Source organism: Paenochrobactrum pullorum (assembly GCF_041929845.1).
GTDB lineage: Bacteria > Pseudomonadota > Alphaproteobacteria > Rhizobiales > Rhizobiaceae > Paenochrobactrum > Paenochrobactrum pullorum.
The window spans coordinates 882,618-938,813 of record NZ_JBHEEH010000001.1 but is presented as its reverse complement, the minus strand read 5'-3'; the positions used below and the strand labels follow the sequence as shown (position 1 = coordinate 938,813).

The following is a 56,196-nucleotide window of genomic DNA, read 5'->3' as shown; positions in this document are numbered from 1 at the left end:
CTGTTATGCGGAAATGCTATCATAAAATATTAGACCAGCGGCACTAAACGAATCAAAAGACATAAAACCGACAGGCAAAGAAAGAGGCATACACATGCAATATATCGTCGGCCTTGCCTTTATTATTTTATCGCTTTTCTCGACCAGCGTCATGGCCGAAGATATAGAAGGTAAAATCCGTTCTATTGATGAAGCCAATGAAACTATCACATTGGATGACAACAAACGCTATCAATTGCCGAATGAATTTGATTACACTTTCATCAAGCCCGGCATGAAGGTCATCATCCTCTATGATCAGGTAGACGATATACGCTATGTCACCGACCTTCAGGATGCCCCTTGATGTTGTGAGATTTATAATAGCTCCGCCATTTTTCACGGCAGAGCTTCCAGCTTTTTATTTTTAAAAAGATATTATCATGGCAGCAATGACAGATGCATTACCGGCAGAAACCCAATTGCTGAAAGATTTAAGCTGTGTCGGCGCGGATCAGTTTACCAGTCATGATTACAAGCCCGGCACGATCAAACATATTGTTCTGTTCCGCTTCAAAACGGATGTCACAAGCGCACAAATAGATCAGGTAACGGCGGAGTTTAAAAGCCTGCAACAACGCTGCAAACGCGATCACAGGCCGTATATTCAATCGCTTACTTATGGCGAGCAAATGAACGGTGAAGGTGCGAGCCAAGGCTTTACCCTCGGCTTTATCGTCACCTTCAAATCCGAAGGTGACCGCAATTATTATGTCGGCGAGCCGCTTGTACGTGATCCGCAATTTTACGATGCGGCACATCACAAATTCAAAAAGCTGGTTAGCCCCTTGCTTGATGCCCAAGGCGCGCTTGTTTTTGATTTCGTCGTTAGTTAGAGAAACTTAGTGCCAGCTCAGCTGTCCATTTTCCAATTTCAGGATTTTATCCTGCGGAATAGCCAGATTGGCGGCATCGTGGCCGTCCAAACCGCCATAGACATGAAACAGGGTGCGAATACAGCCACCATGGGTGACGCAAACAGTTTTTTGCTCGACAGTTGCAATCCATTTCTGGATGCGCTCCGACAGTATCTGATAGCTTTCGGCAAATTCACCCGGCGGCACGAAATTCCACTTGTCATGGGCGCGTTCATGGATGAGATCATCGCGCTTTTTCGCGATATCTTCCATCATAAAGCCCTGCCAGTCGCCAAAATTGACTTCCATCAGCAATGGATCAGTGCGGTAGGCGAAAGGATCAAGCCCCATACCCAGACGGATACGTTCCATCGTTTCACGCGTTCTGCGTAACGGGCTTGCAACAAAATCAAAACCGTCGGCACTGCCGATCAGTTCTTTCAGCATCAACCCGTTCCGGTCAGCCTGAGACCTGCCATTATTATTAATATCGATATCAAGCTGGCCCTGAACGCGTTGCGATACGTTCCAGTCAGTTTCGCCGTGACGCGAAAAGTAAATAATTTCCCGGGTCACAGCGACACCTTAATCTTTAATGACAGAAATATCCGGAGCATCGACGGCTTTCATGCCAACGACATGATAGCCCGAATCCGCATGATGCACTTCACCGGTCACCGAACGGGACAAATCCGACAAGAAATAAAGACCGACGTCACCCACTTCATCAATGGTAACAGTACGACGCAATGGCGCGTTATATTCGTTCCATTTCAGAATGTAGCGGAAGTCACCAATGCCGGAAGCAGCAAGCGTTTTGATTGGCCCTGCGGAAATCGCGTTAACGCGAATGTTCTGCGGCCCCAAATCAACCGCCAGATATTTAACACTGGCTTCAAGTGCGGCCTTTGCCACGCCCATAACATTGTAGTTAGGCATGACTTTTTCTGCACCATAATAGGTCAGTGTCAGTATAGAGCCACCATCCTTCATCAATTTTTCTGCACGACGCGAAATTGCAGTCAGCGAATAAACCGAGATCAACATGGTGTTGTTGAAGTTTGCTTCCGACGTGTCGACATAACGGCCGGTCAGCTCATCCTTGTCTGAAAAGCCGATGGCATGCACGACGAAGTCAAGCTTGCCCCACTTTTGTTCCAATTTTTCAAAAATTGCATCAATACTGGCACCATCAGCAACATCACAATCGCCGCAGACAAATGCGCCCAATTCTGCTGCCAGTGGCTCTACGCGTTTTTTAAGAGCATCACCATGATAAGTGAAAGCCAGTTCAGCCCCCGCCTCATGAGCAGCTTTTGCTATACCCCAGGCGATTGACCGATTATTGGCTACGCCTAAAATCAATCCGCGTTTGCCTTGCAACAACCCAGACTTTGCGGTCATACACCGGTCCTCATCGAAATTATTCACTACTTGCCTATTGCACAGCTAGGCACAAGGTTCAAGCAATGTGAATGAAATGACATGAAAAAACAAATCCTCACGATCATCATTGCTGGTGATAATGAGGATAGGTTTCTATGAAACGCCGAAAAAATGCCGGCTCATCACTGAACCGGCACCCTGACGGGCACTATAATTTAATAGACCCGAAGTATAAAACCATTCACTTTATAAATTCAAGGCAAAGTTTACGTGAATACCGCACTGTTATTGGTGTCATTTTCAAGAAGCATCAGCTTTTTCAAAAAATGCTTTCAAGGCTTCGTCACCATTTTCCGGCAACATTAAACGAATATGCACAAATAAATCGGCATGACCGCCCGTTTTAACCGGCAGACCTTTTCCCTTCAGGCGCAGCACCTTGTCGGAACTTGACCATGCCGGTATTTTAACCGCCAGACGACCTGTCAAGGTTTCGACTTCAGCACGACCACCAAGCACCGCATCTTTAAGGCTGATCGGCAAATCCAGATGCAGATCACGCCCTTTGACCTCAAACCGCGGATGGGTTTTGAATTTGACGGTCACCATCGCATCGCCGGCGACACCACCCATCGGCTGTTCGCCCTGCCCTTTCAAACGGATAACCTGACCGTCCTCTACAAAGGCCGGAAGTTTGATCGCAAGATTTTTACCGTTAGGGAAAACGGCTTCAACTTTTTCGGCACCCGCAACCTGTTCAAGGCTTGCAAAAATTGTCGCTGACAAATCAGCGCCCTTGGCAGGACGGTTCGTACGTTGACGCCCGCCGCCGAATCCACCGCCAAAAATCTCGCTGAAAATATCTTCAGCACCGCCGCCAAAGCCTCCGGCCTGACGGAAACCGCCTTGACCAGCACCTTGGCGAAAGCCAGCAAACGGATCTCCGCCGCCATTGCCGCCAAAACCACCAGCACCGCCACCAAAGCCCTGAAATGTTTGTTTGCCTTCAGCATCAATTTCGCCACGGTCAAACTGGGCGCGGCGGTCTTTATCACCAAGAATTTCGTAAGCCTGATTAATCTCGGAAAACTTGGCTTGTGCCGTTGGATCATCTTTATTCTGATCCGGATGGAACTTCTTGGCCAACTTACGAAATGCAGATTTAATTTCTTCGGGCTTCGCAGATTTAGCGACGCCCAACACGCTATAGGGATCGCGCATACACACTCTCTTTCACGAATAATCGCTCAAAAAACACTATTAAATCTTATATGCGCATCATATTGGCAAAGTTCCAGATTTATTCTCTGAAACACGTAAAAAATGACAGTTAAAAGCCAATAAAGTGCCAAATCAAACCGGCGCGAAGGATTTCAACACCCAATCGCCACCTTTTCGCATGCAAGTTTCGCCACGATAGAGTGAAACGCCGTTGAATGCCTGCCGCGATGTTTCAAATTCGCGGCACAGTTCATCTGTTTTCTGCACTTCAGAAACCTGATTGATAACGCCTTGACTGCCTGTGTCCGGATTTGCCCACGGCACCGGCTTCATGCCCCATGTGCTGAAATCAAGCGCAGACACTACATTGCGGATCGCATTGCGGTCGGAAAGCGTTTCATTGTCTGTATCCGGCTGTTGTGAAGGTGCAACTGAACCTGTTATGGATGATGCATCAGGAACAGCACTTTCGATACTGACACCACCCATGGCGCAACCGGCAACAAAAATCAGGCTGCACAATGCTACCCAACGATGGCATTTGGGTGCGATCGGAGATGCGAAACTTGTCTTTAACATAAGGTGCGCATTATGGCTGACCAATGCGTTTCCTTTTTTTTGTGTGATAAAGGCGTGATTATGAGCGATAGCAAGTTAACGAATAGTGACTTTACGCAAGCTTCCGAACCATTTCAACTGTTTGGTCAATGGCTGAAAGAAGCAGAAGTTTCTGAACCGAACGATCCGAATGCCGTAGCAGTTGCAACTGTTGATGAGCATGGCATGCCGAATGTGCGCATGGTTTTGCTCAAAGATTTCGATGAACGTGGCTTTGTTTTTTATACCAATTACGAAAGCCAAAAGGGTCGTGAAGTGCTTTTTGCCGAAAAAGCCGCCATGTGTTTCCACTGGAAATCGCTACGCCGTCAGGTGCGCATTCGTGGACCGGTTGAAAAGGTCAGTGACCAGGAAGCGGATGAATATTACGCCTCACGCGCCCGCGGCAGCCGCATCGGTGCATGGGCATCCAAACAGTCACGCCCGCTGGAAAGCCGTTTTGCGTTAGAAAAAGCGGTTGCCGAATATACCACCCGCTATGCTATCGGCTCTATCCCGCGCCCCGCTTATTGGTCAGGCTTTAGAATCCGTCCGACATCCATCGAGTTCTGGCATGACCGCGCTTTCCGTCTGCATGACCGCGTACAGTTTACACGCCCAGACCCGGAATCAGATTGGCAGTCTGCCCGTCTCTATCCGTGATATTGCTCAAAAATTAAGCCGCTCAAACGAGCGGCTTAATCACAAACCAGAGCGAGCCGAAAACAAGCCCTGCAAAAATCAAAAAACCGACAATGTGATTGGATTTGAACAAACTCAGGCACTGATCGGGATTATCAATATCCAGCACCCTGATCTGGCGGAACATATGGGCAGCAGCGGCAAGCAATCCAGCCAAAGCCGGCATTGGCACTTCGGCCACTGCAAAGGCTGCCGCGAAACATATCAACGCACCGCCATAAAGCACAAACAAAGCCTGTTTGGTGCGGTTGCCGAACAAACGTGCTGTTGAGCGAACACCCACCAATGCATCATCTTCCTTATCCTGATGGGCGTAGATAGTGTCATAACCGATCACCCACATGATCGAGCCGATATAAAGCAGGACAGGTGCCAATGCGAGGCTGCCGCGATCTGCTGCCCAGCCCATCAACGCCCCCCATGAGAAGGCAAGCCCCAGCACAAATTGCGGCCAGTTGGTGATGCGCTTCATAAACGGATAGGCAGCAACAATCGCCAGCGATCCGACGCCCAGCCAAATAGAAAACCAGTTGAATTGCAGAACAACAGCTAAGCCAACCAGTGCTTGTAGAACAAGAAAAATCTTCGCCTGTTTGCGTGTCACCTGCCCTGATGGCAGCGGACGCGAACGGGTGCGGTCGACTTTATCGTCAATATCCTGATCAACCAGATCATTATAGGTACAGCCTGCACCGCGCATGGCAATTGCGCCAATGGTGAACAAAATAATGTGCCAGATGGATGGCAAAACGCTCCAGACACTTTCAACGCTTGTTGCATCCACATTGGCAAGTCCTGCCCCTGCCACCAAAGCCGCAGACCACAGGCACGGCCATAGCAACAACTGCCAGCCAATCGGACGATCCCAGCGCGCAAGCTGCGCATAAGGCCAAAGTATTGGCGGTAGTGTTTTATATGCCCAATGACCGGACGGCGCATCCTTAACGCGACCACGTATTTCACGCGATTGAATATGCTGATCTGCTTTTGATGACGCCATAATGCGATCTGTCCTGTTCATATTACTTATGCTTTTGCGATTGAGCAGGTCAAAAGCGTTAAAAATCTTTGCCTTTGGACTTGCCCGTCTGCCCATTCGTCAATAGACAACCAGCAACCTAGTTTCTCTTATACCTGATCAAGCGAAGATGGAGCAAGTTATGAAAGTCCTGTTGATTGGTTCCGGCGGACGTGAACATGCCTTAGCATGGAAAATCTCGACCTCACCACTGCTTGATAAACTCTATTGCTCACCGGGCAATCCCGGCATTGCCGACCATGCTGAACTGGTCAGTCTCAATGTCGAAGATCATGATGCGGTGGTTGCATTTGCCAAGGAAAAGGCAATCGATCTGGTGGTCATCGGCCCTGAAGCGCCACTTGTTGATGGTTTGAGCGATTCTTTACGCAAAAACGGCATCCGCGTGTTTGGCCCTTCACAAGGTGCTGCACAGCTTGAAGGTTCGAAAGGCTTTACCAAAGACCTTTGCGCCCGTTTCAACATTCCAACCGGTGCTTATGGCCGCTTCAACAATGCGCCCAAAGCCAAAGCCTATATCCGCCAGCAAGGCGCACCAATCGTGGTGAAAGCTGACGGCCTTGCTGCTGGTAAGGGCGTCGTGGTTGCGATGGAACTGGAAGAGGCACTTGAAGCCGTCGATGCCTGTTTTGAAGGTGCTTTCGGTCAGGCTGGCGCAGAAGTTGTGGTCGAAGCTTATCTCGATGGTGAAGAAGCAAGCTTCTTCTGCCTGTGCGACGGCAAAACCGCCATTCCTTTCGGCTCTGCCCAAGACCACAAACGTGTGGGCGACGGCGACACCGGCCCCAACACCGGCGGCATGGGCGCTTATTCACCAGCGCCTGTGATGCCGGCTGAAATGATTGAGCGCACCATGAAAGAGCTGATTGAGCCAACCATGCACGGCATGGCAGAACTCGGCCATCCGTTTTCCGGCATTCTCTTTGCAGGCCTGATGATTACCAAAGACGGCCCGCAGCTGATTGAATATAACACCCGCTTTGGCGATCCCGAATGTCAGGTGCTGATGATGCGTTTGCAATCAGATCTTCTGGAACTGCTCGCAGCATCTGCCGATGGCAAGCTTGACGAAGTCAGCCCGACATTTTCAGATGAAACCGCACTGACCGTGGTGATGGCAGCCAAAGGCTATCCGGAAGCCCCGCAAAAAGGCAGCGTGATCAAAGGTCTCGACGAAGCGGCCAAAACCGAAGATGTCAAAATCTTCCATGCTGGCACAGCGCTGAAAGACGGCAATCTTGTTGCCAATGGCGGACGCGTTTTGAATGTGACAGCCACCGGCGGCTCGGTAAGCGACGCACAAACCAAAGTCTATGAAGCGATTGAAAAGATCGAATGGCCCAATGGTTTCTGCCGTCGTGACATTGGCTGGCGCGCCATCATCCGCGAGCAAGAGCAGTAAGTTTAAAATCCCGCCCAAAAAAGGCGGGATTTTTATATCCCTCATAAGTAAAAACGCTCATTGACCCTACCAAAACCAGCCGATACTTCTATCTCAACGCATGACAGATGGAGGGCTTCATGTATCGCGCACCCGTCACCGAAATTCTTCACACATTGCTAAAAGTCACAGGGACTAAAACCAGTGGCTTTGCGAAAGTATTACAGGAAGAACGCTTTGGTGATCTTAGCCTAGATTTGCTTAATGCTATTCTGGATGAGGCCGCGCGCTTTACTGAAAACCGCATCACACCTTTACGTCAATCATCTGACCAAGAAGGCGCGCGCCTGCAAGATGGACAAGTCGCCACCGCCAAAGGCTGGAAAGAGCTTTATCAGGATTGGGCGGCAGCTGGATGGAACAGCCTCACCGGTGCGGCAGATTATGGCGGACAAGCTCTGCCGATTTCGCTCTCCGTTGCTGTTAATGAAATGTGGAATTCCGGCTCGCTTGGTTTTGCCATTGGCCCTATTCTCACCATCGGCGCTGTGGAAGCGCTGGAACAACATGCAAACCAGGCCATCAAAGACATCTATTTGCCCAAGTTGATTTCCGGCGAATGGATGGGCACCATGAACCTGACCGAGCCACAAGCAGGCTCTGATCTTGGTGCTTTGCGCTGCCGTGCCGAGCGCCGTGATGACGGCACTTATCGTATTTTTGGCCAGAAGATTTTCATCACTTATGGCGAGCATGATCTGACCGACAACATCATTCATCTGGTGCTTGCACGCTTGCCCGATGCACCGGAGGGCAGCAGAGGCATATCGCTGTTTTTGGTGCCGAAGTTCTTAGTTAAAGCCGATGGCGGCCTCGGCCAGCACAATGATGTTATCTGCGCCGGTTTGGAACATAAACTAGGCCTTCACGCCTCCCCGACATGCACAATGATTTTTGGTGACGGTAAAGGTGAAGACTCTAAAGCCGGCGCGGTCGGCTATCTGATCGGTGAAGAAAACCGCGGCCTTGCCTGCATGTTCACCATGATGAACAATGCCCGTTTGCTGGTCGGCATCCAAGGTGTCGGTGTGGCAGAAGCTGCCACGCAAAAAGCCATCACTTACGCAAAAGAACGTATACAGGGGCGAACCGGTGGGACGCCCTCATCGGCTGCGGCAGAACCGATCATTGTCCACCCAGATGTGCAGCTCATGCTGCTGACCATGAAAGCTTTGACGCAAGCCGCCCGCTCCATTGCCTATAATTGTGCCTTTGCTCTCGACATGGCAAAAATGGCCGAGCCAGACCAGAGACATTTCTGGACGAATCGCGCCAGCCTTCTCACCCCGCTTGCTAAAGCGTTTTCCACCGACATCGGCGTCGAAGTGGCCTCGCTTGGTGTCCAAGTGCATGGCGGCATGGGCTACATAGAAGAAACAGGGGCGGCGCAATTGCTGCGTGATGCGCGCATTACGCCAATTTATGAAGGCACCAACGGCATTCAGGCAATTGATCTGGTCATCCGCAAATTACCGCTGGAAGATGGCGAGCATATTCACGGGTTTATCGCTGAACTTAGCCAAGATGCAGAAGCAGCGGCGCAGGCCGCACAGCCTGAACTACAACAATGCGGCATTGCACTCACAAATGCGATTCGCGATCTGGAACAAGCCACAGGCTATTTACAGCAATGTCTGGCAGCTAAAAATACTGACGATGCGCTGGCAGGAGCAAGCGCCTATTTGCGGCTTTTGTCGCTTACCGCAGGAGCGGCCTATCTGCTGCGATCGGCATTAAGCGAAAGCCAAGAAAACCACATTCACCTCAGCCAATTTTTCGATGCTTATATCTTGCCGGAAACAGCCGCGCTTAAACAAATCATTGTGGACGGCGCGCATATTTTGCAGGCCGCAAAAGCTATATTAAATTCTTAACGGGCAGTGATAACGGTTTTGCCGCTGATAACCAAACGCATACCAAGACCGGATACCTTATGACGGGCAATAAAACGCGGGCGGCAGATATTCTTATGCGTCGTATGTTTGTCAGCGGTCAGGTACGCGCTTTCATCCAATGAGCGCGCTACGCCATCTTCTTCCATCAGCATCATCGGCAAATCAAAAGCACTTGCCCATGCACGCCAATCATCAGCCACATCGGCCAGATCATGTGCCACCAAAAGCGGCACCGATAATTGCGGATCAGCATGCATCAGTTCAAGGGTCACAGTGATATGGCCGTTTGCATCTTCCGCAGCCCGTGCTGTCACACCGATAAAGGCAGATGCAGGCAGTGAAATCGACAAAGGCGTGCCGCTTGACGGCATAACGCGGCGAATTACAGCACCACGCTCATTAAGGGTAAAAGTCACAAGCTCTTCACGCTCGTGATTAGCATAGCTGACCACTTGCGGAAAACGAAACGGGTTGAGCCGCAGCTCCCTGTTTGCCCATACCGGTTGGTGTTGTTCCTGTTTAAGCATCTTACGCCCTGTATCTCCTGAGAGCCCGTTTGAAGGCATCTCTTTGCGAGCCTTAACGGCCTTCGTTGGAGATAATATAGGCCACGGTTATTACCGACGGCTTTAAGAAGTTAGGTTAAGAAACTCTGACTATTATTATTGGTTACCAGAACAAAAACGTCTGTAAGGTTTCGGAAACCTTATAAATACAACAACATCCCACTGTATCAATCTTGCACCAGTGGAGTGGCGAGCACCAAAACCATATTAACCCATTGTTTTATAATATTTTTCCAGGATTCATAATGCCTGACGGATCAAGTTCTTTTTTGATGCGTCGCATTAAATCCAAAGCAACAGGTGATTTATAGCACAAAAGTTCTTCACGTTTCAGCTGACCAATGCCGTGTTCTGCCGAAATCGATCCATTATATTTATCCACAATGGCGTGAACTTTATGATTTACCTCCGCCCAAAGGCTTAAAAATGCTTGTTTTTCTGCACCAATCGGCTGCGAAATGTTAAAATGTAAATTACCGTCACCAATATGACCAAAGCATACCAGACGGGCATCAGGCACCATTTCCAACACCGCTTTTTCCGCTTCTTTAATAAAGGCTGGAATGGTTGCGACAGGCACCGAAATATCATGCTTGATCGAGCCGCCTTCAGGCTTTTGCGCCCAGGACATTTCCTCACGCATTTTCCAGAAAGACTGCGCCTGCGCGATATTGGCAGCCAAAGCTGCATCCTGCACAATATCGGCCTCAAAACTCACTGTGAGAATATCTTCCATCAAGCTTTGCGCATCTGCTTGCGAGCGGCTGGAGGAAATATCAATCAGCACATACCAATCATGCGGGGCTTGCAGCGGGTCACGCGCGCCCTCCACATGTTTGACGGTAAATTCCACGCCAATGCGCGGCATCAGTTCAAAACCTGTAAGGCTGGAACCGGCCTTTTCCGTCGCAATTTTAAACAATTGCAACGCCGCCTCAGGTGATTTGAGCCCCGCATAGGCAACCGCTTTGCCTTTAGGCTTTGGAAAAAGCTTCAACACTGCCGCAGTGATGACGCCTAAAGTGCCTTCTGCGCCAATGAACAGATCTTTGAGATTATAGCCGCTATTGTCTTTTTTGACGTAGCGCAGATCATTTAAAATCTCGCCGGTCGGCAATACCACTTCCAGCCCTAAACAAAGCTCGCGCATATTGCCAAAGCTAAGAACCGCCGTGCCGCCCGCATTGGAACTTAAATTGCCACCAATTTGGCAAGAACCTTCAGAACCCAACGACAATGGAAACAAACGATCTTCTTTATCTGCGGCCTGTTGCACATTTTGCAAAATTGCGCCCGCTTCCAAGGTAATCAGATTGCCGACCGGATCAAGTTCACGGATTTTATTCATACGGCTAAGTGATAAAATCACCGCTTTGCCGCTTTCGTCCGGCTGCTGTGCACCAACCAGCCCAGTATTGCCACCTTGCGGCACAATCACTGTGCCGGTTTCGCTGGCGAGTTTTAAAATCGCCGCCACTTGTTCGGTATTGGAAGGTCGCAAAACCAGTGCAGAGCGCCCGTGATATAAATCGCGCTGTTCGATGAGATAAGGAGCGATATCAGCTTGATCGGTCAAAGCATATGGATCACCAACAATTGCTTTGAATTTTGCAATCAGTGCAGGTGATAAAAGCTCAGCCATCTCATTTTACCTTTTCAATCACGCGGTGCGGCGGCACGCGCCAAACGATCAGCAATGGCCTCGCCTAAACCGCTCACCGGAATAGGTTCCACCGCAATGGTCGCAGCCCCATAAGTGTCGAGTTTCTTCATATAATCGAAAAGATTGGCCGCTGCTTCGCGCAAATTTCCGCTTTCGCTCAGATTGAGGATCGCCATGGCATTTTCATGGCCTTGCACACGGGTTTGGCCAAAAGCGAGCAAAGCTTCGCCAGCGTAAACGGTATCGACATTAAGCCGCATTTGCGCGTTAGGCGCATAATGGGATTTCAACATTCCCGGCGCTTGAATGGCGGCGCGCTGATCAAGGCGCAGCAATGGCTTACCGGTAAATTCTTCAATCTCTTCTGCTGCCAAACCGCCCGGACGCAGCAGATAAATTGCGTCACCTTCCACCTTCACGATGGTTGATTCCAAGCCCACTTCACAAGCGCCTGCGTCCAAAATCAAATCCACCCGCTCACCCAGATCTTCCGCCACCGCCTCGGCGCTGGTGGGGCTGATACGGCCGGAGCGATTGGCGCTCGGTGCAGAGATAGGACGGTCAAGCTTGACAATAATATCGCGCACTGCCCCTTGCGGCATCCGTATCGCCAATGTTTCAAGACCGGCAGTGGCTAATGGATGAATGTTGCGCCCCTCACCCGCAGGTATAAGTGGCAGCACCAATGTTAACGGCCCCGGCCAGAAATAATGGCCAAGCGCTTCCGACACAGCATCAAACTGCACATAGCGTTTGGCCATAGCCAGATCACTGACATGCGCGATCAACGGATTGAAATGCGGCCGGCCTTTAGCGGCAAAAATGCTCGCCACCGCCTCGCCATTGGTGGCATCGGCTGCCAAGCCATAAACTGTTTCGGTGGGGATTGCGACCAAGCCGCCATCTGCCAGCACTCGAACTGCCGCCTCAACACCGCTTTGATCCAGTTTTATCATTCGGGACACGTTATAATCTCCTGTCAGCTCTGTTTACCCAAAGCTGACGCCCAAGCCCAGAAAATTATTAAAGCATTTCCAGCAAAAGTGGGTACCGGTTTTGCGCTGGATAATGCGACAAAATACATAAAGCCAGGCTAAACAAAAACGCGCCCCGTTAGAGACGCGTTTTTATAAAATCTAGTGCATTATCAACCAGCGATTTTAGAGAAATTCGCCACCTGAGATGTCACATCACGAATGGCATTCAAAAGAGCCAGACGGTTGGCACGTATTTTTTCATTCTCATCATTAACCAGTACGCCTTCAAAGAAAGCATCAACCGGCGCACGCAACAGTGCCATTGCCGTCATGGCAGCAGCAAAATCTTCCCTCTCGATTGCGGCCTTTGCTTCTGTGGATGCCGCCTGCACAGCCTCATGCAATGCTTTTTCTTCATCCTGTGTGAATAAAGAAGCATCAATGGCAATATCAACTAAAGCGCCTTTTTTCTCTTCTGCAGCCAGAATATTGGCGGCACGTTTTGTACCGGCTAGCAAGTTCTTGCCGTCTTCTGTGTTGATGAAAACGATCAGCGCTTCAAGACGACGTGCAACCAGCAGCAGATTGTCAGCATCAGCAGACAGAACCGCATCAATTGCATCGTGACGCGCACCTTCGTCTTTCAAGTAAACCTTGAAACGATCATGCAAGAAGGACAGAAGATCAGCCCCCACATCACGCGAAGCCAGATTTTTAACTGATGCAAGGCCGCTTTCCGCGTTTTTGATTAAATCTTTCAGCGCTACACGCACATCATTGTCAAGGATCAAGCGAATAACACCCAAAGCTGCACGGCGCAGAGCGTAAGGGTCTTTCGAGCCAGTCGGCTTTTCATCAATAGCCCAGAATCCTGTCAGCGTGTCGATCTTATCGGCCAATGCCACAGCAACGGCAACCGGATCACGCGGCACACGGTCGGATGGGCCCTGCGGCTTGTAATGGTCTTCCAATGCTTGCGCAACACTTGGGTTCTCGCCCTGAAGCAGCGCATATTTATGCCCCATTGCACCCTGCAATTCAGGGAATTCACCGACAACTTCGGTCTGCAAATCTGCTTTTGCCAGAACGGCTGCACGCTTGGTCAAGGCCACATCGGCACCAATCAGCGGCGCAATGGCTGCGGCCAGGCTTTCAATACGGGCAACGCGTGCGCCTTGTGTGCCAAGCTTGGCATGGAAGGTCACATTGAGTGCATCCAAACGCGCCATGCGCTGATCAAGCGGCTTGGCCAGATCAAGCGCAAATTTGGCAGCGGAAGCCTGCAATTTGTCCATATCAGGCATATTGGCCTGATCGGTATGCCAGAAATACAAAGCATCAGACAGACGTGCGCGCACGACCTTGCCGTTACCGAATGCAATTTCCTTGCCGCCATCACGGGCAACGATATTCGACACCAGAATGAACTTGTTGGAAAGTGCGGTTTCTTCACCCTGTTTGCGGGTGACAAAACATTTCTGGTTCACACGAATTGTCAGCTGAATGACTTCCGGCGGGATAGCGAGGAATTCTTCCTCAAATTCGCCCATCAGCACTACCGGCCATTCCACCAGACCGGAAACTTCTTCCAGCAAGCCTTCATCTTCAACCAGATCAAGTCCGGATGCAAAAGCCAGATTGCGAGCATCGGTTGCGATGATTTCCTTGCGGCGTTCAGCGTCCAGCACCACAAAAGCCTTTTCCAGCTTTGCGACATAATCGTCAAAGCGGCGCACTTTGATCGGTTGTCCGTCACTCAGGAAACGATGGCCAAAAGTGACATTGCCGGAATGGATGCCACCCACTTCGAACTCGATCACTTTGGTTTCTTCGGTTTCAGGGCCGAAGGTGCAAAGGATGGATTGTAATGGACGCACCCAGCGCAATGCGCCGGATTGAGCTGAAGCCTTACCCCAACGCATGGATTTAGGCCACGGGAAATTGCGGATGGTGGCTGGCACCAGTTCGGCAATGATTTCTTCGGCAGTGCGGCCGGTTTTCACCAAATGCGCGACATAGAAATCACCCTTTTTCGGGTCACTATGCACATGCGCTTCACTGACATCGCTCAAACCGGCTTTACGCAAAAAGCCTGCAATCGCCTGTTCCGGTGCGGATGTGGACGGACCTTTGATTTCTTCGCGAATATCTTTGGAGCGCACAGTCAGGCCGCGAATATCAAGCGCCAGACGACGCGGCGTCCAATAAGCAGTTGCAGCTTCATAGATCAGCCCTGCATCCACCAAACCATCGGTAATCAACTTTTTAAAATCGCCGGCCGCCTTGCGCTGCATGCGCGCTGGGATTTCCTCGGAGAAAAGTTCTAATAGTAAATCAGGCATCAGCGTGCGCCCTCCGCATGCTTATTTTCTTCTTTGTCCGTCCTCGCTACGCGGCGGGCGAACGGCTGTGCCGGAATTTCCTCGGAAAATAACTCAAGTAATAAATCAGGCATCAGCGTGTCTCATTTTTATAATTTACGCCACCGGCTTCGGTCTGCAAGAAGGCTTCACCACATTGGCGCGCCAGATTGCGAACACGTAAGATATAGCTCTGTCGTTCAGTCACCGAGATGACACCACGTGCATCCATCAAGTTGAAAATATGCGATGCTTTAATCGCATAGTCATAGGCCGGGAACACGCACTTGTGTAGTTTCCCTGTCGTACCTTCAGCACTCCCCGCCTCTTGTGATACTCCAAAATCCAAAACGGCCTTACATTCTGCTTCCGCATCTTCAAAATGCTGATGCAGCATATCCGTATTGGCGATCTCGAAATTGTAACGCGAATATTCCTGCTCGGTCTGCAAGAACACATCGCCATAAGTGACCTTGTCCTCACCTTCCAAACCATTGAAATTCAAATCATAAACATTGTCCACGCCCTGCACATACATGGCAAGACGTTCCAAACCGTAGGTCAATTCACCTGCAACGGGCGCACACTCAATGCCGCAAACCTGCTGGAAATAAGTGAACTGCGAAATTTCCATACCGTCGCACCAGCATTCCCAACCCAAACCCCAAGAGCCGGTGGTTGGATTTTCCCAGTCATCCTCGACAAAGCGGATGTCGTGCAATTCGGTATCAATACCAATCGCCTTCAGCGAGCCCAGATAAAGCTCCTGCAAATTTGGCGGGCTTGGTTTTAGCAGCACCTGATACTGGTAATAATGCTGCATACGATTCGGATTTTCACCATAGCGGCCATCCTTTGGGCGGCGTGAAGGCTGCACATAGGCGACATTCCAAGGTTTAGGCCCCAGCGCACGCAATGTGGTGGACGGATGCAGCGTCCCTGCGCCGACCTCCATGTCATATGGCTGCAAAATAGTGCAGCCATGGTTCGCCCAGTAATTCTGGAGCGCCATGATAAAGCCCTGAAAAGAGCGGGTCGGATGCATGTGGTCAGGCAGCGTGGTGGTCACGTACGGGCCTCGTCTGTGTTTCAAGAGAATAGCTCGGTCTAAATTGTCCGCCTGCATGGGTCAAGCCTTAGCTGAACCGAGCCTGTCAATGTCGTGAAAAATTGAGTTAAAGCTTCGGGTCCGGCTTATCATCTTCCGGTGTATCCGCTTTGACCGGATTTTCCGGAGCGCTTAAGCCCTTTTTGAGTTTTTCCTCAATCTTGGCAAGTTCTTCCGGTTCCGGTTTACCGGCAATCGCATGGTTCCACTGGAAAGTGGCTTCCAACTGACGTCCGGCCTGCCAATAAGCATCGCCCAAATGGTCATTGATTGTCGCATCTTCAGGGCGCAGTTTAACCGCCTTTTCAAGCTCTGCCACGGCGTCATCATAGCGCCCGAGCTTATAATAAGCCCAACCGAGCGAATCTGTAATGTACCCATCCTGCGGACGCAATTCGACAGCCTTGCGGATCATATCCAGTGCTTCTTCAAGATTGATACCCATATCAACCCATGAATAACCCAGATAATTCAACACCTGCGGCTGATCCGGGAACAATTCCAAAGCCTGCTTAAAATTAGGCTCGGCCTTTTCCCATTCTTTCAAGCGTTCATAAGAAATGCCGCGCTGAAAATAGATCGTCCAATCTGCACGCTCCGGTTTTTCAATTAAGGCGACAGCCTGATCATAGGTCTTGGCTGAATTGGCATAATCTTTTGCCTGCGCATAAACACTGCCCAAGGCCAGATAGGTGCGCATATCCTTTTTGTCGCGCTCCAGCAAAGCGGTCAGATGTGCAATCGCTTCTTTTTCTCTTTCGCTTTCCGCCAAATTCAACGCCAGCTGCATCTCGGCATCATTACGATAAAAGGAACTTTCCGGCACTCGGCCATAATAATCAATCGCGCTTTCCGGCTGGCGTAATTTCGCTGATATATCACCAAGCTGGAACAATGTCGCATCATCATCGGGACGCAATGGCAGTGACATCTGCAAATATAATTTAGCAAAAGCTTCTGCACCGCTGCGATTAATCGCCGTGCCAAGCGAATATAAAACTTCTGCCGCACCCTGTTGCGGGTTGGCAATCAAGCGTTCAGGCACTTTGCCTGCTTCAAGCGTATAACGCATCTCGGCTAAAGTTTTGCGTCCGGTCAGCAATTCTTCAGCACTCTTCAAAATCTCAATCGCACCTTTGATATCGCCATGACGCGCTTTAAAACCTGTATAAGAAATGACGATGCGTTCGTAAGTATCAGGGGCAGCACCGCCACCGGCTTTATCCGCCACTGCTTTTTGATAAAAACCTTCAGCGGCCTTCACCTGTCCGGACAAATCCGCCATCAAAGCCGAATTATATGTGCGAAACAGCTTAAACCATTGCGGCCCTTTGATCGCTTCAATAGCGGCAGCTGCATTTTTTGGATTACCGGCACCATAATTTGCCCAAGCTTTAATCAGCTGTGAGGACAGTTTATCCATGTCGGACTGCACAGAGTAATCCAGCAATGGACGAGCTTGCCGATATTGTTTGCGCGAAATGGCATCAACCGCCAGAGCAAGACGGGAAAAACGTTCAATTTCCGGATTATTTTGCAGCTCTTTTGCCCAAGGCAGCGCTTCTTCAAACTGGCCATTGGTGAGCAAGGCCAGCAGCAAATCCTGCTTTAACTGCAAATTGCCCGGATCAAATGCCAATGCCTGACGATAAAAATCAATCGTTGCAGGCATATTATTATCATTTTCAGCAACGCGGCCTGCCAGATAAGCACCAGCGAAAGAACCCACGCGAATGGATTTATAAGGCTCCGCTTGCGACACAGAGTTGTTTGTCGAAGCATGACCGGAAACGGGTAACACAGCACCGGAGAGCAAAATGCTCAAAGCTGCATAAAGAGGACGTAAAACTGGGCGGCGCCGCATTCCAAACTATCCTTTTTTATTCTGTCAGCAAGATTGTTAAATGAAAAATCCTGCCTGACAACCGTCGCTTCCGGCTTTTTATCCGCATATGAACCTCTCATTTTAAAGTCAGACCTAGCTGGACTTCAAACAATGGCTTTTTTGCGGTGATGTCACTGCCTCACTAAGCTGTGAGGCAGCGTAAAAAATCAGTTCACGCGGCTGATACAAAAATCAATAACGTCCATCAGTGCATCTTTATGAGCACCATTTGGCAATGGCTTCAGCGCTTCACGCGCCATTTCCCCAAAGTCACGCGCACGTTGTACAGTGTCAGCAATGGAGTTGGCTTTCACCATCAGTTCGGTCGCTTTGGCAAGAGCGGCATCGTCATTATTGCCCTCTTCCATTGCTTGTTTCCAGAACGCGCGTTCTTCATCAGAACCACGATTATAGGCCAGCAAAACCGGCATGGTGATTTTGCCTTCACGGAAATCATCACCGGTATTTTTACCCAAATCCGCAGCACTGCCGCCATAATCAAGTGCATCATCAATCAGCTGGAAGGCAAGACCAAGATTAAGACCGTAAGAGCTTAAAGCTTTGCGTGCCTCATCACCGGCATCGGCGATGATTGGGCCCACTTCAGCAGCGGCCGAGAAAAGCGCTGCTGTTTTGGCTTTAATAACGGCTAAATATTCTTCTTCCGTGGTGTCCATGTTTTTGGCAGCAGCCAATTGCATAACCTCACCTTCGGCGATAACGGAGGCAGAAGTTGCCAACACGTCGAGCGCTTCGAGCGAGCCTACATCAACCATCATCTTGAAAGCCTGACCAAGCAGGAAGTCACCAACCAGAACACTAGCCTGATTACCCCAGATCATGCGCGCTGTACTTTTGCCGCGGCGTAAATCACTTTCATCCACCACATCATCATGCAAAAGCGTGGCAGTGTGCATAAATTCCACCGACGTTGCGAGGCTGATATGACCAGTGCCTTCATAACCGAACATTCTGGCCGTTGCCAATGTCATCATCGGGCGCAATCTTTTACCGCCTGACGAGATCAGATGGTTCGCCACTTCAGGAATCATTTCGACATCAGAACCGGCCCGTGCCAGAATAAATTCGTTTACCCGTGCCATATCGGCTTTGGTCAGGTCGATCAAAGGCTGAACCGAACCAGTATTCGTTTTTGTATCGCCGATGTTGAGAACCACACCCAATGTCATTACTCCTGTATGCGCGCATACATTATTCAAGCGTCTCTTAATGCTCAAGCAGCAAATTTCTATACTCTGCGCTATAATTCATTGTTAAGCTGTTCACAACATCGTCGGGTACATGTTGTCAACGCTACTAATTGTCGGCACAGTGATATAAATCAATAAATCCGGCATCAGGTGAATAAAATATGCCAGATATTAAAAATATGACAAAAGGCGCTTGAAAACCATGTATGAATTATTGCGCACCAATGATCCGGTTCTGTTGTCTTTTGCCGAAGCCTTGATGAAAGAGGCGGATATCGGCTATTTTATTGCCGATACGAATATGAGCATCATTGAAGGTTCACTCGGCATTTTGCCACGTCGCCTGATGGTAGAAGCATCTGAAAAAGAACGCGCCAGACAATGTCTGATCGATGCCGGTATCGAAACTGAATTGCGACAATAATTTATGCCTGAAATGACAAGCTTGGAAACTTTAGGCGAGACAGAAGACGTTTTTCATCGCGGCCGCTTTCATCTCATTCAGCCGGCCTTGAAAGGCCACCGTTCCGGTGTTGATGCCATGATGCTGGCAGCCTCAGTGCCGGATGGATTTAGCGGGCGTGTCGCCGATCTTGGTGCCGGTGCGGGTGCTGCCGGATTTGCCGTTGCAGCACGCTGCGAGCAAGCACAAGTGACACTGATTGAACGCTCTGAACTGATGGCGGAATTTGCCCACAAATCCATGGCATTGGAAGTCAATGCCGGTTTGGCGCCGCGTTTGTCTTTACTCAATGCAGATGTGTCTTTGACGGGTAAAAAACGCGAAGAAGCTGGTCTTACAAGTAATTATTTTGATTTTGCGATCATGAACCCGCCATTCAATTCGGCCGCTGATCGCTCGACACCACACGCACTTAAAGCCGAAGCCCATGTGATGCCACCCGACATGTTTGAGACATGGGTTAAAACCGCGGCAGCGATTGTAAAGCCAGGCGGCTCTGTGGCGATTATTGCCCGTCCGGCCTCACTTTATACCATTCTCACCGCATTATCGGCACGGTTTGGCGCCATACGGATCATCCCTATCCACCCGCGACCGCAAGCGCCTGCAATCCGCCTTATCTTGATTGGCGTGAAGGGCAGCAAGGCTCCGTTAAACTTCGAACCGGGGCTAAACTTGCACGAAAATACCGGCAACAGCTTCACAGAACGCGCTATTGCCATTAATAACGGTCTCACTAGTCTTTTATGACGGCTTTTAAGCCATTCCACGCAAAAAATAACTACAGGCACTCTGACTGATGAATCATAATTCCCAGCCCGTCCGCCCGCCATCCATGCTGCGTCGGTTTCTCGATGCAGAATCCGCCGGTGGCGTCACTTTGATGGCAGCAGCCGCTCTTGCGCTTGTGGTCGCCAACTCACCTGTTGCCAGTGCTTATTTTGGCGGCCTTGCCACCAAACTTGGCCCTTTAAGCGTGCTGGAATGGATCAATGATCTGTTGATGGCCGTCTTCTTCCTGCTCGTCGGTTTGGAAATCAAACGTGAATTTGTCGACGGCCAATTGGCCAGCTGGCCGAATCGCATGTTGCCGGGTTTGGCCGCAGCGGGCGGCGTCATTGTTCCCGCCCTGCTTTTCACATGGATGAACTTTGATGATCCGGCTAAAGTGCGCGGCTGGGCGGTGCCTTCCGCCACCGATATTGCTTTCGCACTTGGTGTTTTATCGCTGCTTGGCTCACGCGTACCGACCAGCCTGAAAGTGTTTTTGGCAACCCTTGCGATCCTCGATGATCTGGCAGCAGTTGCGATTATTGCTGTTTTCTATACGGCTGAAATCTCGCTGCCATATTTGGGTGCCGCTGCCGGTGCCGCGATCGTGCTTTTTGCCATGAACCGCATGGGCGTAATGAAAATCCTGCCTTATCTGGTAGTTGGTGCTTTTTTGTGGTTCTTCGTGCTGAATTCCGGTGTGCATGCAACGGTTGCAGGTGTGATTACCGCTTTGACTATCCCGTTGAAGCCGGCACCGGGCAGTCCTGACAATATGTCGTCCCCATTGCATATTCTGGAACATGCGCTGGCAAAGCCGGTTGCCTTCCTGATTGTACCGATTTTCGGTTTTGCCAATGCGGGTATTTCCTTCACCGGCATCAATATGGACGTCGTCACCGACAGCCTGACCCTCGGCATTGCCGGCGGCTTGTTCATCGGTAAGCAGATCGGTGTTTTTGGTGCCGCATGGCTGGCCATCAAATTGGGCCTTGCACAAAAGCCGATGGGTGCCACCTGGTTGCAGCTTTATGGCGTTGCCATTCTCTGCGGTATTGGTTTCACCATGAGTATCTTTATTGGCTTATTGTCGTTCCCGTCCGAACTGATGCAGACAGAAACCAAGCTTGGCGTTTTGATGGGCTCCGGCCTGTCCGCAGTAATCGGCTATCTGCTGTTACGTGTTGCACCAACAAAAACGCGCATTTAAACAATAAATGGATAAAAAACGCCCGATCAATGCACTGGTCGGGCGTTTTTCTTTGCGTTTTCAAATTTGCTTCCTAAATAAGAAATCTGCACAGACAATGTAGTTGTTTATACCTGCCCTATTCTGCTCACGGAGCCCTCATTTTGGTTAAATTTATCGCCCGCATCATTCCGCGTCGTTTTCGCACGAAACATGTTGAAATTCCTGTGGTGCGTTTGCATGGCGCCATTATGAGTGGTGGCAACAGTCTGCGCCCAAGCCTTTCTTTGGAAAGTGTGGCGGGTGAGCTGCAAAAAGCCTTTGAAGACAAGCTCGCGCCCGCAGTGGCAATCACCATCAATTCGCCGGGCGGTTCTCCCGTACAATCACGCTTTATCTATCAGCGCATCCGTGCATTAGCTGAAGAAAAGAAGAAAAAAGTTTATGTCTTTGTCGAAGATGTTGCAGCATCGGGTGGCTATATGATTGCACTCGCTGGCGACGAAATCATTGCCGACCCGTCATCCATCGTCGGCTCCATTGGGGTGGTTTCTTCATCATTCGGCTTTACCGAACTGATCAAGAAAATCGGTGTCGAGCGCCGCGTTTATACCGCTGGTCAAAACAAAGTATCACTTGATCCGTTTTTGCCGGAAAAAGAAGCCGATATTGAACGCCTGAAAGCCCTGCAACTGGAAGTGCATAAAACTTTTATCGATATGGTTTTGGAGCGTCGCGGCGCAAAATTAAGCGATGCCCCCGATCTTTTCAGCGGTCTGTTCTGGACAGGCATTAAAGGCAAAGAACTGGGTCTCGTTGACGCTCTTGGCGATATTCGCAGCCATTTGATGAAACATTATGGTGCTAAAACCAAGCTGAAACTTATCCAGCCGCAGCGCGGCCTCCTTGGCAAAAAGCTCCCCGCCATCGGCTTTAAGAGTGAAGCTCTGGCACAAGTTGCGTCACAAACCGGCGATGCCATGCTTTCCACAATTGAGGAAAAAGCACTTTGGTCGCGCTATGGCCTTTAAAGCGCAAACAGAATAAAAGAATTGCAACGCTTCTTCTCTGCCTTATCATAGTCACCATCTGATTTGATAAGTGCAGATAAAGCCCCATGAGCATTAAGGTTTAAGGACAAGTAAGCCATGCCTCAGATTATTTTTCTTCTGCTGATTGCAGCCGCTGCATGGTATGTTTACCGCTCTTTCAAACGTGAAGCCGTACGGGTTTCCAAGAAAGTCCGCCGCGAAGAAAAAGAAGCGCAAAACCGCGCTCATGGCACCTTGGAGCAGGATCCGGAAACCGGCGAATATCGCGTTCGCAAGGATTAAACTGTTTTCATGACGAGCTATGCCCCCATCGCAGACAATGCTACGATTTCCCGTCTGGCACCTGTGAAAATCAATCTTGCGTTGCATGTGACCGGCCAACGTCCTAATGGCTATCATGAGTTGGAAATGATCGTCGCTTTTGGTGATTTTGGCGACCGCATTCTCGTCTCCCCTGCCGATCATGATGATTTTACCGTCAGTGGTTATTATGCGCCTTTGATACCGCTTAATGGTGATAATCTGGTGCTAAAAGCGCGTGATCTGCTGCGCGCACAAAATCCGGCAAAGTGCAGACCAGTTCATATTCATCTGGAAAAAAAACTGCCTATTGCTGCCGGTATTGGCGGCGGCTCCACCGATGCGGCAGCGGCTCTCACCACCCTCAACGAGCTGTGGCAACTTGATCTCTCCGATGAAACCCTTTTGGCACTGGGTTTGCAACTGGGCGCTGATGTGCCAATGTGCCTGCACAGCCAAAAAAGCGGTGCACCACTGATGGTGCGCGGCATTGGCGAAGAACTTCGGCCTCTCAATCAATTTCCGGCTTTGCATATTCTACTGATTAATGACGGCACAGCACTTGCCACGCCTACTGTTTTCAAAGCACTCAAAAAACGCGATAATCCGCCTTTGCCACCGCCAAAGGTGTTTCAATCCAGCGCCGAGGTCTGCGCCTATTTGCGTAATACCCGTAATGATTTGTTTAAGCCCGCTGAAACCCTGGCACCACAATTGCAATCCCATTTGCAAGAACTGGCGGCTTTGGGTGCGGATTTTGTCCAGATGTCGGGCTCAGGTGCCACTTGTTTTGCCGTTTTTTCCAATCCGGATATTATGAAGAAGGCAAAGCAAGCAATTCGCCAAGCTCATCCTAATTGGTTTGCAGTCACCTCTCAAACCTATGGCAGCCGATAAGGGAGTTCACCATGGCCAATGAACGCAGTTTCATACCCGTCGGCATCGCAGTTCTGACCGTCTCCGATACGCGTACACTGGCCGACGACAAGTCCGGCGATACATTGCAACAAAGACTAAGCGATGCAGGGCACAAGCTCGTTGAACGCGCCATCGTGCCCGATGATATCGAAGCCATCCGAACCATCGTCACGAGATGGTCAAAACAACCGGATATAGATGTCATAATAACCACTGGCGGCACAGGTTTTACCGGGCGCGATGTGACACCGGAAGCACTTGAACCTCTGTTTGAAAAACGGATGGATGGTTTCTCGACTATTTTCCATCGCATTTCTTATGAAAAAATCGGCACCTCTACCATTCAATCGCGTGCGCTGGCTGGATTATTAAACCAAACTTTCGTCTTTGCCCTGCCCGGCTCAAGCGGAGCTTGCCGCGACGCTTGGGACGAAATCCTGCAATATCAGCTTGATTACCGCCACATGCCCTGCAATTTTGTAGAGATAATGCCGCGCCTTGACGAGCATTTGCGCCGTAAAAAATAACAGGCGATATTGTTCTTGTAATGTTCTGATTTCTGCTCTATATATAAAAGAACAGACGGAGTACAGATTCTAAAATCTTGTCCGTAGCTATCAGATAATCAGGAAACGCCCTAGAGGGTGGCACTTTTCCGCAAAGGAGAAGACGATGGATGCTATTCAACAAGCAGATACGGCAGCTTTCAGCAGCGGGCGTGCTGAACATGCCAATGCCATAATCACCGAAAACGGCTTACGGGTTGAGCAATCCAGAAGGCGCGGTCGTGCTGCCGGTATCAATCCGTCAAGTCGCTTCGAGCAATATTCACGTGCTGATTTTGACGATGGGTGGCAAAGCTTTGAAGAGCTGGAGCCATTTAAAACCGAAGTGCAGGTAGAAAAACCGCGCACCATCATCACCCGCAATGATTCGCCAGATTTAGGCTTTGATCGCTCCATCAATCCCTATCGCGGTTGCGAACATGGCTGTATCTATTGCTTTGCACGCCCGACGCACAGTTATATGGGGCTCTCGGCTGGCCTTGATTTTGAGGCCAAACTATTCGCAAAACCGGATGCGCCGCATCTGTTGCAGCGTGAACTATCCAAGGCCGGTTATATCCCTCGTACCATTGCCATTGGTAGCAATACCGATCCTTATCAGCCGATTGAAAAAAAGTGGCGCATTATGCGTGGCCTGCTGGAAGTGCTGGAAGACGCGCAACATCCCGTCGCTATTGTTACAAAATCCGGCCTCATCACCCGTGACATCGACATTTTGAGCCGTATGGCGCAAAAAGGTCTGGTCAAGGTTGCACTATCAGTCACGACTATGGATGCCAAACTATCCCGCACGATGGAGCCGCGCGCTGCAACGCCAACATTGCGCCTGCAAACCATGCGTGAACTGGCACAAGCAGGTATCCCCGTATCAGCGATGTTGGGGCCTGTCATTCCAGGTATTAACGACCACGAAATCGAGCGTATTCTGGATGCTGCTGCTGCTGCCGGCGCTGAAGAAGCCGGCTATGTTTTGCTGCGCTTACCATTGGAAGTAGCACCGCTTTTCAAAGAGTGGTTATTACGTAACTATCCTGACAAATACCGGCATGTCTTGTCGCTTTTGCGCTCGATGCGTGGCGGCAAAGATTATGATGCTGAATGGGGCAAGCGCATGCGTGGCGAAGGCCCTTATGCCTGGCAAATCGGCAGACGATTTGAGATTGCGGCCAAAAAACTGGGGCTCAACACCAGCAAGAAACGCTTGCGTTCCGATCTGTTCAGCCCGCGGCAGGAAGGCGGCACACAGCTTTCATTGTTTTGATAAGAAATGAAGCAACCAATGATGTAAGAATGAACATCTCCGTTGTTTATTTTTAACGGTTAAGTGCTCTACTCTGCCTCATGGCTCGTAAAACTATTGATTCTTCACCACCCCTTCCCCTCCACTATACGCCCGATTTTTCCAATGAGGATCGGCTTTATCAAAATGGCTGTCAATTTGTGGCAGGTATTGATGAGGCCGGACGCGGGCCACTGGCAGGCCCAGTGGTCGCCGCAGCCGTTGTGCTGGATCCAGATAATCTGCCTTTAGGACTAGATGATTCCAAACGGCTTACAGCTACAAAACGCGCCATACTCTTTGAGATAATTTTACGCGATGCATTGGCGGTATCGGTTGTTAGTCTTTGTGCTGATGACATCGACAATAGCAATATCCGTAAAGCCGCCCTCACCGCCATGCAGCGCGCTGTGGCTTCCTCGGCAGTAAATATCGACTATGCACTTGTAGATGGACGTGATGTGCCCCCACACCTCAGCTGTGAGGCTGAAGCACTGATCAAGGGGGATCAGCGTTCTGTCTCTATTGCGGCTGCCTCCATAGTTGCCAAAGTCAGCCGTGACCGTATGATGGAGCAAGCCGGCAAGCACCATCCAGACTATGGCTTTAAAGCTCATGCGGGTTACGGTACAGCCAAACATCGTGATACAATTGAAACGTCAGGCCCGATCCCCGGTCTTCACCGCTATACATTTGCACCGATCAAAGGCCGTTTCATTCGCTGAACCAAATGCTGAGATCGGATAGAATTTGAGCTTTCAAAGCAGCCTTCCCTGCGCTGCTCATCTCCAATCCCTGAAAGGGCTTAAAAGTAACAATTCTACAGCACAAATAAAAAACGCCACCTCAATGAAGAGATGGCGTTTTAAAATTTAATTGATCAAACTCTTAGTTCAAACGGGATTTAACCTGTTCAAGAGAGTCTTTAAAGAATGTCGCAGAAGCTTTAGCATCTACCTTATCGGCAACGATGCGGCTTGCGGCAGCCACAGCCAATTCAACAGCAGTGGTGCGAACTTCTTTGATCGCTTCAGCTTCGGCGCTGGCAATCTTCTGTTCAGCCAGCTTGTTGCGACGTGCAACATATTCTTCTGTTTTCTGCTTGGCATCTTCAACAATCGCATTGGCTTCACGACCAGCAGCAGCAACGATGTCGCTTGCTTCCTTTTCCGCTTCTTTGCGCTTGCGATGATATTCTGCCAACAGTGCCTGAGCTTCTTCGCGCAGTGTACGTGCTTCGTCGAGTTCTTTAGAGATTTTTTCTGCACGCTCGTCCAAAGATTTGGCAAGCATAGCAGGCACTTTAAGATAAACGACAATAGCCAGAAAAATTACGAGGCCGACGAGTGCCCAAAACGTAGCGTCCATCATCGTCTCCTTCAGGCGCTGACTGCTTTGACAGCAGCGGTGACCGTTGATTTATCAACCTTGGTACCGATCAGCTGATCAATAATATCTGCTGCGGTTTCTTCAGCAATGGCACCAACATCGCTCATGGCTTTCGCCTTGATTTCTGCAATGCTGTTTTCAGCTTTTTCAAGCTTTGTTTCCAAAGCTTTTTCTACAGCAGCACGCTCTACTTCAGCTTCTGCTTTCGCTTTTTCGCGTGCTTCATTACCGATTGCAGCGGCTTTGGTACGGGCTTGTGACAGTTCTGTTTCATAAGCAATGATCGCATTGTCTGCGTCCTGCTTCAAACGGGCTGCCTGATCCAAATCCTGTGCGATACGATCGCGACGAGTTTCAATCACGCCACCAATACGTGGTACAACCACGCGTGACATGAATAAATAGAAAAGCCCAAACGTAATAGCGAGCCACAAGAGCTGCGATGCGTAATGGGTAGAATCGAACGGAGGAAACACGCCGCCCGTGCCGGATTCATGGGCAATACCGGTTTCGGTATGCACAGCTTCAACAGGCTGGGCTTCCGTTGCTGTTTGGGCAAACGCCGTGGACACGAACATCCAATCTTCCTCTTCACTCAGGCGTCATATGCAACAGCCGACCGCGCATAATCCTTAAATTTAAGAACAGCGCGGTCAGGCCATATTTGTTGCGTCGATCTTAGACAGCGAACAAGAGCAGAAGCGCGATGAGCAAAGAGAAAATGCCCAGAGCTTCCGTAACAGCGAAACCGAACACCAGACGGCCAAACTGGCTGTCAGCTGCAGATGGGTTACGCAGTGCACCTGAAAGGTAGCTGCCGAAGATGTTGCCGAGACCGAGGGCCGTACCGGCCATACCGAAACAGGCAAGACCCGCGCCGATGTATTTTGCTGCTTCCGCTTCCATGATGAGCTCCTTTTGGATTAATTAGCTATGCGGATTTCTGTTCTGGCGGAAATCCGCCGGCGAGAAGTTTTTAGTGACCAGGATGTACAGCATCATTGATGTACATGCAGGTTAAGACTGTGAAGACATAGGCCTGCAGGAATGCAACCAGGAATTCCAGCGCAGTGATTGCAACGGTCATGATCAACGGCAGAATTGCACCGCCGATACCCAATGCACCCAGCGAGGACAGCGATACAACAAAGCCTGCAAAGACCTTGAGTGTAATGTGACCTGCAAGCATGTTTGCAAAAAGACGAACTGAAAGGCTGATCGGACGTGACAAGAACGAAATGATTTCAATCACAACAACAAGCGGCACGATAATCATCGGCACACCTTGCGGAACGAACAGCTTCAAGAAGCCCAGACCATGCTTGTAAAAACCGTAAACAATCACAGTTCCGATGACGAGCAAGGACAGAGCAAAAGTTACAATGATCTGACTTGTGATTGTATAGAAATACGGAAACAGACCAAGGAAATTTGCGACAAGAATGAACATGAACAACGTAAAGACAAAGGGGAAGAATTTCATCCCCTTTGATCCGGCAGAATCTCTCAAGCTTGTCGCGACAAATTCATAAGCCATTTCTGCCACAGACTGCATGCGGGTTGGCACAAGTCCGCGACCCGATGAAGAAAGGAAGAGAAATGCTGAAGCCACAACAACAGTTGCGACCATAAAAGCTGATGCATTGGTGAAAGAGAGGTCGACACCGCCGACGTCGATAGGAATCCACCGGGAAATTTGGAACTGATGGATCGGATCGTTTGCCACCTTAACCTCGTCTATCGTCCGTTGCCCGCAGGCGTTGAAGTCACCGGCTTTTTAAAAAGCCTCTCACGAAAAATGCATTACACAAGTTTCGTATTTAGTCAAAAGCGTCTTAGCAATAGCCCAAGACAATATCTATTCTTTTTCGCGCTTTTTCGCTCTTAAACTAAAGTCGTCTTTTTCAGCGACTTTACTGGAAGCGCGCAGCACATTCAGAACACCTGCTCCAAAGCCAAGCAAAAGGAAGATAATCAACCCCCAAGGCGATGTAGCAGCAACCCGGTCGATAAACCAGCCAATTAGCGCGCCTACAAGAATTCCGGCGATAAATTCGCTGGATATTTTCATGGCCTGCGCAACTTGAGCTGAGTTCTCAGATTGCCCGTCCTTTGAATTTTGTTTCTTAAGCGCCCCTTTTTTGACCAAATCGGCCTCTAGTTTGCTTAAGCGTTCTGCAAAATTCGATGAAGATGAGCTTGGCTGCCCGTCTGCTGCATCGTCAGTTCCTGATGGCGTTTTGCGGTCTTTATCGCTTGCCATAAAGAGCCTCCTTTATATGCGTAAGAGGAGAAAAAAGCTCACTTTCAAGTTGCGCGCAACATATTGGCACGCGGCCTTCTAGTCAAGGCGCAGAAACACTTCACTTTGAAGGTTTTTTATTAAATAATATCAATGACTTATCTGGCAACGTGCGATCAACATTCATAAACAGTATATTTATAGCCGCGAATCTCTTGAAAATCAGCTCCAGCCTCCATAGCGGGTACGATAAAAAATATGCAGCCCGATTTGTGCCACCTTCACCATTGTCGGCCCCCATTTGGGGCTGACATAAGTGGCATGGTAATGCGTGGCCGACCCCACTTCCGGCAACCAAATCTGACCCGCAGAAACCGTTTTTGCCACTTGCTTTGCCATCTCCCACTCAGCCTTTTCGGTCACACGATGCTTTTGTCCGTCGCATGCGAAAGAAAACTGGCAGGCATTCAACATATTCTTATTTTGATAAACGACGCCGCAGATTGTTGATGGATAAGCCGGATTTCTGACACGATTTAATACAACCTGTGCAACACCAACCTGCCCTTTAACGGTCTCGCCACGGGCTTCATAATAGATAGCCTCGGCCAAACACTGCTGCTCTTTCTTCTCAAATGCGCTCGGAGGCAAAGGTGCCGCAGCCCATGCGTGATCTTTGGGACCGATTGGCGGAACAAAACGCCCGTCAGATTCATCCGGCGTCAGAATCGTTTCAAAAGGTGAATTTCGTGCATAATCAGGTTTTACCGGCGCATAACCAAGTGCCAGAGAATCAGGCGTATCATTTGTAATAAGGCTTGCCAGCATCGTTGGTACCGGCACTTTAGGCTTAGCTACGACCGGCCGATGAAAAGCCATGGTTATGGCCACTTCTTGTCCTTCGATCGGCGATTTGTCAAAGCGCATAAGCGCATCGGTCTTTTCAGCAGGATTTGAAATCATACTGACACGATCAAACAAACTGCCTGCGCTAAAAGCACGATGCGGCGCAATTGGCGCAATCGTGACGATTCGCCCTTGCTTGTCACCGCGCACAATACGCCCCTCGTCCGGATCTGGATCATCAACACCTAGCTTGGCCTGACGATTCACGCCCCCAACGGCAACCTTGCCAATTCCTTCAACATTGACGCCAGCCGCCGCAACAGAACCAGTGATCAGTGATGCATCAACAAATTGCATTTCGGCCTTATGAACGGAGCCTGCAGGCGCAGGCGTCATATAAGCCGTCCAGCGGTTTTCGCCCTGCTCGGATGACGTGACAAGGCTTGCCATATCTTGAAAAGCAATCGCCGTAGTACTGAGAAGACTGAACGCTGCCGCCATCATGGCTGGCGCGACAATACCTCGACGTGACGGCTCAACGCGCGGATAAGCGCGCACGGAATAATAACGCCCATCCTCAGGGCAATAACCCTGAGCCGGATATTGCCACTCTGTCTGTGACAGGCCTTTGGAACGGCGGCCAAATTTCCGCAGTGACAAAAAGCGCACCGGACTCTCCACTCAATTAACACTTAACTCACTCAACTGACGCCGATAATGAAGTATTAACCTTGATGGATAGTTAACAAAATTACATTAATCTCTCGGTAATATTAGTAAATCATTTATTAAATTAAGTATATTTATTTAATTTTACATTATATGTAGTGTTTTATTTGAGTAAACTATTAAAGTAATTATAAAGTACGAAGTTTTTAAAACTATAAAAATATCGAAGAGCAATTACTAAAATTTATAAATTAAATTTAAAAACAAAAAAAGCTCCGGAAAATGATCCGGAGCTTATAACTCATTGAGAATAGCTTAAAATCAGCGCTTTTTCTTTGCCTTATGAGCATAAGGATTTTCCGATGTACGCAATGACAAACGGATTGGAACCCCCGGCATATCGAATGTGTCACGCAAACCATTAATCAAATAACGGACATAAGATTGCGGCATCACATCGGGACGCGAGCAAGAAACCACAAACCCCGGCGGGCGTGTCTTGATCTGCGTCATATATTTGATCTTCAGACGACGACCGGCAACGGCTGGCGGCGGATGATGGGTAATTACTCCTTCCAGCCAACGGTTCAGCTTACCGGTTGAAATACGACGGTTCCAGATTTCATCTGTAACCGCCACATTTTCCATCAGCTTATCAATGCCCTGCCCGCGCTCACCGGAAATCGGCACAGCACGGATACCGCGCACCTGCGGCAACAAACGGGTTGTTTTCTCGTAAAGATCAGCGAGCACCATCTGGCGGTCTTCCACCAAATCCCATTTGTTGAAAGCGATGACCGGCGCACGACCTTCACGAATGATCAGATCGGCGATCTGCAAATCCTGCTTTTCAAACGGAATAGTCGCATCAAGAACAATGATGACAACTTCCGCAAAGCGAATGGCATTGAGACCATCAGAAACCGCAAGCTTTTCGAGCTTTTCCTGTACGCGGGATTTGCGACGAAGACCGGCGGTATCAAAGAGCTTGATCTGACGTCCACGCCATTCCCAGTCGACCGAAATCGAATCACGGGTAATGCCAGCCTCGGGGCCGGTCAGCAGACGGTCTTCACCAAGCATAGTATTGATCAGTGTCGACTTACCCGCATTCGGGCGCCCGACAATGGCAATCCGCAATGGCTTGGTCGGATCATAGGACGGCACATTTTCCGCATCAGGATCTTCAATATCATCCCCAATAAGCGAGCCGACCACCGCAGGTGCAAAAGCTTCATCTGCCGCCGCGGCTGCTTCCTCTGCCTTTTGACGGGCGAAAACACGCTCTTCACCAAGTGCCTCAACAATAGCATCACGCAGATCAGCCATACCAAGACCGTGTTCAGCAGAGATCGGGCATGGATCACCAAGGCCGAGCTGATAGGCATCATAAAGACCGCCCTGGCTGTCGCGCGCTTCGGTTTTGTTCACAACCAGAATAACCGGACGGCCGGACTTGCGCACCATTTCACCAAAGGTCAAATCGGCAGGTGTCACACCGGATTTTGCATCGACAACAAACAAAATAGCGTCGGCTTCGGTTATTGCCAGTTCTGTCTGGGCACGCATACGCGCTTCCAGCGTATCATTGGCTGCATCTTCCAAACCTGCCGTATCGATAACCTGAAATCTCAGATCATAAAGTTTCGCATCATGCATCCGGCGGTCGCGCGTGACGCCCGGCAGGTCATCCACCAGCGCGAGCTTGCGCCCGACCAGTCGGTTGAACAAAGTTGACTTGCCGACATTCGGACGTCCGATAATAGCAAGAGTAAAAGACATTGAAGGGTTTTCCCCATATCGTCATAAGAGCACCTGAAAGCAAAGCCATCAGATGCCCCGTTTTTCGTTGTTTTAATACCGTCCATCAAACAGCGGCATTATTCGTAAAAATATCAACCTTCAGACAAAGTGCCTGCACCACGCATCAGATCGAGCATGGTGTTGGCGCGCTGGCGAAGATTAGGCGGTGCAAGCGCATCATCAGCATTCTGCTTGAACAGTTTGGCCGCATCTTCATTGCGCCCAGCTTTCCATGCTGCCAATGCCAATGTTTCACGCGCACTGTGACGCATCGGATTGCTGTCTGCCGACAGGGTCTCTACGCGTTTGGCCACATCATCATAAGAGCCGTTATCGACCAGAATATAAGCTGCACGCAAACGTGCCATATCACGCAAAGGTGCAGGAATTGCATTATCCTGTGAAGCCTTATCAAAAGCTTCTACGGCAGCTTTGGCATCGCCCTTTTGCAAAAGAACAGTTGCTGCACGCAGTTGCGCTAATGCCGGATAAGAACCATAGCCGGTATTTTCCAGATCATCGAGCGCGATTAAAGCCTCATCATTTTTGCCCTCAGAGGCCAGATCAAGCGCTGCCAAAAACTTGTCGCCCGAAGCAGAAGACTTGCTTGCAGTCCAGCTGGTATAGCCGACATTGGCAGCCGTTCCCAAAACAATGGCCACTGCACAACCGATAATCAATGGACCAAACCGCCGCCAGACTGCTTTTGCCTGATCGGACCGGAGTTCCTCATTTACCTCGCGAATGAAGCTATCGTCTGCCATGAACCTGCCGTCGAACCTTGAGTTTCTATTTGCTTTAATACCGATTGAGAGTAGCGGTAAAAAAGCTGATCACTTTAACTTAAATGAGCTTTTAATCGGAATTTGCAGCATTTGTAAGCCCCGACAGACAAATAAGCTGCCGCTTCCACCACAAGTCTGATTATTCTCTGATATCAATGACCTGACCTTTGCCACATTCAACATCTAGAAAACAGCCCTGTTGACCGACATCTGCATTATAAATGCGGTTATAACAACCCGTTTAAAAGAATCAGGAACACAGAAATCTTCCGTGCGTGCTTTTTATGTCCGCTATTCTGTCCGAACTATGATTGGCCTTGTTAATGCATTTTTTCAATTTTGCCGCCGCCTTTGTTTTGATTTTCAGCCAAACCGCAATGGCTGCAACAGCGGCAGAACCCAAAACCCAATATGTGCTGATTTCTTTTGATGGCGCGCATGACAATGCCTTGTGGGCGAGAAGCCGCGAATTTGCCAAGCAGACGGATGTCAAATTTACCTATTTTCTCTCCTGCGTCTTTTTATTGCAGCGCGCCGACCGCAGCCAGTATCAGCCGCCCAAATTAAAACGCGGCAGCTCCAATGTAGGCTTTGCAATGGACAAACCAGAGGTCGAAACCCGCCTTGAACATATCTGGCAGGCACATCTGGAAGGCCATGAGATTGCCAGTCACGGCTGCGGCCATTTTGACGGCAAAACATGGAGCGCCAAAGACTGGGATCAGGAGATCAACGAATTCAAACGGATCACTGCCCAAGCTTATAAAGATAATGCCATTGCCGGAGAACCGGCGGAATGGCAGGATTTTGTCACCAATAAAATTACCGGCTTTCGTGCGCCCTATTTGTCCGATGATAAACCAGTGCAGGATGCGCTGAGAAAGAACGGCTTTATTTATCAAGCATCGGGTGTTGCCAATGCTCCAGAGGGCCCGACCATCAAGCAAGGTTTGGCAACTTTCGGCCTGCCGCTTATTCCGGAAGGGCCATCCAAGCGCCCCGTTATCGCGATGGACTATAATTTATATGTGCGCCACTCCAAGGGTAAAGAGCAGCCGCAACAATCCGCCGCCTTTGAAGAGCGCAGCTATCAGGCTTTCAAAAGAGCTTTTGAAAAACAATATAATGGCAAACGCGCACCGTTTCAGATGGGCTTTCATTTTGTGCTGATGAATGATGGCGCTTATTGGCGCGCTATGGAGCGTCTGGCACGCGAGGTTTGCGACAAGCCGGATGTAAAATGCACCAGCTATCAAAATTATCTGGCGGAAACCTCGGCACTTTCCCGCTAGCAACACATAAGAAGAGCGGCTATCCAACCAGCCACTCTTCTTATACTGCACATCTTATTTGAAAAACTCTTCGTAAAGCTCAGGCTTGAAGCCGACAATAATCTGATCGTCTTTAATCAAAACCGGACGCTTGATCATCGATGGTTGTGCCAGCATCAAATGAATTGCTTTTTGCTCGTTCAAATCAGCGCGGTCTTCTTCAGGTAATTTGCGAAAAGTGGTACCGGCACGGTTCAGAAGTTTTTCCCAACCAACCTGGCTTGCCCATTGCTTGAGATCAGCCTCAGCGACACCTTCTTTTTTATAATCGTGAAATTTATAGTCGATGCCCACACTCTCCAGCCAATTGAAGGCCTTGCGCATCGTATCGCAGCTTTTAATCCCATAAATTGTCACGCTCATCGCTTAACTCTCTGATTCATTTCACTACACATAGACTTCTAAAGCATCGGCACATTGAAATGAACCGCAAGCTTTACCAAAATAGGAAGGCAGGCGTTCCACACACCTGCCTTTTTAAGTCTTCGCCTGACTTGCAAGGAATCAGCCGGCGCGCGCCATTTTAATGGCTTCGATCAAATCTTTTTCCTTCATCACACCACCATATAAACGGGTGCCGATCACGAAAGACGGTGTGCCGCCAAAGTTAAAGGCATCACCCTGCGCCATATTGCGCTGCAAAATACCGTCGATCTTGCTGGCATGTTTTTTATAGGTGGCTTCAAGCTTTGCCGGATCGAGGCCACCCTTTTTCAAAGCTGCATCCACCTGCTCTTTGGTCAGGCGACCGGGTGTTTTCATCAAGGCTTCCATCGCCTTCACATATTGGCCGTTTTCTTCTGCTGCCAAAACAAGATTTGCGGCATAAGTGGAAGTCTCACCAAAGATCACCCAGTCTTTCATGACAAGGCGGACATTGCCGTCACGTTTCACCACATCCAGCAATTCACCATGCCCTTTTTTGCAATAAGGGCACTGATAATCGAAAAATTCCACAATTGTGACATCGCCTTTAGGGTTTCCCAGTACGGGAATTTCCGGATCATAGAGCACATCATTGACGCTTGGCATATTCTGGGCAAAAGCTGCCGTCCCAAGCATCATGCCCGCAGTGCCAGCAACGGAAGCTGCTAAAATCTGACGTCGGTTCAACATATCAAAATTCTCCTTTTCCGGATTCCTGCTGGTTCAGCACCACCACTTTGGAGCCTGCCGGTACGCGCTTGTGCAGATCAAGAATATCTTGGTTGAACAGGCGGATACAGCCGGATGATGCAGCCTTGCCGACTGTCCATGGCTGGTTCGTGCCATGGATGCGATAAAGTGTATCTTGCCCGTTGCGGTGCAAATAAAGGGCACGCGCACCAAGTGGATTGCTGACGCCACCTTCCAACCCGCTGGCATATTTTGCGTAATGTTCAGGATTACGCTTGATCATATTTTGTGTTGGCGTCCAGCGCGGCCATGAGGCTTTGCGCGCAATATCTGCTGTGCCGGAAAATGCTAAACCTGCGCGCCCCACACCGACGGCATAACGCATGGCGCGATCATTCGGCATCACCAGATAAAGATGCCGTTTGTAAGGATCGACAATCACTGTACCAACCGGATGCGAGGTTTTATAATTAACCTCCTGACGCAGATTGCGCTTTTCAACCTTGAAAACATCAATCGCCGGAATGATTTTGCCATTGTCGTTAACGGCCGCATACATTTTCTCATAACCGCTTAATTCAACAGTTTTCGGCTCTTCCTTAGGCTTGGCAGCTTCAACCGGTGTAACAGGTGCCGTCAAAGGCACGGCAACTGTTGCACCGGCTGTGGTTGCAGGCTTGGTGGTGTTGCAGGCGGCGAGCAACAAAGGCAAAACGCCCAGCACCAACAAACGTCCGGCCATATTTCCGGTGTAGTTTTTGATATGTGAAGTGATTGTCACAGTGATGTCCTTCATTCTGTGCTTATTTTCAGCTTTAGTTGCTGAGGCGATTGATATTTGATTGCAATGTTTCGCGCGATATTTCGCCAAGATGTGCAGATTTTAATATTCCGTCGGCACTGATAAATAGGGTTGCAGGTAAACCGGGTGCCCCGTAATGGCGCGATAGATCAGAAAACTGATCGATAATAATTTGTGGCAACTCTATCTTATGTTGCTGCAAATATTTCTCGATTGCAGCCTGCCCCTCGCCTTGATTGGCAAAGATAAATTCTGCCTGATCACTATTGGCGGCCAGATCCGCCATCATCGGCATTTCGCGGCGGCATGGCGGGCACCAGCTTGCCCAGAGATTAACCACCAGTGGTTTGCCACTCGTCTGGCCAAAGCTGAATTCTTGCGCTTGCATAGTTTGGAAACTTTGCGGCGGCAAGGCAATGGCTTGCGTTGCACCAGTTAAAATGCCGATACCATTCCAAACAAAGACCGCACATGCCACCGGCACCAGTGCCCAAAAGCGCAAGACCATTGATGGCAATGCAAACACAATCGCCAGCACAATCGCAACAGCTGCACCGGGCCAATAAAAGCCACCCTGCCAAAGCGCAAAAATCCGCATTGGCTCTTGAGAGAAACTCTCCCAGTTTAAAACAACATGGCCAAGACGCGCTCCAACCACCGCGCCAATCAGTACAATCCATGACCAGCGATTAAAGCGCTGATCGACTTTGCTGCTCATCACGCCGGTGATGATCAAAAAGGCAGCCATTGCCAGCACCACTGCAAAGCGGCTGCCATCCATCACCAAAGGCCCCATCGACACAGCATTCATATCAGGCACCGCCTGCTTTGGCAGCAGAACTGGTCAATGTTGATGTGGTAACATTACCAACCAGACGCGTATCAGCCACTTCTTTTGATTGCTCATTAAAGAAAATCATTGTCGGAGGCCCCGCGACGCGAAGCTGGCGCATCAGCTTGTCATTTTCAGGCGTCACATCGGACAAATCCACTTTGACCAAATCAAAATCGGTCAGACCACGACGCACAGCCATATCGGTCAAAACCGAGCGTTCGATTGTGTGGCAAGCCACGCACCAGTCGGCGGTAAAATATACCAGTGTCGGGCGCTCCTGCTTAGCCTGCTGCAAATTGGTCTGCAACTGCTGTGATGAACCGACATTGGCAAAGTGCAATGCCGGAACAGAGGCACCTGATTGTCCGCCGGAAGCGACAAGCGGCGCCAAAGGTTTCAACGGATCAACACCCCCCAGAGAAGCACCAAGCATGAGGATGGCACCATAGACCACGGCCGTCGTTGCAGCCGTGCGTGCAATCACACGGAAACCAATGCGGTGCCATTCTTTGGCAAACAGATAGGCTGAGAACGCAAAGAGCAAGATCGCCCACAAGAACAGATCAGCGCCCAGTGGCAATAAAGGTACCGCCATCCAAATGGATGTTGCGAGAAAGCCAAAACCAAACAAGGTTTTGACATTTTCCATCCAGCCACCGGCACGCGGCAAAACTGAACTGCCGAAAGTGGCTAGAATGATCAGCGGAATTCCCTTACCGAGGCCGAGCGCAAAAAGTGCCGCAGCGCCCAAACTTACATTGGCGGTCTGCGCAATATAAAGCAGCGCACCAGCCAAAGGTGCGGTGACACAAGGCCCGACAATCAAAACAGAGCTAAAACCCAGCACGGCAGCAGAGCCAAGCGAGCCCTTGCCGCTACCGGTGCGGCGGCTGACAGCACTCATCCAGCTGCTTGGGAGTTGCAACTCATAAAGCCCAAACATTGAAAGCGCCAGAACGACGAAGACTATGGCAACGGCCAGTGCCAGCCAAGGCGACTGCAAAGCCATTTGCAAATTTTGCCCCGACCATCCGGCCACTGCCCCGATCAATGCAAAGCCCAATGCCAGCGCCACCACATAAGTCGAGGTCAGCAAGAAGCCGCGCATTGGGGTAAGCTTGTCGCCTTCCCGCGCCAAAGTACCTGCCACGATCGGATACATCGGAAAAACACATGGGGTGAATGCCAGCAAAATACCAAAGGCCAGAAAGCTCAACAGCAAGAAACCAGTCCCGCCACGCTCCAGCAATGACTGGATCATGCCTTTGTCTTGGGTAATCTGAAAAGTATCGGTTGAGGCAGAGGCTGGCGCAGTTGAACTGGTTACAACAGGCGCATTATTTACAGGCGCTTCCATTTTCCATTGCACCGCAGCAGAAGAGGAAGATTGCGCGACACCTCCACCAAACGGATTGCTGGCAGCCAATGTTAGCGGATCAATGGTGCGGGTTTCCGGACGATAGCAAATACCGTCATTCTGGCAGCCCTGATAAGTCAATGTCACCGGTTGATCATTTTTCAGATCGAACGAAACAGTGGTGCGATTGAAATAAACCTGCATCGCGCCAAAGGTCGGGTCATCTTTCATGATGCCTTCAGGCGCATCAATGACCAGCTTGTTGCCTTGTATATCAGTTGCTTCAATATGATCTTTATAAAGATAATAGCCATCATGAATATTCCAGCTGACAACCAGTTTGTGATCGTCAGCACTCAATATCTGCAAACGAAATGCTTCATCCACCGGCAGTGGCGATGCTGTTGCATTGATAACGGATGATATTAACATCATTAATATCACTGTTAGCAGTCTCATAAATCGGCTCCGGTCATGTAATAATAAAATAATTGATTTGGTTCCATGAGCAATCAATGAAACATACACCTTAAGCCAGCCTTAAGATAAGCCTGCAACATTAGGAATAGTAAAAGTTTAAAAAGTAACGGGTTTTATATATGCGCATCTTGGTGGTCGAGGATGATCCCATTCTTATGGACGGTTTGAGCGTCGGGCTCAACATTGCCGGTTTTACCGTTGATGCAGTCGCCAGCTGCGAAGATGCTTATAGCGCCATCGCCTCGCAAAACTATGATGCACTGGTGCTTGATCTGATGCTGCCGGATGGTTCGGGATTGGATATATTGGCGCAGCTCAGACGCAACAAAAATGACCTGCCTGTGCTTCTGCTTACTGCGCGCGACCAGATTGCCGACCGTATCGCAGGTCTAGATGCCGGTGCTGATGATTATGTCGGCAAGCCTTTTGATCTGGATGAACTGGCCGCACGTATACGCGCCATTGCGCGGCGCAGCAATGGCCGCTCATCGGGCAAAATCGAGTGGCAGGATGTGGTGCTTGATCCGGCACAGATGACCGTTCACCGCGGAGATATTTTACTTAAATTCACCCGCCGCGAATTTGCGGTGTTACGCGCATTGATGGAGCGCCCCAATGCAACCTTTTCCAAAACAGCGCTTGAGGAAGCGCTTTATGGCTGGCAGGAGGAAGTGGAGAGCAATGCCGTTGAAGTGCACATCCATCATCTTCGTGCCAAATTAGGAGCCAAATTCATCAAGACCGTGCGCGGTCTTGGCTACAGATTGTCAGAACAAGAACTATGAGTTCCATCCGCAAACGCCTGATTACCATTCTTATCGGCACCACCTGCCTTGTCTGGTTGTTTGCCGTCGGCTGGATTTATCTCAGCACACAGGCAGAAGTGAAAAAAGTGCTTGATGCGCGCTTGATGGAATCTGCCCATATGGTCAATTCTCTTCTCACCGACCGGCGGGTTGAAGTGGGCGATGAAGGCGGCATCGGGCAATTTACCCCAAAACCCATTCCGGATTTTCCAAATTACGACCGGCAATTATTCTGCCAGATTTGGTCACTTGACGGCAATCTGGTCGGACGCTCGGCCAGCGCTCCCAAAGATATGCTGACTAAAACCAGCAACGGTTTTTCCAATACGGTTGTATCGGGTTCCACTTGGCGCGTTTATACTATTGAAAACACCCAGCTTGGCATGCGCATTATGGTGGGCGATAATATGAGCGTGCGTAACAGTTTGGTGCGCGATGTTATCACCGGTTTGCTATTACCCGCACTGTTGATTTTCCCGTTTCTGGCAGGGTTGATCTGGATTAGCGTGCGGCGCGGTCTATTACCGTTGAGCACCCTTGCTTCAACTTTGTCAAAACGCTCAGCCGACGATTTAAGCCCGCTGGAAGAAAGCAACCTGCCTAGCGAAATCGCACCGGCTGTTAATGCGCTGAACGGCCTATTCAACCGTGTCGAAGAAGCCCGTGAACGTGAAAAAAGCTTTGCGATTTTTGCCGCGCATGAACTCAAGACACCTTTGGCAGGACTTAAAACGCAAGCTCATATTGCCATGAACAGCAAAGATGAGCACGTACGTGACAATGCAATGCGCCAGATCTCCACCGGTGTCGAGCGAACCACCAGACTGGTCAAACAACTGCTTGATCTGGCTTCACTGGAAACCGATGAGGAACCGGTTAAACCGACAAAAGAATATGCCGGAAAACTGATGCATTTGATTGCACAAGATTTGCGTTTGCTAACACAGCCTAAAAAAATCATCATCCAAATTGATGAACCGTGCGAAAATTTGAAAATCAAAGATGCGCAACTCTTCACACTGGCTCTGCGTAATATTTTGGAAAATGCCGTCAACCACTCCCCTGAAGGCGCAAAGATCTATTGCTCCTGCAAAAGGGAAGCGGACAAGGTATCGATCATCGTCGAGGATGAAGGTCCCGGCATTCCAGCAGACGAGCTACCGCATATCAGCGAGAGGTTTTTTCGCGGGCGTTATAAATCTGAAAACGGCAGCGGATTAGGGCTGGCAATCGTGCAGGCTGCTGCCAAGCGCATGCATGCGACGGTGCATTTTATCAACCGTGAGGCGAGTGGAGTGAAAGTTCTGCTGGAAATGCCGATCATCCATTAATAACTGTTTGATTTTACTCGGGAGAGCTGTGTTTTGCTGCTTATACACAAAAAAACACCTCTTACATATTGTCGCAGACATAGCGATAAATGAATATGCAACACTGCAATTTAAATCATAATCCTACAAACTTAGTAGCAATTATTATGATGAAACCAGAAAATCGAATATAACGACATGCTAAAATAAAAATAGCACCTGACAAAATTAAAGAATTACACATTAAAAAAAATTAATTATTATAATATATCTCAACAATACAGCAAATTTAAAAATTGAATAACAAACTATTCTTTTAAACTAATCTTTCAACAACATTTAATAGATATAGATTACATTCAACTTATTTTGATAAAGCGGTAAAAAAGCTGCGGCAGACTGTAGCAGTTCTTATTCTGAAAGAATCTGCGATATATACGGAAATTTCCGTCCGCGTTGTAGCTGTGGGTATCATTGATCGAAATCAATGACCTTGGCTCCACAATTGTAGATAGAAAATCAGAGTCATAACTGTTCTGGCACCGACGCATCTTGCATCCCAAAGTCTTCCGGTGACCAAAGCAGTGTTTTGTCATGCGCCGCGAGGGGACTTTTATGAACTACGCAGCTGGAACCGTCATATCCGGACTGTTGGCATTGTCTGCAATGCTGATGGCCGGATTTTCACATGATGAGCTCTTCAGAACTCATATGTGGATTACATTTGCTGTTATAGCAATTTTCACTATTCTGCTTTTGCGTAATGCAGATTACAGCCTGAAACCAAAAGAAACCGACCCGAGCACCTATCTCGACGGCCCTATCCGTTACGGTGTTATCGCCACCGTCTTCTGGGGTGTCGTCGGCTTTCTCGTCGGTGTCGTCATCGCAGCGCAGCTTGCATTTCCGAGTTTAAACCTTGAACCATGGCTGAATTTTGGCCGTGTTCGCCCTCTGCATACATCAGCAGTGATTTTTGCGTTCTGTGGTAATGCTCTGATCGCATCATCATTCTATGTTGTGCAGCGTACCTGCCGCGCCCGTCTTTTCGGCGGCGATCTGGCATGGTTTGTGTTCTGGGGTTATCAGCTGTTTCTTATCATGGCAGCCACAGGCTACCTGCTCGGCATTACCCAATCCCGCGAATATGCGGAACCTGAATGGTATGTCGATATCTGGCTGACCATTGTCTGGGTTGCCTATCTCGCTGTCTTCCTCGGCACAGTCCTGCGCCGTAAAGAACCACATATTTATGTGGCTAACTGGTTTTATCTATCATTCATCGTAACTATTGCGATGTTGCACATCATCAACAATCTGGCGATCCCTGTTTCATTCCTCGGCACCAAAAGCTACTCAGCTTTCTCAGGCGTTCAGGATGCCGTTACCCAGTGGTGGTATGGTCATAACGCGGTTGCGTTCTTCTTGACCGTTCCTTTCCTGGCGATGATGTATTATTTCGTACCGAAGCAGGTAAACCGTCCGGTTTACTCCTATCGTTTGTCGATTGTGCACTTCTGGTCGATCATCTTCCTTTATATCTGGGCTGGCCCTCACCACCTGCATTATACCGCTTTGCCTGACTGGGCACAAACCCTTGGCATGGTCTTCTCGATCATGCTGTGGATGCCTTCATGGGGTGGTATGATCAACGGTCTGATGACACTTTCGGGTGCGTGGGATAAAGTTCGCACTGATCCGATCGTCCGTATGATGGTCGCGGCTATTGCCTTCTACGGTATGGCGACCTTCGAAGGTCCGCTGATGTCGATCAAGGCCGTCAACTCCCTCTCGCACTACACAGACTGGACCATTGGTCACGTTCATGCCGGTGCCTTGGGCTGGAACGGTATGATCACCTTCGGTGCTGTTTACTACCTCACACCAAGATTGTGGAAACGTGAGCGCCTTTACTCCATCCGTATGGTTAACTGGCACTTCTGGCTCGCAACCCTCGGTATCGTTCTTTACGCCGCTTCAATGTGGGTAGCCGGTATTCAGCAGGGTCTGATGTGGCGCGAATATGATGATCAGGGCTTCCTTGTTTACTCTTTCGCCGAAACAGTGATCGCCATGTTCCCATATTATGTCATGCGTACTCTTGGCGGCGTGATGTATCTGACAGGTGGTATCCTGATGGCCTGGAACGTCTACATGACAATCCGCGGCAAACTCAGAAACGAACAAGCCATTCCTGGCTCGACACCTGCACCTGCCATGCAGCCAGCCGAATAAGGAACGTTGATCTATGTCATTTCTTAAAAAGCACTCAGCGATTGAGAAAAACGCCACGCTCTTGCTCATCGGCTCGTTGTTCGTGGTGACAATCGGCGGTATCGTTGAAATCGCCCCGCTGTTCTGGTTGCAGAACACCATCGAGAAGGTGGAGGGCATGCGCCCTTATTCACCGCTCGAACTTGCCGGACGTAATATTTACGTCCGGGAAGGTTGCTATCTCTGCCACAGTCAGATGATCCGGCCGTTCCGTGATGAGGTGGAGCGTTATGGTCACTATTCGCTGGCAGCTGAAAGCATGTATGACCATTCTTTCCAGTGGGGTTCCAAGCGTACAGGTCCTGATCTGGCGCGTGTAGGCGGGCGTTATTCGAACGAATGGCATGTGCAGCATTTGATCGAGCCACGTAAAATCGTGCCGGAATCCGTGATGCCAAGCTATGCGTTCCTGAAAGACACACCGCTCAAAGTCACTAATATGTCTGCCGATCTAAAGGCAAATATTGCTGTTGGTGTGCCTTACAGCCAAGAGATGCTGGATAATGCAGAAGCAGATTTGATCGCACAGGCAACCCCTGATGCCGATACAGATGATTTGCTGGCACGTTACCCTAAAGCCAAGACCGGTGACTTTGACGGCAATCCGTCACAGATTACCGAAATGGACGCTCTTGTTGCCTATCTTCAGATGCTGGGAACGTTGGTTGACTTCTCAACTTACGATCAGTCGCCTAAGGCGCGATAAGGAGTTTAGTCATGGATTATAATACATTACGCGAATTTGCCGACAGTTGGGGCTTATTGGCAATGGCATTGTTCTTTGTCTTTGTCGTTGCCTTCACCTTTCGCCCCGGCAGCAAGAAAAAAGCTGATGAAATAAAAGACATCCCGTTCAAGGATGATAAAAATGACTAAAAGAGAAGTTGATGAAGTCACCGGCGTTGAGACGACCGGCCATGAGTGGGACGGCATCCGCGAACTTGACAACCCAATGCCACGCTGGTGGCTTTGGACCTGGTATGCGACAATTGCCTGGGCACTTGCCTATGTCATTGCCTATCCGGCATGGCCACTGATCTCATCGTCTACCGGCGGTGTGCTGGAATGGTCGAGCCGTGGTGCTTTCTGGCAGGAGAATGCTGCGGTTGAAGCAAGCCGTCAGGACATTATCGATGCCATTAAAGCCAAAGATGTCAATGAAATTGTTGCCGACGACACACTGCGTCAATATGCGATTGCAGGCGGCGCGGCTGCGTTCAAAGTCAACTGCGTTCAGTGCCATGGTTCAGGTGCGCAAGGCGCGCCAGGTTTCCCTAATCTGAATGATGATGACTGGCTCTGGGGTGGTTCGCTTGAGGATATCCTCGAAACCATTCAGCATGGCGTTCGCAATGAAGAAGACGATGATACCCGCATGTCGCAGATGCCTGCTTATGCAGACGTCTTAGAACCTGAAGAAATCCGTGATGTTGCAGCTTATGTAGTAAGCTTAAGCGGCACACCACGCGATGCTTCACTCGTTCCGGCCGGCGAACAAGTTTTTGCCGATAACTGTGCCGTTTGTCATGGTGACGATGCCAAGGGTGTACGTGACTTCGGCGCTCCGAACCTGACCGATGCGATTTGGCTCTATGGTTCGGGCGAAGATGCAATCATGCGTCAGGTCGAGCATCCGCAGCACGGCGTTATGCCTGCATGGGGTGAACGTCTGGGCGACGCTACTGTCAAACAGCTGGCAATCTATGTTCACTCCCTTGGTGGCGGTGAATAAACACAACTATTCCGGAAGGCAGTTATCTGCCTTCCGGTTCTCTGCTTCTTTATATGCTTTCCTAAGTCATTAACGGTTTGCTCAAGCCCGGCACGATTTAGGCAAACATATATTGAAATGTGGGTGTCGCACCCTCCCCCCCAATCCTGTGCGATACTCAAAAGGAGTGGAAGATGTCAGATCATTCAGACGTCGAACAGATCGATGCCAAAGCGGTCAACTCGCCTAAAACCCGTCAGGCACTCTATGCTGCACGTGTAAAAATTTTCCCCAAACGTGTTGTCGGTGAATTCCGCAACTTTAAATGGATCGTGATGTTTGTCACACTCTCCATTTATTATCTGACCCCATGGCTGCGTTGGAATCGTGGTGAATTTGCACCTGATCAAGCGGTTTTGATCGACATTGCCAATCGCCGCTTCTATTTCTTCTTTATCGAAATCTGGCCACAAGAATTTTACTATATTGCCGGATTGCTGATTATGGCGGGGCTCGGGCTCTTCCTGCTGACTTCGGCAGCAGGACGCGCATGGTGCGGATATACTTGTCCGCAAACCGTCTGGGTTGATCTTTTCCTTGTGATTGAACGCGCCATTGAGGGAGACCGTAATGCACGTATCAAGCTCAACAACAGCCCGTACACTACCAATAAAATCATCAAACGCGTTCTGAAACACGGAATATGGCTGCTGATTGCCGTCATGACTGGCGGCGCATGGATTTTCTATTTTGCCGATGCGCCGACATTGTTCATGGACGTCATCACCGGCTACGCCGAACCCGTGGCTTATATTACCGTGGCCATTCTCACCGCAACCACTTATGTTTTTGGCGGATTACTGCGTGAACAGGTCTGTACCTATATGTGCCCTTGGCCACGTATTCAGGCAGCCATGCTCGATGAAAATTCATTGACGGTCACCTATAATGACTGGCGTGGTGAACCACGCACACGCGGCTCGAAAAAAGCCATTGCGGCGGGCGCGGTTGTTGGTGATTGCGTGGATTGCAACGCTTGTGTAGCGGTTTGTCCGATGGGGATTGATATCCGCGACGGCCAGCAACTCGAATGTATTACCTGTGCGCTTTGCATCGATGCCTGTAACTCGGTTATGGATAAAATCGGCAAACCGCGCGGATTGATTTCTTATGCGACCCTTAATGACTATCATGCCAATATGAACCTTGCGACCAACAACGGCACCGAGCCGGTTGAACCTGCACTCGTTTATGAAGCACCAAACAAGTTCAAAGATGCCGTTCATCTGATTTCATTGAAAAAAATCCTGCGTCCACGCACTATGATTTACTTCACGATCTGGGCTTTGGTCGGCATGATGTTGCTTGGCTCTCTTTACATGCGCGACCGCATCGGCGTGAATGTGCTGCAAGATAGAAACCCGCAATATGTTCTCTTGTCTGACGGTTCGATCCGCAATGGTTATACTGTCAAACTACTCAATATGATCCCGCAGCCGCGCGAATTCAGCGTCTCGATTGAAGGCTTGCCCAATGCGACAGTTTCACTGCAAGACGTTGAGCCGACCGGAGAAGGTAACTATATTATACCTGTAGATCCGGACCGTCTGAAAACCCTCAGACTGTTCGTCAGTATACCGGCACGTGAAATTACCGATGCCCGAACCACTTACACCATTCGGGTCAGCGATGTTGAAGGCAAAGAAACTGCCACCTACAAAGCGACCTTTATTGCACCGGAGAAAAACTGATGACTGATAAAAGCATGACAAGCCGTGGATTCACTGGTTGGCACATGTTGGGCATCATGTGCCTGTTCTTCGGCGTGATCATTTCCGTCAACCTGACGATGGCATATTTTGCCATCGGAAGCTGGAGTGGTCTGGTGGTCAAGAACTCCTATGTCGCTAGTCAGGAGTTTAACGAAAAGGCGATTACCGGCAAAGAACAGGCAGCCCTGCAATGGGAAGTCATCCTTGACTATAAAAACGGTGAATTCAGCTATCAACTGACCAACAATGAGGGACTAGCGGTTGAAGCCACACATGCCACTGCACATTTCAAGCGCCCTGTTGGCGATGCGAACGACACCACTGTCGAACTCGAAAAAATTGCTGATGGGCATTTTAAATCAAAAGTTGAGCTGGGCGAAGGCGCATGGATTGTTGAAATCAATGCAGAAGCAGGTCTGGATGATCCTTATCGCCAAATCCGTCGCTTCATCATTGTTAATGGTGAATATAAATGAGCTGTTGCGCCCCGAATGCTCAAAGCCTGAGTGCTGGCCAGATTTACTCACCTGATGAGCTGCTTCTTGCAAGCCGCAAGCTCGGCGATGGCTTACGTCAAATTGATCTGTCAGTGCCGGGTATTCATTGCGCATTATGCATTCAGACCGTTGAAAAGGCTCTAAATGCAGAACCACAGGTTAAATATGCCCGTGTCAATCTCTCTTCCAAACGGGTAACCGTACGCTGGAATGAAGACGCGACCCCGCCGGCCCTGATCGACATCATCAACAAGGCCGGCTATGACGCGCATATTTTTGAGTTGGGCAAAGAAAAAGATGAGGTTTTGACCCGTCTTATTATTGCGCTTGCCGTTGCAGGTTTTGCCAGCAGTAACATCATGCTGCTTTCAGTGTCGGTCTGGTCGGGTGCAGAAGCTGCAACGCGCGATCTGTTCCATTGGATTTCGGCACTGATTGCTTTGCCGACCATGATTTTTTCAGGTCGTATTTTCTACGAATCCGCATGGCGTGGTCTGAAGGCCGGTCGCCTGAATATGGACTTTCCGATTTCAGTAGCCATCTCGCTTGCTTTCATTATGAGCTTGTATGAAACCATTCATAGTGGTCAACATGCATATTTTGATGCTTCCGTATCATTGCTGTTCTTCCTGCTGATCGGTCGAACCCTTGACCATGTGATGCGCGAACGGGCTCGTTCTGCCGTGCGTGGCCTTTCGCAATTTGCTGCGCGCGGTGCCATTGTTGTCAGCGAAAATGGTGAGCGCAATTATCTGCCGACTGATGAAATCAAACCGGATATGCAGATCATTCTGGCAGCTGGCGAACGCGTACCGGTCGATGCGAAAATTGAAGACGGCTATTCGGAACTCGATTGTTCGATTGCAACCGGTGAAAGTCTGGCCGTACCGGTTGGTCCTGGTTCCGATATCCGTGCCGGTACGCTCAATCTAACCGGCCCGTTGGTGATCCGGGCAACCGCTTCAGCCAGCAACAGCTTTCTGGCCGAAATGGTACGTCTGATGGATATGGCAGAAGGTGGCCGTGCCCGTTATCGCCGTGTTGCCGACCGCGCCGCAGAACTTTATGCACCTGCAGTCCATCTCACCGCCTTCTCGGCTTTCCTGATCTGGATGTTCATCAGCGGTGACTGGTACAAGTCGATTTATATCGGCATTTCTACCCTCATCATCACTTGTCCTTGTGCGCTTGGCCTTTCCGTGCCGATTGTACAAGTGATCGCTGCACGTCGCTTGTTTGAAAACGGCATCATGATCAAAGACGGTTCTGCCATGGAGCGAATGACCGAAATTGATCATGTGATTTTCGACAAGACCGGAACGTTGACCTTAGGCCAACCTTGGTTGATCGGTCTGGATAAAATTCCAGCCGAACATCTGGAAATGGCGGCAGAGCTTTCGCTTTATTCGCTGCATCCGCTATCGCGCGCACTTACAAAATTTGCTGCCCAAAACCAAACGACACGTTTTGAGCTTATTGAAGAAGTTCCGGGATCGGGCATCAAAGCTGTTAAGGATGGCACAACTTATCAGCTTGGCCGTCGCGAATGGATTTCTAATGAAGTTTCAACAACACCGGCAGATGGCTCGCAAACATGTCTGGCGATCAATGGCGAGATTGTACAAGTCTTCAACTTTGAAGATCGCCCGCGCGCTGATGCACTGGAAGCGGTCAACAAGCTGAAGAAAAGCGGCCTGAAGCTTGGCATCATGTCAGGTGACAAAATCGGCGTTGTTCAGTCTCTTGCCAAATATCTCGGCATTGAGCGCTTTCAGGGCGAAGTACTGCCCGCAGATAAAGCCAAACTGGTGCAAAAAATCAGCAATGAAGGCGGCAAAGTGCTGATGGTCGGCGATGGTCTCAATGACGCCCCTGCCCTCGTTGCAGCCCATGTCTCCATGGCACCAGCCACTGCGGCGGATATCGGCCGTAACGCTGCCGATTTCGTGTTCCTGCGTGAAAGCCTCGCAGCCGTTCCGGTTGCACATGCTGTGTCACATGAAGCCAATAAACTGATCCGTCAAAATTTCATCATTTCGATCGGTTATAATTTCTTGGCTGTACCATTTGCAGTGCTTGGCTTTGTCACACCGCTGGTGGCAGCACTGGCTATGTCAATTTCTTCTATTGTTGTGATCAGTAATGCGTTACGATTAAAAGCAGGCAGAGCAGAAGCAAAGAAAATCAAAGCGGCCGATGAAAAATTACAGGCCGCGCCAACCACTTGGAAGGCTGTAAATCGTTGAGTATCTTATTATTCCTCATACCTATTGCGCTGTTTTTGGGCGGATTGTGGCTGGTGATGTTTCTTTGGACACTCAAGAGCGGCCAATATGAGGATATGGACGGAGCAGCGAGTCGCATTCTGATTGATCACGAAGACTGATCAGCTTTCAATAAAACTGAAAAATCGCGCAAACACTTGAAATTTGAGTTTTGCGCGATTTTTTTATGCATAAAATCCAATAAAATCAGCAATTTCGGCCTATTAACAATAGAGAATGCAATTATTTTAAAATTAGTACTTGCCATCTCACTTTCACTTCGCTAGATGAAAGCCACAGATGATGCAGCGGTTGATTTTCATCAAACACTGCCGGCAAATTAGTTCTAAGATACTGATTTTGCTCATATCATACTGGGGAATAGTTTAATGGTAGAACGACGGACTCTGACTCCGTTAGTCTTGGTTCGAATCCAGGTTCCCCAGCCAAATAAAATCAATGACTTAGCTCCAATTTCCCTTAAAATTCATGTCGCAGACACTGAAATTTGTCGCAACATAACGTATTGATTTGTAACGTGTTGCAACATGCGTCGGCAGCGGAACGCGACAATGGCGCGACATGGGGCAACATGTTTTAGCCGATTAGGCGCACCCCGAAAGATGCGCCGATATGGGTCAATTAAGCCCATATGCTTCCCTTGCCTCAGAGAGCATATTATTTAATTCAATCATCGACGCTTCAGCTTCGCCCATCACAATAGATACAGCGTCAACTCTTGAGGAATCATCGCCACTCCCTACAGTTAATGCCTGCTCTGCCGCAGCTATAAAGGCCTTGAGTCCTTCAACCTTAATCGTCAGCCTTTTTATATGATTCATAATCCATACTCCTCGTTGTCGCCTCACTATGAGACGCGTTTCATCATTCCGCTGACTTTGGGTCAGTCGGTATCATTTGCCTTTAAAGCGGCATTTATTTTGATAGAATCTCACTATTACAAAGCGAGATGTTCGGCTTAAGCTACAATATTAAAATAGAACATATCAAGAACAATATTCGTTTTCAGCTTTAAGCCGCAGCCTTCTCCACAATCGCCCTCACAACATCATCAGGCGTATTGGGTTCAAATCCATAACCGATTTTCGACATTACAGCTAAACGTGCACTGTACAGCTTTTCAGGGCTGTCTTGCTGTAAGCGCACATATGCATTCACGGCTTCAGGATCGTTATTGTTCGCAGCTGCCAGATCTTCGCACAGGCGTGCGCCATAACGTGCTGGCTTATCAAATTTATGCGTCTTTAAGATACTAAATCGCATGTCTGCCGCTTTTAGTAGTTCATCAATCAGAATGTTGGTCATGATATTCCTTTCATAATAGTATCTCCAGTGCGTTTTGTGGTGATTGACATAGGGCGGCCACACCGCCATATGTCGCTTGCGCGGGGTTGTGCCCGTGAAGGAACCTAGGGGTTTGATACATTGTATCTCCTCCCCCTAGATGTACGTCCGCCAGCTATGCCGTAATGTTGTGGTGACCCCGGAAACGGTTGGCCTCTAGCTGGTGGTTTTTAGTTCACCGGTGGTGTCGGTGGATTATGCACCACAGCTATCGCCCTATTGCCGCGACGTCATAGCTGCGCCGGATTTCCGGTATTCACTGCCAGCTTGCGACGAGCCAACAGCGAACGTGTCTGAGTACACCAGCCGCCCTATAGAGATCGGACGGACGGCTGATGCCACTTCCCTTACATCCTCCTCAGGGACTGCATAGGGAAAGACCGCACCCTAGCCGCCGAACCGGCACAGATGCGAGCATTATGGAGCCCACGGCCAGATTCGAACTGGCGTAATCCTCTACGGTTGGCGCTTTAGAAGAGCGCACCGATACGTGGGCTTAAGGGTGGCCGGTCACATCCCGTCAAAAATGCAACCGACCTTGCGTCCGCCGAGGAGACAGCAGGCGCAAAACTGTTATGGTTTGGGAATACAGAAGCCGATTTTAATGCCGACAGATATTCCGGCTGCAAATATGAAAACCGCGATTATGATCACATCAAGTGTCATACTGCTTGCCTCTCCGACTTCGGCTGCATCAAAAGCGAAAAATCTTCCATAAAAGTTTTCCAAAATTCGCGGTGCTCATCGAGAATACAAGCCGGATCCTCAATCAATTCAGTCCAGAGACCGATTTTGATTTCAAGGTCAGTACGTGATTGTGCCCTTGTCAAATGGATAGCCGTACGCAGGTGCCAAGCTGCCGCGTGCAGCTCGTTTTGGACATTGTCAGGCATGTCCTTGGCTTCGGCTGAAATGGATGCTGCAAGGGCGTTATAAACGTGGATATTGCTCATGCTGATGCCCTCACGCTGGTTGCGTCCATTGCCGCATAGAATTTGCTGTACAGGCTGGCGACCTCACGCAGCGCGCTATCTGCGGCATAGTTAATCAGCGCGATATCCTCACGGCTTAAGTCGGTTCCGGAATCTTCAATAAGACGCTGCAAAATGCTGACTGAATTCTTGGTCAAGCAGATATCGTTTTCTAACTGTCTAAAAGGCATAACTTCGCTGCTTGCTAACACGACGTGCTGCATTAGTGGTCTCCTCGAAGGTGGGTTTCCTGGCAACCGGCAGTGTTGCATTGGGTTACGCCCACCCGTTGGCCAGCGTCAGGAATTAGTAATCTGTTAATGATGATTCCGGTTCTTACTTGCACCCAAATCGTCAACATATTATGTTGATACACAAGACGCACTTCCGCGTCAACAGAAAATGTTGATAAAATGACACCAGCACAATCACGAGCTGCGAGAGCCTTATTAGACTGGTCGCAACCAACCCTAGCCAAAGCTGCCGGATTAGGCTTATCCACTGTAGTAGACTTTGAAAAAGATAGACGTAAGCTTTCAACTGAAGCCATAACCGCCATCCGCACCGCCCTCGAAAACGCCGGCGTTCTTTTTATTGATCAGAATGGCGCGGGTGCTGGTGTGAGATTGAGGGATCGGCAGAATTGAATTTCCAAGTCTGACGGATTTCATATGATCAATCGGAGCATATTGCTCGGCGTAAAGCTATTTGATTTTCGATAAATCCGCTAAGTAAATAGCTATGCAAATAGTCGCATTGCAAAACTCTGGCGTAAAATCAAAACTTTACTTAGGGTTTTCGCAACATTCATTTACTGAAAGAGATGCAAACCAATGCAATTGCACCGTGGCCGCCTAATTGACCATATCCAGCTAGTTGTGCGTGATCTGCAAGCAAGCGAAAGTTTTTATTCGGCAGTGATGTCAGTGTTGGGGATACCTGTTCTCAGCACGGATCATGGTTACTTCCTGGCCGATGAGCTTACAGTGTCTTCCGTTGATAGTTCCACATCTTCGGGCGAATTGACAGGACGGCATCATCTGGCCTTTCAGGCGAATGATCGCGAAATGGTTGATGCTTTCTACAGGGCGGCATTAGCGCATGGTGGTCGCGACAATGGCGCTCCTGGTATCCGAGCTTACCATCCTGGATATTATGCCGCTTTCGTTTTGGACCCTGATGGTAACAACATTGAAGCTGTTTACCAAGGTGAGGCAAAGCGCAACGTGGCCTCAGTAACCATTGAAGTTTAGACCTAAAGATCAGTCGCCGTTACTAACGGCAAATCGTTCGAAAAAACTCAACAAATTCAACGAACGCAATTTTGCGTTGGTTCGCTCTCCCCAAATCTGGGGACCCCCACGGAAATAAAATAACCCAATATTACACTTTGGAATAACTGGACTCTCAGTGGTGTTTTTGATTTCTTACCAAACTATTACTTGGGGGAAATTATGAAGCTAGTGAGTCTTGCTGCGATATCAGCAGTTGTAGCGTTATCTGCGTGCCAATATAAAGCTGAGCCAGTAAGCGTAGCAACTTACAACGTGTATTCATCATACGATGGTAAATTACCAGGCAAGTATCTTTTATACGTTGATGGATCTAAATTAGATAAATCAATCAAGCCTTCTGATTTTAATTGCTCTGCCCACACCTACCCTATGGCTTTATCAAATAGCTTTTCAGGTTCTGTGAGAAAAACACTACAAAACCTCGTCACCGAACTTGAGGTTGTAAACCATCCAGTTGATAGGAATGATCTTCGCGCACGTAATGCCAGAGGCATGATTATAGTGCGCGGTGAAGATCTCAATGCACGTTTGCGCCTTGTACCAGGCTTATGGTCAGCAGGCGTTGAAACCAACGTAGATATTGCTGCTTCAATTACTGTAGATGGGCAAAACGGCAGGCTATTAGGAACCACAGTTTCGGGCGATGGTAACTCGCAATCTGATGCCGGATTCGCTTGTGAAGGTGGCGCAAAATCACTTACTCAATCTGCAGAACAAGCGATGAAAGAAACCCTTGGCCGATTGGGAGAAGCATTGGTTAACTCTGAAAGAGTCAGAAAAGGGTCATAATATATGCCAATTTCCTCTCACTTCGATCTGACATGGTACCCTCATATCTGAGGCTACTATAATGGCCGAGCTTTTATTCGCAAAAAGCATCATGCAGGCAATTGTAACAATCATAATCTAGCAGGTGAACCAGTTTATATCATTTTACTTAAGTAGTGGGGCATAGCGGGAGGCTATTCTATGTCAGAAGGTAAAGAAAACGACGATTACCCAAAGGGTGGTAAAGGCGGAAGAGCCACACGTGGCGCAATGAATGCTTTAAGTGGCTTTATCCCCCTTGCGGGTGGTATATTGTCAGCAGCCGCAGCTGATTGGTCTGAACGTGACCAAGAACGTATTAATTCGTTTTTCAAACATTGGATTGAAATGCTTAAGGCCGAGATGGCTGAGAAAGAACAAACAATTCTAGAGATTATGCAACGCGTTGATATGAAGGATGAAGACGTTGCATCAAGAGTTGAAAGCCCTGAATATCAATCTCTTTTACGTAAGTCATTCAGAGATTGGTCGGGAGCAGAAAGTGAAGACAAGCGTAGCTTTGTACGAAACCTTTTAGCTAATGCTGCATCAATCAAATTATGCAATGATGATGTTATACGTTTGTTTTTAGATTGGATTAAAAACTTCTCAGAATTGCATTTTGCGGTTATAGCAAAGTTTTACAATAACAATGGCTTAACACGCGGAGAAATCTGGCGTGAACTTGGTAAAGAGCCTGTCAGAGAGGATTCTGCTGATGCAGATCTTTTCAAGCTGCTCATCCGAGACCTGAACACCGGCGGCATTATTAGACAGCATCGAGCCACTGACTATGCTGGGAATTTTATTAAAAAGCCAGCTCAACGAACCAGACCAGGAATGGCAAGTACGACCCATAAGTCGGCATTTGATAACATTGACGGTTATGAATTAACAGCGTTGGGTAATCAGTTTGTACATTATGCGATGACAGATGTACCTATTAAGCTTCAGTATCAAGATGATTAAAAATTAGCGTGGTAACTCCATGACCAGTATCATAGAGTATCTATTCGCAGGAATTAGCATCATGCTGACAGTGGCAATAATCATAATCTGGCTTAAGCCAAATGGTTAAATTCTTGCTTACTGCCGCGTTGCTTTTCATATGGCCGTCACCATCCCTTGCAGAAACAAGCGCACAGTTAGTCCGTTGCGAAGGTTGTGGCTGCAGAGGTGGCCCAGGCTGGCGCATCCATAAATCAGGCAAATGTGCTAGCCATAAGAACTTAGCGAAGCAATGCGGCAATCCTCCAAATCCAACACGCTGTACAAACGAGCTAGCAGGCAGCATCAGAGCGCCTGTACAGCAATTCTTAGCAACACCACCGCCAGCAGCAAAGAACGTGTCAGCCAGGCTACAAGGCCGCGCGTCTGTCATTGATGCAGATACGATTGAAATACATGGTCAGAGAGTTCGCATTTGGGGAATTGATGCGCCTGAAGGAAAGCAGACCTGCAAGAATGCAACTGGTAAGAATTACCGTTGCGGCCAGATAGGCAGCATTGCTCTCGCAGATTATATCAACAGGTCACAGCCAATCCGCTGCGACTACAAAGATACAGACCGCTACGATCGTTTTGTCGGCCAATGCTTTACAGCTGCAGGTAATGACATAGCAGACTGGCTTGCACGCCAAGGGCATGCATTAGATTACCGTCAATACTCAAAAGGTAAATATGCTGGCCCCGAGGCTCAGGCCAAAGCTAACAAATCAGGCATGTGGCAAGGCTCATTCATCGAGCCTTGGGAATGGCGGAAGGGTGTGAGGTGACATTGAGCCTATCAACATAATGTCATTATAAATCTGACGATTTAACATGCATACAAAACATATCATATATTTCTAGATACATGCCAAAAGAGTTATAGCCGCACCATTTCCTGAATTATAGAATAAAAAAGGGCGCTTTCCGCGCCCTTGATTTAATTATTTAGCCCAGCGGCCTTCGTATTTAAACTCAGGAGCCTTTTCAACGGCTT

General features: G+C 49.2%; 60 protein-coding genes, 2 tRNA genes and 1 pseudogene (1 of these 63 cut by a window edge). 31 read left to right on the top strand and 32 right to left on the bottom strand.

Annotation, left to right across the window (positions count from 1 at the left end):
• Nucleotides 1-94 precede the first annotated feature (94 nt).
• Together JNC77_RS04445 and JNC77_RS04440 are read left to right on the top strand one after the other, a co-directional pair.
• Nucleotides 95-346: a DUF1344 domain-containing protein gene (locus tag JNC77_RS04445; protein ID WP_374829803.1), complete on the top strand. Its 252-nt coding sequence runs from the start codon at nt 95-97 to the stop codon at nt 344-346.
• Between the two features lie 76 nt (nt 347-422).
• Nucleotides 423-875 carry a Dabb family protein gene (locus JNC77_RS04440; protein WP_374829801.1) on the top strand — a complete coding sequence of 151 codons (453 nt, stop codon included), beginning with the start codon at nt 423-425 and terminating at the stop codon, nt 873-875.
• 6 nt (nt 876-881) lie between these two features.
• Here the strand turns inward: JNC77_RS04440 and JNC77_RS04435 are convergent, their stop codons facing one another.
• The 4 genes from JNC77_RS04435 to JNC77_RS04420 all read right to left on the bottom strand — a co-directional run bounded on the left by JNC77_RS04435 (nt 882) and on the right by JNC77_RS04420 (nt 4,082).
• Nucleotides 882-1,472: a histidine phosphatase family protein gene (locus tag JNC77_RS04435; protein ID WP_374829799.1), complete on the bottom strand. Its 591-nt coding sequence runs from the start codon at nt 1,470-1,472 to the stop codon at nt 882-884.
• A 9-nt stretch (nt 1,473-1,481) separates the two neighbouring features.
• Complete coding sequence (fabI, locus tag JNC77_RS04430; RefSeq protein ID WP_374829797.1) at nt 1,482-2,300, bottom strand: enoyl-ACP reductase FabI; 819 nt, start codon at nt 2,298-2,300, stop codon at nt 1,482-1,484.
• Between the two features lie 282 nt (nt 2,301-2,582).
• Complete coding sequence (locus tag JNC77_RS04425) at nt 2,583-3,503, bottom strand: DnaJ C-terminal domain-containing protein (protein WP_374829795.1); 921 nt, start codon at nt 3,501-3,503, stop codon at nt 2,583-2,585.
• Nucleotides 3,504-3,635: 132 nt separating this feature from the next.
• Entirely contained in the window at nt 3,636-4,082 is a 447-nt protein-coding gene (locus JNC77_RS04420; protein WP_374829793.1) for an RT0821/Lpp0805 family surface protein, read from the bottom strand.
• Nucleotides 4,083-4,142: 60 nt separating this feature from the next.
• Between JNC77_RS04420 and pdxH the strand changes: the two genes are divergently transcribed.
• A complete protein-coding gene (gene pdxH / locus JNC77_RS04415; protein ID WP_374829791.1) occupies nt 4,143-4,763 on the top strand; it encodes a pyridoxamine 5'-phosphate oxidase in 621 nt (206 codons plus the stop codon).
• 22 nt (nt 4,764-4,785) lie between these two features.
• Here pdxH and ubiA read toward each other — a convergent pair whose 3' ends face one another.
• Nucleotides 4,786-5,802: a 4-hydroxybenzoate octaprenyltransferase gene (gene ubiA, locus JNC77_RS04410; protein ID WP_374830501.1), complete on the bottom strand. Its 1,017-nt coding sequence runs from the start codon at nt 5,800-5,802 to the stop codon at nt 4,786-4,788.
• 160 nt (nt 5,803-5,962) lie between these two features.
• Here ubiA and purD point away from each other — a divergent pair, with 160 nt between their 5' ends.
• Nucleotides 5,963-7,243, top strand: coding sequence for a phosphoribosylamine--glycine ligase (gene purD / locus JNC77_RS04405; protein ID WP_374829789.1), 1,281 nt, complete (start codon nt 5,963-5,965; stop codon nt 7,241-7,243).
• A 119-nt stretch (nt 7,244-7,362) separates the two neighbouring features.
• Nucleotides 7,363-9,156 carry an acyl-CoA dehydrogenase family protein gene (locus JNC77_RS04400; RefSeq protein ID WP_374829787.1) on the top strand — a complete coding sequence of 598 codons (1,794 nt, stop codon included), beginning with the start codon at nt 7,363-7,365 and terminating at the stop codon, nt 9,154-9,156.
• Here JNC77_RS04400 and JNC77_RS04395 read toward each other — a convergent pair.
• The 7 genes from JNC77_RS04395 to JNC77_RS04365 all read right to left on the bottom strand — a co-directional run bounded on the left by JNC77_RS04395 (nt 9,153) and on the right by JNC77_RS04365 (nt 18,920).
• Nucleotides 9,153-9,704, bottom strand: coding sequence for a DUF6101 family protein (locus JNC77_RS04395; RefSeq protein WP_374829785.1), 552 nt, complete (start codon nt 9,702-9,704; stop codon nt 9,153-9,155). The genes JNC77_RS04400 and JNC77_RS04395 overlap by 4 nt on opposite strands.
• Nucleotides 9,705-9,963: 259 nt before the next feature.
• Entirely contained in the window at nt 9,964-11,385 is a 1,422-nt protein-coding gene (locus JNC77_RS04390) for an FAD-binding oxidoreductase (RefSeq protein ID WP_374829783.1), read from the bottom strand.
• 14 nt (nt 11,386-11,399) lie between these two features.
• Nucleotides 11,400-12,362, bottom strand: coding sequence for an L-threonylcarbamoyladenylate synthase (locus JNC77_RS04385; RefSeq protein WP_374830499.1), 963 nt, complete (start codon nt 12,360-12,362; stop codon nt 11,400-11,402).
• Nucleotides 12,363-12,553: 191 nt separating this feature from the next.
• Nucleotides 12,554-14,677 carry a glycine--tRNA ligase subunit beta gene (gene glyS, locus JNC77_RS04380; RefSeq protein WP_374830497.1) on the bottom strand — a complete coding sequence of 708 codons (2,124 nt, stop codon included), beginning with the start codon at nt 14,675-14,677 and terminating at the stop codon, nt 12,554-12,556.
• Between the two features lie 160 nt (nt 14,678-14,837).
• Entirely contained in the window at nt 14,838-15,788 is a 951-nt protein-coding gene (locus JNC77_RS04375) for a glycine--tRNA ligase subunit alpha (protein WP_374830495.1), read from the bottom strand.
• 130 nt (nt 15,789-15,918) lie between these two features.
• Nucleotides 15,919-17,715, bottom strand: coding sequence for a tetratricopeptide repeat protein (locus JNC77_RS04370; RefSeq protein ID WP_374829781.1), 1,797 nt, complete (start codon nt 17,713-17,715; stop codon nt 15,919-15,921).
• A 188-nt stretch (nt 17,716-17,903) separates the two neighbouring features.
• Nucleotides 17,904-18,920 (bottom strand): polyprenyl synthetase family protein, encoded by a 1,017-nt coding sequence (locus JNC77_RS04365; protein ID WP_374830493.1) that lies wholly within the window; start codon nt 18,918-18,920, stop codon nt 17,904-17,906.
• 229 nt (nt 18,921-19,149) lie between these two features.
• On the opposite strand from JNC77_RS04365, the gene JNC77_RS04360 reads away from it, so the two are divergent.
• From JNC77_RS04360 to rnhB, 9 genes are all read left to right on the top strand, one after another.
• Nucleotides 19,150-19,371, top strand: a complete 222-nt coding sequence (locus tag JNC77_RS04360) for a putative signal transducing protein (RefSeq protein WP_374829779.1) — start codon at nt 19,150-19,152, stop codon at nt 19,369-19,371.
• Nucleotides 19,372-19,383: 12 nt separating this feature from the next.
• Nucleotides 19,384-20,160 carry a tRNA1(Val) (adenine(37)-N6)-methyltransferase gene (locus tag JNC77_RS04355; RefSeq protein WP_374830491.1) on the top strand — a complete coding sequence of 259 codons (777 nt, stop codon included), beginning with the start codon at nt 19,384-19,386 and terminating at the stop codon, nt 20,158-20,160.
• A gap of 49 nt (nt 20,161-20,209) precedes the next feature.
• Nucleotides 20,210-21,391, top strand: a complete 1,182-nt coding sequence (gene nhaA / locus JNC77_RS04350; protein WP_374829777.1) for a Na+/H+ antiporter NhaA — start codon at nt 20,210-20,212, stop codon at nt 21,389-21,391.
• A gap of 143 nt (nt 21,392-21,534) precedes the next feature.
• The gene (locus JNC77_RS04345; RefSeq protein ID WP_374829775.1) at nt 21,535-22,401 is read left to right on the top strand and encodes a S49 family peptidase; all 867 of its coding nucleotides are present in this window, start codon (nt 21,535-21,537) and stop codon (nt 22,399-22,401) included.
• A 117-nt stretch (nt 22,402-22,518) separates the two neighbouring features.
• Complete coding sequence (locus JNC77_RS04340; RefSeq protein ID WP_374829773.1) at nt 22,519-22,704, top strand: hypothetical protein; 186 nt, start codon at nt 22,519-22,521, stop codon at nt 22,702-22,704.
• A 9-nt stretch (nt 22,705-22,713) separates the two neighbouring features.
• The gene (locus JNC77_RS04335) at nt 22,714-23,619 is read left to right on the top strand and encodes a 4-(cytidine 5'-diphospho)-2-C-methyl-D-erythritol kinase (protein ID WP_374829771.1); all 906 of its coding nucleotides are present in this window, start codon (nt 22,714-22,716) and stop codon (nt 23,617-23,619) included.
• A gap of 11 nt (nt 23,620-23,630) precedes the next feature.
• A complete protein-coding gene (gene moaB, locus JNC77_RS04330; protein ID WP_374829769.1) occupies nt 23,631-24,167 on the top strand; it encodes a molybdenum cofactor biosynthesis protein B in 537 nt (178 codons plus the stop codon).
• Between the two features lie 145 nt (nt 24,168-24,312).
• Nucleotides 24,313-25,467 (top strand): PA0069 family radical SAM protein, encoded by a 1,155-nt coding sequence (locus JNC77_RS04325; RefSeq protein ID WP_374829767.1) that lies wholly within the window; start codon nt 24,313-24,315, stop codon nt 25,465-25,467.
• Nucleotides 25,468-25,547: 80 nt separating this feature from the next.
• Nucleotides 25,548-26,210 carry a ribonuclease HII gene (rnhB, locus tag JNC77_RS04320; RefSeq protein WP_374829765.1) on the top strand — a complete coding sequence of 221 codons (663 nt, stop codon included), beginning with the start codon at nt 25,548-25,550 and terminating at the stop codon, nt 26,208-26,210.
• Between the two features lie 163 nt (nt 26,211-26,373).
• On the opposite strand, the gene JNC77_RS04315 is transcribed toward rnhB, so the two are convergent.
• The 8 genes from JNC77_RS04315 to JNC77_RS04280 form a co-directional block, all read right to left on the bottom strand.
• Nucleotides 26,374-26,853: a F0F1 ATP synthase subunit B gene (locus JNC77_RS04315; protein ID WP_374829763.1), complete on the bottom strand. Its 480-nt coding sequence runs from the start codon at nt 26,851-26,853 to the stop codon at nt 26,374-26,376.
• A gap of 11 nt (nt 26,854-26,864) precedes the next feature.
• Nucleotides 26,865-27,452, bottom strand: coding sequence for a F0F1 ATP synthase subunit B (locus JNC77_RS04310; RefSeq protein WP_374829761.1), 588 nt, complete (start codon nt 27,450-27,452; stop codon nt 26,865-26,867).
• A 100-nt stretch (nt 27,453-27,552) separates the two neighbouring features.
• Complete coding sequence (locus JNC77_RS04305) at nt 27,553-27,780, bottom strand: F0F1 ATP synthase subunit C (protein ID WP_007632966.1); 228 nt, start codon at nt 27,778-27,780, stop codon at nt 27,553-27,555.
• Nucleotides 27,781-27,850: 70 nt separating this feature from the next.
• Entirely contained in the window at nt 27,851-28,600 is a 750-nt protein-coding gene (locus tag JNC77_RS04300) for a F0F1 ATP synthase subunit A (protein ID WP_374829759.1), read from the bottom strand.
• Between the two features lie 132 nt (nt 28,601-28,732).
• Nucleotides 28,733-29,137 carry an AtpZ/AtpI family protein gene (locus JNC77_RS04295; protein ID WP_374829757.1) on the bottom strand — a complete coding sequence of 135 codons (405 nt, stop codon included), beginning with the start codon at nt 29,135-29,137 and terminating at the stop codon, nt 28,733-28,735.
• A gap of 201 nt (nt 29,138-29,338) precedes the next feature.
• Complete coding sequence (locus JNC77_RS04290; RefSeq protein WP_374829755.1) at nt 29,339-30,631, bottom strand: cell wall hydrolase; 1,293 nt, start codon at nt 30,629-30,631, stop codon at nt 29,339-29,341.
• Between the two features lie 321 nt (nt 30,632-30,952).
• Nucleotides 30,953-32,413, bottom strand: coding sequence for a ribosome biogenesis GTPase Der (gene der / locus JNC77_RS04285; RefSeq protein ID WP_374829753.1), 1,461 nt, complete (start codon nt 32,411-32,413; stop codon nt 30,953-30,955).
• 113 nt (nt 32,414-32,526) lie between these two features.
• Nucleotides 32,527-33,198 (bottom strand): tetratricopeptide repeat protein, encoded by a 672-nt coding sequence (locus tag JNC77_RS04280; protein WP_374829751.1) that lies wholly within the window; start codon nt 33,196-33,198, stop codon nt 32,527-32,529.
• 344 nt (nt 33,199-33,542) lie between these two features.
• On the opposite strand from JNC77_RS04280, the gene JNC77_RS04275 reads away from it, so the two are divergent.
• On the top strand, nt 33,543-34,511 hold the full coding sequence (locus tag JNC77_RS04275) for a polysaccharide deacetylase family protein (RefSeq protein WP_374829749.1): 969 nt from the start codon (nt 33,543-33,545) through the stop codon (nt 34,509-34,511).
• Between the two features lie 54 nt (nt 34,512-34,565).
• Here JNC77_RS04275 and JNC77_RS04270 read toward each other — a convergent pair whose 3' ends face one another.
• The 5 genes from JNC77_RS04270 to dsbD all read right to left on the bottom strand — a co-directional run bounded on the left by JNC77_RS04270 (nt 34,566) and on the right by dsbD (nt 39,119).
• Nucleotides 34,566-34,913 (bottom strand): ArsC family reductase, encoded by a 348-nt coding sequence (locus tag JNC77_RS04270; RefSeq protein ID WP_374829747.1) that lies wholly within the window; start codon nt 34,911-34,913, stop codon nt 34,566-34,568.
• 141 nt (nt 34,914-35,054) lie between these two features.
• A complete protein-coding gene (locus tag JNC77_RS04265) occupies nt 35,055-35,666 on the bottom strand; it encodes a DsbA family protein (protein WP_374829745.1) in 612 nt (203 codons plus the stop codon).
• 1 nt (nt 35,667) lies between these two features.
• A complete protein-coding gene (locus tag JNC77_RS04260; RefSeq protein WP_374829743.1) occupies nt 35,668-36,447 on the bottom strand; it encodes a L,D-transpeptidase in 780 nt (259 codons plus the stop codon).
• 34 nt (nt 36,448-36,481) lie between these two features.
• A complete protein-coding gene (locus JNC77_RS04255; RefSeq protein WP_374829741.1) occupies nt 36,482-37,279 on the bottom strand; it encodes a prolipoprotein diacylglyceryl transferase family protein in 798 nt (265 codons plus the stop codon).
• 1 nt (nt 37,280) lies between these two features.
• Nucleotides 37,281-39,119 carry a protein-disulfide reductase DsbD gene (dsbD, locus tag JNC77_RS04250; RefSeq protein ID WP_374829739.1) on the bottom strand — a complete coding sequence of 613 codons (1,839 nt, stop codon included), beginning with the start codon at nt 39,117-39,119 and terminating at the stop codon, nt 37,281-37,283.
• Between the two features lie 140 nt (nt 39,120-39,259).
• On the opposite strand from dsbD, the gene JNC77_RS04245 reads away from it, so the two are divergent.
• From JNC77_RS04245 to JNC77_RS04195, 11 genes are all read left to right on the top strand, one after another.
• Nucleotides 39,260-39,925 carry a response regulator gene (locus JNC77_RS04245; protein WP_374829737.1) on the top strand — a complete coding sequence of 222 codons (666 nt, stop codon included), beginning with the start codon at nt 39,260-39,262 and terminating at the stop codon, nt 39,923-39,925.
• A complete protein-coding gene (locus tag JNC77_RS04240) occupies nt 39,922-41,277 on the top strand; it encodes an ATP-binding protein (RefSeq protein WP_374829735.1) in 1,356 nt (451 codons plus the stop codon). The genes JNC77_RS04245 and JNC77_RS04240 overlap by 4 nt, the downstream gene beginning before the upstream one ends.
• A gap of 594 nt (nt 41,278-41,871) precedes the next feature.
• On the top strand, nt 41,872-43,491 hold the full coding sequence (ccoN, locus tag JNC77_RS04235) for a cytochrome-c oxidase, cbb3-type subunit I (RefSeq protein WP_374829733.1): 1,620 nt from the start codon (nt 41,872-41,874) through the stop codon (nt 43,489-43,491).
• Nucleotides 43,492-43,504: 13 nt separating this feature from the next.
• Nucleotides 43,505-44,236 (top strand): cytochrome-c oxidase, cbb3-type subunit II, encoded by a 732-nt coding sequence (ccoO, locus tag JNC77_RS04230; RefSeq protein WP_374829731.1) that lies wholly within the window; start codon nt 43,505-43,507, stop codon nt 44,234-44,236.
• Nucleotides 44,237-44,247: 11 nt separating this feature from the next.
• On the top strand, nt 44,248-44,406 hold the full coding sequence (locus JNC77_RS04225; protein ID WP_374829729.1) for a cbb3-type cytochrome c oxidase subunit 3: 159 nt from the start codon (nt 44,248-44,250) through the stop codon (nt 44,404-44,406).
• A complete protein-coding gene (ccoP, locus tag JNC77_RS04220; protein WP_374829727.1) occupies nt 44,399-45,262 on the top strand; it encodes a cytochrome-c oxidase, cbb3-type subunit III in 864 nt (287 codons plus the stop codon). Before JNC77_RS04225 ends, ccoP begins: the two co-directional genes overlap by 8 nt.
• 173 nt (nt 45,263-45,435) lie before the next feature.
• Nucleotides 45,436-46,992 (top strand): cytochrome c oxidase accessory protein CcoG, encoded by a 1,557-nt coding sequence (gene ccoG / locus JNC77_RS04215; protein ID WP_374829725.1) that lies wholly within the window; start codon nt 45,436-45,438, stop codon nt 46,990-46,992.
• Nucleotides 46,992-47,489: a FixH family protein gene (locus JNC77_RS04210; protein ID WP_374829723.1), complete on the top strand. Its 498-nt coding sequence runs from the start codon at nt 46,992-46,994 to the stop codon at nt 47,487-47,489. Before ccoG ends, JNC77_RS04210 begins: the two co-directional genes overlap by 1 nt.
• Entirely contained in the window at nt 47,486-49,756 is a 2,271-nt protein-coding gene (locus JNC77_RS04205; RefSeq protein WP_374829721.1) for a cation-translocating P-type ATPase, read from the top strand. The genes JNC77_RS04210 and JNC77_RS04205 overlap by 4 nt, the downstream gene beginning before the upstream one ends.
• Nucleotides 49,753-49,896, top strand: coding sequence for a cbb3-type cytochrome oxidase assembly protein CcoS (ccoS, locus tag JNC77_RS04200; protein ID WP_374829719.1), 144 nt, complete (start codon nt 49,753-49,755; stop codon nt 49,894-49,896). The genes JNC77_RS04205 and ccoS overlap by 4 nt, the downstream gene beginning before the upstream one ends.
• A 253-nt stretch (nt 49,897-50,149) precedes the next feature.
• Nucleotides 50,150-50,223 (top strand) — tRNA-Gln (locus JNC77_RS04195).
• 189 nt (nt 50,224-50,412) lie between these two features.
• Here JNC77_RS04195 and JNC77_RS04190 read toward each other — a convergent pair.
• From JNC77_RS04190 to JNC77_RS04170, 5 genes are all read right to left on the bottom strand, one after another.
• Nucleotides 50,413-50,616: a hypothetical protein gene (locus JNC77_RS04190; RefSeq protein ID WP_374829717.1), complete on the bottom strand. Its 204-nt coding sequence runs from the start codon at nt 50,614-50,616 to the stop codon at nt 50,413-50,415.
• 190 nt (nt 50,617-50,806) lie between these two features.
• On the bottom strand, nt 50,807-51,100 hold the full coding sequence (locus JNC77_RS04185) for a hypothetical protein (RefSeq protein WP_374829715.1): 294 nt from the start codon (nt 51,098-51,100) through the stop codon (nt 50,807-50,809).
• A 459-nt stretch (nt 51,101-51,559) separates the two neighbouring features.
• Nucleotides 51,560-51,635 (bottom strand) — tRNA-OTHER (locus tag JNC77_RS04180).
• 166 nt (nt 51,636-51,801) lie between these two features.
• Nucleotides 51,802-52,092, bottom strand: a complete 291-nt coding sequence (locus tag JNC77_RS04175) for a hypothetical protein (protein ID WP_374829714.1) — start codon at nt 52,090-52,092, stop codon at nt 51,802-51,804.
• Nucleotides 52,089-52,334, bottom strand: a complete 246-nt coding sequence (locus JNC77_RS04170; RefSeq protein WP_374829712.1) for a hypothetical protein — start codon at nt 52,332-52,334, stop codon at nt 52,089-52,091. Before JNC77_RS04170 ends, JNC77_RS04175 begins: the two co-directional genes overlap by 4 nt.
• A gap of 189 nt (nt 52,335-52,523) precedes the next feature.
• On the opposite strand from JNC77_RS04170, the pseudogene JNC77_RS04165 reads away from it, so the two are divergent.
• A pseudogene (locus JNC77_RS04165) lies at nt 52,524-52,622 on the top strand (XRE family transcriptional regulator); the annotation flags it as partial.
• Nucleotides 52,623-52,646: 24 nt separating this feature from the next.
• Here the strand turns inward: JNC77_RS04165 and JNC77_RS04160 are convergent.
• Complete coding sequence (locus JNC77_RS04160; protein ID WP_374830559.1) at nt 52,647-52,781, bottom strand: hypothetical protein; 135 nt, start codon at nt 52,779-52,781, stop codon at nt 52,647-52,649.
• 162 nt (nt 52,782-52,943) lie between these two features.
• Here JNC77_RS04160 and JNC77_RS04155 point away from each other — a divergent pair, with 162 nt between their 5' ends.
• The 4 genes from JNC77_RS04155 to JNC77_RS04140 all read left to right on the top strand — a co-directional run bounded on the left by JNC77_RS04155 (nt 52,944) and on the right by JNC77_RS04140 (nt 55,987).
• Nucleotides 52,944-53,363, top strand: a complete 420-nt coding sequence (locus tag JNC77_RS04155) for a VOC family protein (protein WP_374829710.1) — start codon at nt 52,944-52,946, stop codon at nt 53,361-53,363.
• 201 nt (nt 53,364-53,564) lie between these two features.
• A complete protein-coding gene (locus JNC77_RS04150; RefSeq protein ID WP_374829708.1) occupies nt 53,565-54,194 on the top strand; it encodes a hypothetical protein in 630 nt (209 codons plus the stop codon).
• A gap of 180 nt (nt 54,195-54,374) precedes the next feature.
• The gene (locus tag JNC77_RS04145; RefSeq protein WP_374829706.1) at nt 54,375-55,181 is read left to right on the top strand and encodes a hypothetical protein; all 807 of its coding nucleotides are present in this window, start codon (nt 54,375-54,377) and stop codon (nt 55,179-55,181) included.
• 377 nt (nt 55,182-55,558) lie between these two features.
• A complete protein-coding gene (locus JNC77_RS04140) occupies nt 55,559-55,987 on the top strand; it encodes a thermonuclease family protein (protein ID WP_374829704.1) in 429 nt (142 codons plus the stop codon).
• Nucleotides 55,988-56,143: 156 nt separating this feature from the next.
• On the opposite strand, the gene JNC77_RS04135 is transcribed toward JNC77_RS04140, so the two are convergent.
• Nucleotides 56,144-56,196: the final stretch of a PRC-barrel domain-containing protein gene (locus tag JNC77_RS04135; RefSeq protein WP_374829702.1), read on the bottom strand. It continues 373 nt past the right edge of the window; only the last 53 of its 426 coding nucleotides appear in the window; its start codon lies beyond the right edge, outside the window; the stop codon is at nt 56,144-56,146.

What these genes read in the sequence shown, in the direction of transcription:
- JNC77_RS04310 (WP_374829761.1), bottom strand. Translation starts at nt 27,452, where the DNA reads ATGTTCGTGTCCACGGCGTTTGCCCAAACAGCAACGGAAGCCCAGCCT.
- JNC77_RS04425 (WP_374829795.1), bottom strand. Translation starts at nt 3,503, where the DNA reads ATGCGCGATCCCTATAGCGTGTTGGGCGTCGCTAAATCTGCGAAGCCC.
- rnhB (WP_374829765.1), top strand. Translation starts at nt 25,548, where the DNA reads ATGGCTCGTAAAACTATTGATTCTTCACCACCCCTTCCCCTCCACTAT.
- JNC77_RS04270 (WP_374829747.1), bottom strand. Translation starts at nt 34,913, where the DNA reads ATGAGCGTGACAATTTATGGGATTAAAAGCTGCGATACGATGCGCAAG.
- JNC77_RS04225 (WP_374829729.1), top strand. Translation starts at nt 44,248, where the DNA reads ATGGATTATAATACATTACGCGAATTTGCCGACAGTTGGGGCTTATTG.
- JNC77_RS04390 (WP_374829783.1), bottom strand. Translation starts at nt 11,385, where the DNA reads ATGGCTGAGCTTTTATCACCTGCACTGATTGCAAAATTCAAAGCAATT.
- JNC77_RS04255 (WP_374829741.1), bottom strand. Translation starts at nt 37,279, where the DNA reads ATGAATGCTGTGTCGATGGGGCCTTTGGTGATGGATGGCAGCCGCTTT.
- JNC77_RS04170 (WP_374829712.1), bottom strand. Translation starts at nt 52,334, where the DNA reads ATGCAGCACGTCGTGTTAGCAAGCAGCGAAGTTATGCCTTTTAGACAG.
- ccoP (WP_374829727.1), top strand. Translation starts at nt 44,399, where the DNA reads ATGACTAAAAGAGAAGTTGATGAAGTCACCGGCGTTGAGACGACCGGC.
- JNC77_RS04265 (WP_374829745.1), bottom strand. Translation starts at nt 35,666, where the DNA reads ATGTTGAACCGACGTCAGATTTTAGCAGCTTCCGTTGCTGGCACTGCG.
- pdxH (WP_374829791.1), top strand. Translation starts at nt 4,143, where the DNA reads ATGAGCGATAGCAAGTTAACGAATAGTGACTTTACGCAAGCTTCCGAA.
- JNC77_RS04445 (WP_374829803.1), top strand. Translation starts at nt 95, where the DNA reads ATGCAATATATCGTCGGCCTTGCCTTTATTATTTTATCGCTTTTCTCG.
- JNC77_RS04160 (WP_374830559.1), bottom strand. Translation starts at nt 52,781, where the DNA reads ATGAAATCCGTCAGACTTGGAAATTCAATTCTGCCGATCCCTCAATCT.
- JNC77_RS04305 (WP_007632966.1), bottom strand. Translation starts at nt 27,780, where the DNA reads ATGGAAGCGGAAGCAGCAAAATACATCGGCGCGGGTCTTGCCTGTTTC.
- JNC77_RS04315 (WP_374829763.1), bottom strand. Translation starts at nt 26,853, where the DNA reads ATGGACGCTACGTTTTGGGCACTCGTCGGCCTCGTAATTTTTCTGGCT.
- ubiA (WP_374830501.1), bottom strand. Translation starts at nt 5,802, where the DNA reads ATGGCGTCATCAAAAGCAGATCAGCATATTCAATCGCGTGAAATACGT.
- JNC77_RS04420 (WP_374829793.1), bottom strand. Translation starts at nt 4,082, where the DNA reads ATGTTAAAGACAAGTTTCGCATCTCCGATCGCACCCAAATGCCATCGT.
- JNC77_RS04190 (WP_374829717.1), bottom strand. Translation starts at nt 50,616, where the DNA reads ATGAATCATATAAAAAGGCTGACGATTAAGGTTGAAGGACTCAAGGCC.
- fabI (WP_374829797.1), bottom strand. Translation starts at nt 2,300, where the DNA reads ATGACCGCAAAGTCTGGGTTGTTGCAAGGCAAACGCGGATTGATTTTA.
- JNC77_RS04295 (WP_374829757.1), bottom strand. Translation starts at nt 29,137, where the DNA reads ATGGCAAGCGATAAAGACCGCAAAACGCCATCAGGAACTGACGATGCA.
- dsbD (WP_374829739.1), bottom strand. Translation starts at nt 39,119, where the DNA reads ATGAGACTGCTAACAGTGATATTAATGATGTTAATATCATCCGTTATC.
- JNC77_RS04175 (WP_374829714.1), bottom strand. Translation starts at nt 52,092, where the DNA reads ATGAGCAATATCCACGTTTATAACGCCCTTGCAGCATCCATTTCAGCC.
- JNC77_RS04325 (WP_374829767.1), top strand. Translation starts at nt 24,313, where the DNA reads ATGGATGCTATTCAACAAGCAGATACGGCAGCTTTCAGCAGCGGGCGT.
- ccoG (WP_374829725.1), top strand. Translation starts at nt 45,436, where the DNA reads ATGTCAGATCATTCAGACGTCGAACAGATCGATGCCAAAGCGGTCAAC.
- glyS (WP_374830497.1), bottom strand. Translation starts at nt 14,677, where the DNA reads ATGCAGCGCAAGGCGGCCGGCGATTTTAAAAAGTTGATTACCGATGGT.
- JNC77_RS04370 (WP_374829781.1), bottom strand. Translation starts at nt 17,715, where the DNA reads ATGCGGCGCCGCCCAGTTTTACGTCCTCTTTATGCAGCTTTGAGCATT.
- moaB (WP_374829769.1), top strand. Translation starts at nt 23,631, where the DNA reads ATGGCCAATGAACGCAGTTTCATACCCGTCGGCATCGCAGTTCTGACC.
- JNC77_RS04185 (WP_374829715.1), bottom strand. Translation starts at nt 51,100, where the DNA reads ATGACCAACATTCTGATTGATGAACTACTAAAAGCGGCAGACATGCGA.
- ccoO (WP_374829731.1), top strand. Translation starts at nt 43,505, where the DNA reads ATGTCATTTCTTAAAAAGCACTCAGCGATTGAGAAAAACGCCACGCTC.
- JNC77_RS04360 (WP_374829779.1), top strand. Translation starts at nt 19,150, where the DNA reads ATGTATGAATTATTGCGCACCAATGATCCGGTTCTGTTGTCTTTTGCC.
- JNC77_RS04205 (WP_374829721.1), top strand. Translation starts at nt 47,486, where the DNA reads ATGAGCTGTTGCGCCCCGAATGCTCAAAGCCTGAGTGCTGGCCAGATT.
- JNC77_RS04375 (WP_374830495.1), bottom strand. Translation starts at nt 15,788, where the DNA reads ATGCATCCGACCCGCTCTTTTCAGGGCTTTATCATGGCGCTCCAGAAT.
- purD (WP_374829789.1), top strand. Translation starts at nt 5,963, where the DNA reads ATGAAAGTCCTGTTGATTGGTTCCGGCGGACGTGAACATGCCTTAGCA.
- JNC77_RS04155 (WP_374829710.1), top strand. Translation starts at nt 52,944, where the DNA reads ATGCAATTGCACCGTGGCCGCCTAATTGACCATATCCAGCTAGTTGTG.
- JNC77_RS04145 (WP_374829706.1), top strand. Translation starts at nt 54,375, where the DNA reads ATGTCAGAAGGTAAAGAAAACGACGATTACCCAAAGGGTGGTAAAGGC.
- JNC77_RS04340 (WP_374829773.1), top strand. Translation starts at nt 22,519, where the DNA reads ATGCCTCAGATTATTTTTCTTCTGCTGATTGCAGCCGCTGCATGGTAT.
- JNC77_RS04150 (WP_374829708.1), top strand. Translation starts at nt 53,565, where the DNA reads ATGAAGCTAGTGAGTCTTGCTGCGATATCAGCAGTTGTAGCGTTATCT.
- JNC77_RS04400 (WP_374829787.1), top strand. Translation starts at nt 7,363, where the DNA reads ATGTATCGCGCACCCGTCACCGAAATTCTTCACACATTGCTAAAAGTC.
- JNC77_RS04245 (WP_374829737.1), top strand. Translation starts at nt 39,260, where the DNA reads ATGCGCATCTTGGTGGTCGAGGATGATCCCATTCTTATGGACGGTTTG.
- JNC77_RS04240 (WP_374829735.1), top strand. Translation starts at nt 39,922, where the DNA reads ATGAGTTCCATCCGCAAACGCCTGATTACCATTCTTATCGGCACCACC.
- JNC77_RS04385 (WP_374830499.1), bottom strand. Translation starts at nt 12,362, where the DNA reads ATGATAAAACTGGATCAAAGCGGTGTTGAGGCGGCAGTTCGAGTGCTG.
- JNC77_RS04335 (WP_374829771.1), top strand. Translation starts at nt 22,714, where the DNA reads ATGACGAGCTATGCCCCCATCGCAGACAATGCTACGATTTCCCGTCTG.
- JNC77_RS04210 (WP_374829723.1), top strand. Translation starts at nt 46,992, where the DNA reads ATGACTGATAAAAGCATGACAAGCCGTGGATTCACTGGTTGGCACATG.
- JNC77_RS04280 (WP_374829751.1), bottom strand. Translation starts at nt 33,198, where the DNA reads ATGGCAGACGATAGCTTCATTCGCGAGGTAAATGAGGAACTCCGGTCC.
- JNC77_RS04440 (WP_374829801.1), top strand. Translation starts at nt 423, where the DNA reads ATGGCAGCAATGACAGATGCATTACCGGCAGAAACCCAATTGCTGAAA.
- JNC77_RS04355 (WP_374830491.1), top strand. Translation starts at nt 19,384, where the DNA reads ATGACAAGCTTGGAAACTTTAGGCGAGACAGAAGACGTTTTTCATCGC.
- JNC77_RS04275 (WP_374829749.1), top strand. Translation starts at nt 33,543, where the DNA reads ATGCATTTTTTCAATTTTGCCGCCGCCTTTGTTTTGATTTTCAGCCAA.
- der (WP_374829753.1), bottom strand. Translation starts at nt 32,413, where the DNA reads ATGTCTTTTACTCTTGCTATTATCGGACGTCCGAATGTCGGCAAGTCA.
- nhaA (WP_374829777.1), top strand. Translation starts at nt 20,210, where the DNA reads ATGAATCATAATTCCCAGCCCGTCCGCCCGCCATCCATGCTGCGTCGG.
- JNC77_RS04395 (WP_374829785.1), bottom strand. Translation starts at nt 9,704, where the DNA reads ATGCTTAAACAGGAACAACACCAACCGGTATGGGCAAACAGGGAGCTG.
- ccoN (WP_374829733.1), top strand. Translation starts at nt 41,872, where the DNA reads ATGAACTACGCAGCTGGAACCGTCATATCCGGACTGTTGGCATTGTCT.